This window comes from Candidatus Termitispirillum reticulitermitis, from assembly GCF_054655775.1.
In genome coordinates this window covers 1-44,722 of the sequence record NZ_BAAIHG010000004.1, presented here as the reverse complement: position 1 = coordinate 44,722, position 44,722 = coordinate 1, and the positions used below count along the sequence as shown (strand labels likewise).

Below are 44,722 nucleotides of genomic sequence, written 5' to 3'. Positions count from 1 at the left end.
TAAAAAGTCTTTCAATATACCCCGCTCTATACATAGCCTTATAGCCCGCTCCATTGCACCAGCTAAAGCTACCTTATCCTCGCTATCTATCCCCTTTGTCTCTTGCCTAACAACCTCTACAAACTCCTCATACTGATAAGCTTCATCCTCGCTAACAGCCGCAATAGCTCTGCGAACATCAATAGGGCGAGTATCCCCGTCAGCCAGTTTAATAACAGCTGACAGAACATCTTTTGACCTCTCATCTGATAAAATCTTATTTAGGTGAGCATATTTCTGCTTATTTTTAGGGTAATCATTGCATATAGAGTGCACAAGCCATTCAGAGTAGATTGTCCTTATCATATCCTCTTGTTCTGGGGCAGCACAGTCGTACAATAGCATCGTATCAACTATATTGCTATCCTTAAAACCACACTCTACTGCTTTATCATATATTTCCATGTATTGGTTAATGCCTGATATTATTAAGGTTTTGCTATGCTTGTCAGCTATTTCATCAGGGGCAGACACCTTTATCTCCTTGCCACATAGTTGAACAGACTTGCCATGCTTATAGCTGTCAATAAATCCAAGAAAGGTTAAACCGCTATCCAGCAACCCCTGCGCTAAATTATAGCCAAGTCTATTCGTCCCCCAAATGTAGATACCGCTGGCTGATTTGAGCCTGTCAATTGCGCCACTATTAAACACTATATTACTCATTATGCCTCCAAACTACACAGACTATTATAGCAAAAAAAATTGCCCTTTTACATATTTTAATGTATTACTATACACTATGTTAGAAAGGTTATTCTCTATTACTGATGGACGATAAGCTTGACATTTTCTTATTTTTATTATATTACTGAGTTATGCAAAACGCAAAGACAAACAGGGAGCATAAAGATACCGTCTTTACCAAGCTGTTTTCAGATAAGGACAGGCTTGTTGAGCTTTATAATGCGATTGACGATGTGCACTATGCGGTATCAGACGGAATTACAATCAATACCTTAGAGAATGTTCTGTTTATGGGCAGACGAAACGATATATCATTTACCATAGCAGACAAGTTAGTTGTTTTAATGGAACATCAATCAACTATAAACGATAATATGCCATTAAGGTTTTTAGAATATATAGCTCGTTTATATGAGGGTATGGTGGATAACGATGCGGTATATAGGAGAAACAGGTTGACAATACCCCGTCCAGAGTTTATAGTGTTATATAATGGCGTTACTTCGTTAAAAGCAGATGACTATTATATAAAGCTATCTGAGATGTTTGCAAAAGACGAAACAAGAAAGGATACACATAGCTTTTTAGAGTTAGAAGCGAGAGTGTTGAATGTTAATAAGGGACATAACAGAAAAGTATTAAAAGCAAGCGGAACGCTTGGGGACTATGCGGAGTTTGTAGAGGTTGTTAGGCAAGAGACAAAGGGGATAGATAGCGAGGATAAGGTAGCTTTAGCTGGTGCAATGGAGCGGGCTATAAGGCTATGTATAGAGCGGGGTATATTGAAAGACTTTTTATATAGACATTCGCGGGAGGTAATGAATATGGGTATGTTGACATCAGAGTTTGACATTAACGTAGCTAAAAGGGTATGGCGTGAAGAGGCGTTTGAAGAAGGAATGGAAATAGGGGAGCAACAACTGTCCCAAGAGGCTTTGTCGCTCCTTGATAGTGGCGACTTAGGTTCTCTAAGGAGACGTCTTTTGGCAAGTGTTACGTCATATAAAAGCCAAGATACGATAAGCTAGTGTATTACTCTCAATGAGGTAACGTATTTAATGTGTCACCATACACCACGTTAGGAAAGCTGTTCTCTCTATAAGGATATGTATAGAGCGTGGTATATTGAAAGACTTTTTATATAGACACTCGCGGGAGGTAATGAATATGGGTATGTTGACATCAGAGTTTGACATCAATGTAGCTAAAAGGGTATGGCGTGAAGAGGCGTTTGATGAGGGTATGCTAATAGGTATGCAGGAGGGCGAACAAAAAGGCAAGCTAGAGGGCAAGCTAGAAGGCAAGTTTGAAACTGCTAAAAATTTTTTAGCACTCGGTATGCCCCTTGATTTTGTATCAAAGGGCACAGGGCTTTCACTTGCCAAGTTAAAAGAGCTACAGAACGACATAATTGTATAATACGGAGCTACCAGCTACTAATAAACCAGTGGACTATTATAGCAAAAAAATATTGCACTTTTACGTATTTTAATGTATTACTATGCAATATGTTAGAAAAGTTATTCTCTATCACTGATGTCGGCATAATTCGCACTGTGCGAATACTTGGAATGAAGTTTGAGTTCCTCAACTCAATAGAGTTCGCTAAGAATGTTTTTCGCACTATCAGGGCTACCACTGTGCTGGACTACCTGCCAGCCGTTACCATTCCCGTAGCAGAACAATGCAACAGTGATTGTTATGGTTGCTATGTTTTCTCTACTTTAGCTAAAGAAGAATTTTACGACATCAAAACCTTTGAGCAGGATATAAATAGGCTGTCAGAGCTTACCTCGCTTACCTCTGGGGGGGGGGTAGTAGCTCCATACACTGGTGAGATTTTCTTGGCAGGCGGGGAGCCGTTGCTGAATCCGAACATCATCTCATTTTTTGAGCTGTCTCGTAGAGCGTTCCCAGACCCAAGTGTTAGAATTGTGCTAATAACAAACGGTCTGTTGTTGTTAAAACAGAAAGCACCATTCTTTAAGGCAGTTTTAGACAACAATATAACTGTATCTCCGACAAAATATCCTGATATGGACTGGAACAAGATAGAGCAATACGTTGAGAGCTTTGGAGTAACGCTTAAGTATTTCACCGATACGGATTTCCGGTCAGGGTCAGTTTCAAATAAAAACGAGCGGGTTTCTGGCAAATATCCCTTGCATTTAGACGGAAAATGCTCCCTTACACCGTTTGATTCTTATTCACGTTGCGGAGTATCAAACGGAGCATGCGGTGTGATGAGGAATGGCAGGCTATATCCCTGCGGTATCATAGCGGGCATTCACCACTTTAACAACTATTTTAATCAAAATCTCCCTGTTACGTCTCACGACTATATGGACATCTACAAGGTGGCTAACTGCAAAGAAATATTAGAATACATAGCGAAACCGCACCCATTCTGCAAATACTGCGACGTGGCAGGCAGAGTTGCATCTCTTGGCGAATATCGGAAAACAACGCGCGATATTAGCGAGTGGACGTGACGAATAATTGCACTATGTTAGAAAAGTTATTCTCTATCACTGATGTCGGCATAATTCGCACTGTGCGAATACTCGGAATGAAGTTTGAGTTCCTCACCTCAATAGAGTTCGCTAAGAATGTTTTTCGCACTATTAGGGCTACCACGCCGCTGGACTACCTGCCAAAGCTATACATCCTCGTAGCAGAACACTGCAACGACAATTGTTATGGTTGCGTTGCTTTCTCTACTTTAGCTAAAGAAGAATTTTACGACATCAAAACCTTTGAGCAGGATATAAATAGAATGTCAGAGCTTACCTCTGTTGGTGAGGTTACGTTGGCGGGCGGGGAGCCGTTGCTGAATCCGAACATCATCTCATTTTTTGAGCTGTCTCGTAGGGCGTTTCCAGACCCAAATATTAAAATTGTGCTATTTACGAACGGGCTGTTGTTGTTAAAACAGAAAGCACCATTCTTTAAGGCAGTTTTAGACAACAATATAACTGTATTCCCGACAAAATACCCTGATATGGACTGGAACAAGATAGAGCAATACGTTGGCAGTTTTGGAGTAACGCTTCAGTATTTCACCGATATGGGTTTCCAGTCAGGGGCAGTTTCAAATAAAAACGAGCGGGTTTCTGGCAAATACCCCTTGCATTTAGACGGAAAATGCTCCCTTACACCGTTTGATTCTTATTCACGTTGCGGACTATCAAATGGAGCATGCGGTGTGATGAGGAATGGCAAGCTCTACCCCTGCACTGTCATAGCGGGTATTCGCCACTTTAACAGCCATTTTAATCAAAATCTCCCTGTCACATCGCACGACTATATTGACATCTACAAGGTGGCAAACTGCAAAGAAATATTAGAATACATGGCAAAACCGCACCCATTCTGCAAATACTGCGACGTGGCAGGCAGAATTGCATCGTTTGGCGAATATCGGAAAACAACGCGCTCTATCAGCGAATGGACGACTTAATAATATTTTCTTTATCGCTCGTAGACCTCTTTTCTGTGAGCGATTCTTACTATTTTGACAATGTCCTTCTCTATTCGATATATGATACGCCAATCACCAACCCGCAACCGCCTGTATCCTGCCAACGTGTGCGTTAGAGGCTTGCCAAAGGATACTGGATAGTCATTAACCTTTCTTCTATTGCCCCTTTAATTCGTGATTTCATAGTCGCTGGTAGTGCTGGTATTTGCTTGGCTACTACTACATCAGCATATTCTATGTTATAAGACATCGGATGTTAGTCCCAAGCATCCTCATGAGAAATCCATCTTTTATTGGTGGCTTCAGTCTCCTCAGCAATACGTGAAAAATATACATCTTCGTCGTATTCCATCGCCTTGACTATAAGGTCGGATGCTACCCTAGATACAGGTATATGTTGTTTCCGCGCCCTGCTATTCAGCATAGCAACAACATCCACAGGGACAGTCACATTGATACGAGGGTTTGCATTAGCCATAGCTTAATCGTAACAACAAAAAATCAACTTGTCAATAGCAAACAGGCAAAATTATGTTAGGAAAGGTTATTCTCTATTACTGATGGACGATAAGCTTGACATTTTCTTATTTTTATTATATTACTGAGTTATGCAAAACGCAAATACAAACAGGGAGTATAAAGATACCGTCTTTACCAAGCTGTTTTCAGATAAGGGCAGGCTTGTTGAGCTTTATAATGCGATTGACGATGTGCACTATGCGGTATCAGACGGAATTACAATCAATACCCTAGAGAATGTTCTGTTTATGGGCAGACGAAACGATATATCATTTACTATAGGGGATAAGCTAGTTGTTTTAATGGAGCACCAGTCAACTATAAACGATAATATGCCGTTGCGTTTTTTAGAATATATAGCTCGTTTATATGAGGGTATGGTGGATAACGATGCGGTATATAGGAGAAACAGGTTGACAATACCCCGTCCAGAGTTTATAGTGTTATATAATGGCGTTACTTCGTTAAAAGCAGATGATTACTATATAAAGCTATCTGAAATGTTTGCAAAAGACGAAACAAGAAAGGATACACATAACTTTTTAGAGTTAGAAGCGAGAGTGTTGAATGTTAATAAGGGACATAACAGAAAAGTATTAAAAGCAAGTGGGACACTTGGAGACTATGCGGAGTTTGTGGAGGTAGTTAGGCAGGAGACAAAGGGGATAGATAGCGAGGATAAGGTAGCTTTAGCTGGTGCAATGGAGCGGGCTATAAGGCTCTGTATAGAGCGGGGTATATTGAAAGACTTTTTATATAGACACTCACGGGAGGTAATGAATATGGGTATGTTGACATCAGAGTTTGATATTAACGTAGCTAAAAGGGTATGGCGTGAAGAGGCGTTTGACGAGGGCATGCTAATAGGTATGCAGGAGGGCGAACAAAAAGGCAAGCTAGAGGGCAAGCTGGAAGGCGAGCAAAAAGGCAAGCTGGAAGGCAAGCTAGAAACTGCTAAAAATTTTTTAGCACTAGGTATGCCCCTTGATTTTGTATCAAAGGGCACAGGGCTTTCACTTGCCAAGTTAAAAGAGCTACAGAACGACATAATTGTATAATACGGAGCTGCCAGCTACTAATAAACCAGTGGACTATATATAGCAAAAAAATGTTGCACTTTTACGTATTTTAATGTATTACTATGCAATATGTTAGAAAAGTTATTCTCTATCACTGATGTCGGCATAATTCGCACTGTGCGAATACTCGGAATGAAGTTTGAGTTCCTCAACTCAATAGAGTTCGCTAAGAATGTTTTTCGCACTATTAGGTCTACCACTGTGCTGGACTACCTGCCAAAGCTATACATCCCCGTAGCAGAACACTGCAACGACAATTGTTATGGTTGCTGGACTTTCTCTACCTTAGCTAAAGAAGAATTTTACGACATCAAAACCTTTGAGCAGGATATAAATAGGCTGTCAGAGCTTACCTCGCTTACCTCTGAGGGGGGGGGGGGGGCTACTCCATACACTGGTGAGGTTACGTTGGCGGGCGGGGAGCCGTTGCTGAATCCGAACATCATCTCATTTTTTGAGCTGTCTCGTAGGGCATTTCCAGACCCAAGTGTTAAAATTGTGCTAATAACGAACGGTCTGTTGTTGTTAAAACAGAAAGCACCATTCTTTAAGGCAGTTTTAGACAACAATATAACTATCTCCCCAACAAAATATCCTGATATGGACTGGAACAAGATAGAGCAATACGTTGAGAGCTTTGGAGTAACGCTTCAGTATAGCACCGATATGGGTTTCCAGTCAGGACCAGTTTCAAATAAAAACGAGCGGGTTTCTGGCAAAATGCCCTTGCATTTAGACGGAAAATGCTCCCTTACACCGTTTGATTCTTATTCACGTTGCGGACTATCAAACGGAGCATGCAGTGTGATGAGGAATGGCAAGCTCTACCCCTGCAGTATCATAGCGGGTATTCGCCACTTTAACAGCCATTTTAATCAAAATCTCCCTGTTTCGTCTCACGACTATATGGACATCTACAAGGTAGCAAACTGCAAAGAAATATTAGAATACATGGCAAAACCGCACCCATTCTGCAAATACTGCAACGTGGCAGGCAGAGTTGCATCGTTTGGCGAATATCGGAAAACAACGCACTCTATCAGCGAATGGACGACTTAATAATTATGCCCGTCCTAGACGTGGTGTTCCCGCCTGACAATACATCAGCTTCCTCATAGTTTATAAAATATGAAACACGCACTCTATAACACCTTCATACAATTACACTAAAAACATGTCAATGGGAATTTTAGAGATTTTTCTATAACTTAAAAATTTTTGTGTATAATATACAAATATTTAGGGGGTTAGTTATGGTTGCTATGAGGCGTGCAGAAAAGCGTTGTGAAGATAAGGCTGAGTTAGAGGCGTTTCTGAAACGTATCCAGCACATGCAAATAGCCATTAACACTGGCGATGCACCTTATGTATTGCCAATCAACTTTACCTATAGTAATAATTCGTTGTTAGTTCACTCCGCCCCAGTCGGCAGAAAGATTGAGCTATTAAAGAAATCGCCTGTCGTTGGTTGGACGGTGAACGAGCAAATTGCTATCCGCCAGCACGAGACCGACCCTAACCGCACAGGCACATACTACAACAGCGTAATCGGCACAGCAAAGGCAACTTTCATAGACGACGAGACTGAAAAGACGCGCCATCTGAATACATTGCTGGAAAAATACACTAAACACAAAGATGCAACATTTCCTAGCGAGATGTTGAGCAAACTTGTGGTGATAAGGTTTGATATAATAGAGATGGATTTTAAGATTGCTAGGCAAAACTAACTATGAACGACAGTAAGATATACGATGTGGCAGTAGTGGGCGGCGGTTTGAGCGGTATCACATTTGCGCACACTGTTGCCAAGCATGGACTTGAGGTGCTGTTGTTAGAGAAACGAGATGTTTTAGGCGGTTGCGTTCACACTATAAACCCCTATAAAGACAATTATTTTGCAGAGCTTGGCGCACACACGATATATTCCAGCTATGCGGCAATTATCCGCCTGATAAATGCTTGTAAGTTGCAAGGTGAGATTATCCCATACAAGTCTGCCCCATACAAGATGTATGCAAATGGGCACATTAGTTCAATGTTTCGGCATATCTACCCGATAGAGGGCTTTTTTAGCCTGTTTAATATATTCACCACTAAAAAGCGCGGGTTAACAGTGGCGGAGTATTATAGCAAGCTGCTAGGCAAGCGCAACTTTGCTGACTTGATACACCCCGCAACTAGTGCCGTAATCTGCCAAAATTCTGCTACATTTGCCGCTGACCTGCTACTAAAAATCCGCAAGAAAGATAAAACTTACCCACGCTCATTTACTATCAATGGTGGCTTGGGCGCACTGCTTAACACTGCAGCAAATGGAAAAAATATAGAGCTTCATACTAACGCTGACGTAGTTGGCATTGAAAAGACAACTAACGGCTGGGACATAAAGACGGCTAGCGGGGCATATAGCACAAAGCAACTTGCATTAGCTACTGAGGGGAGAGTCGCTGCCGAGCTAGTAGCACCCGTTTATCAGGATATGGCAAAGTTGCTTAAAGCATTGCCAAGCCGTGCGTCTAGGGCATTTAATGTGTCATTTGCGGCAAATAAATCTAATGTAAAGCATTTTGCGTATATTATAGCAAAGAACGCCTCCTTTACTGCCATTGTGTCGCGCGATATGCTCCCAGATGTGCAATATCGCTCTGCGACCTTTCACTTTAAGCCCGACAGCAACCCCGCCTATGACAGGCAGACAGCTGATGAGGTGTTAGAGCTAAAAGATAGAGACTACGTAACCAACACTGCTCACTTTGAGCTACCGCATTTAGGGGTATCACACCACGAGTGGCGCAGACAACTTGATACAGAGCTGGTGAAAGCGCACGGCTTCTACCTATTAGGCAACTACTTTGATGGTCTATCTATGGAGGACTGCGCCCTGCGCGCAGAAAACGAGGCATTGAGGGCTGCACGTGCCGCAAACATTCATATCTAACGACATAGCAGACTACGAACTGATAGATGCTGGCAACGGGTTGCGCCTAGAGCGTTGGGGGACGGTGACGCTGGTGCGCCCAGACCCGACAGCCCTATGGCAGGCAAGCGATAATCCGCTCTGGAAGTCTGCAGATGCCCGCTATCACCGCTCATCCAGCGGCGGCGGCAGATGGGAGTTTATGCGCAAAGTGCCTGACGAGTGGCGTGTCCACTGGGGCAACCTGACTTTTAAGGTGCGTCTGACGGGATTCAAGCATACAGGACTTTTCCCAGAGCAGGCACACAACTGGCGACTAATAGAGAATGCCATAAAGAATGCTGGCAGACCGCTCAAGCTATTAAATCTATTTGGCTATACGGGTGCGGCAAGCGTAGTGGCGACAAAGGCTGGCGCAAGTGTGTGCCATGTAGATTCATCTAAAGGTATGCTAGATTGGTGCCGTGAGAATGCCGACCTATCAGGGGTAAATAATGAAATACGGCTAATAGCCGATGACTGCCTGAAGTTTGTGCTGCGGGAGGGCAGACGCGGGACAAGATATGATGCCATTGTAATGGACCCGCCCTCGTTCGGCAGAGGCGCAAAGGGGGAGGTGTGGAAGTTTGAATACAATATTGCCGAACTGCTCACCGCCTGCAAAGCTATACTATCAGACAAACCATTATTTCTGCTAATCAGTGCATACACGGCGGGCATTTCGTCTATAACGCTTGATAATGTAGCATCTTCGCTGAACCTGCCCTTTACTAACACTAGTTGTGGCGAATTAGCATTGCCATTTAGAGGCGGAAAGATGTTGTTGCCATGCGGACTAACACTATTTATGAGTTAACGGATAAGCATATCATAATGCTGGCAAAGTAACTATGAGAGTCTTGTTTAATGGTATCTCTGCAAGTTCTGAAGTTTCATTGCCTTGCAATTCCCGCATATTTAGGCTATAATCAGCCTATTATTAGGGGGGTGTGGCGTATGCAGTATAGGCAATTTGACAAGACTGGGGAGCGGGTGTAGGTGTTTGGCGGGCTGTAGAGTATTCAAGTGAAGCGCATAGGCTTATTTGGCGGAACGTTTGACCCGATACACTTGGGGCATATAGCCCTTGTGGAGCGCGTGTTGGCAGATTTTCAGCTGAACGAGCTTATTTTAGTGCCCGCAAAAATCCCCCCGCACAAGAGCGAAACTGCTGCAACACCCGTCCAACGTTATGAAATGGCACAGCTAGTTGTTAACGGACTAGGCGACAAGGTGTCAGTTTCAGACTACGAGCTGAGCGAGACGGGCATATCATTTAGCTATAAGACGGTTTCCTATAAACGAAGCATATACCCCGATGATGCGCTATATTTTATCGCTGGTAGCGATATATTTATGACTATATCAAGCTGGGAACATTGGCAACAATTATTTGAACTATCTAACTTTATTGTCGTTAATAGACATGGCACTAGCTTTGATGATGTTAAAGAGCAGCTATCTGAGGAACTGGTTAAAAGATTGGTAAATTTTACTGACTACACGGACACTAAGCGGGCAGGAGATATTATTCTATATAGTATGCCCCTTGTGAATATATCCAGCGTTGAGATACGCTCTCGCCTTATGGCGCAACTATTGCCAAAAGACGTATATGACTATATACTAAAACACAAATTATATATGAGGTGAACTGGTTGAATGCTTCGTTAGACTTAGCAAAGCGTCTGAAGTTATATATAGACGATAAATTGGGCGAGAACATCGTGTGCCTTGATGTTCGCGAGCAGTCAAGCATTACGGATTTTTTGATAATAGCCACTGGCAAGGCTGATACGCACGTAAGAGCCGTATCTGAAAGTATGCTTGAAGATATGAAAAAGCAGGGCATTGCACCGCTAGCTAGCGAGGGGGTAGCCTCTGGCACGTGGTCTTGCGTGGACTACGGAGACGTAATCGTCCATATAATGCGCAAAAATGAGCGTGACTTCTACGCTCTTGAAGCTATTTGGGGTGCGGCTAAACGCATCTAATATTTCAAGTGCCTGAACGCTCTTGCCGCTTAAACATTAGTATGCCCGCTGTTATGAATAATATATGTGGGATAAAGTTTGCCAGTATTGGTGGCAGAGCCGCAGATGTGCCGAACGACTTAAATGTTGCTAGTATTGCCCAGTAAGACATTCCGCCGAATAGAGACGTGAGCGCACCTTTTGTGACTGAATATCGCCTAGAAAAGTTAATGCCTAGCGGCACTGCAACAAACAGCAGGACTATTGTTGATGAAGCAGTGGCGTATTTGGCTAGCAGAGCCATCTCATATTTAGTAGCTTTTAATCCGTGACTATTCATAGCCCGTATCATACGGTATAATTCCAGTTGCGAAAGCTCTTTTGGACGCTTATCTGTAATATTGGTCGCATCATCAAATAGTAATGAACGCTCATGTATTTCGTCTGTAATGGTTGTTTTAGGCACATCTCCACTCATATCAACCTCTCTGACAGCTTCTAGCACCCATATATTGCCGTCTTGTCTGATAGCGGCGGTGTCGCGGATGCTTTGGACGCGGAAAGTGTCATCTATCTGGTATTCGGTCACCTCCCGCATAGTCTTATTGAGCAGGTCTAGTATGCCTATACGGTATAGCCTGTTCCCGTCCACCAACCATAGCCCGAACAATTTGCTGCCATCTAAATATGTGCGGTGTTGTATATCCTCCCGCAGGTAACGGTAGTATGCTGATTTTAGTATCGGGTAGATTTTGTAATCATAGGCTATCATCACGAAAAACGCTACCGCACTGACAAGCGCAAATGGGTAGAAAAACTGACGTATCCGCCCGCCGAGACTCACATAGCCCAATAGCTCGCCACTGTGCATTAGCAGGGTCACTGTTATAACAGCCGCTACAAGTGTGGCTACGGGGAACATTGAAACGATTTTATTGGGAATGACAATGCCCTCTAGCGTGAAAAGCTGCAACATAGTAGTGTCGGCATCGTAATCATCCACCAGCTCAAACAACATTGTGACGGCTAGCAGTATAAGCTCCGAAATGACTATGTATTTTACAAATGTGCGAATCACGTATATGTTAAATCGGTTCATTGCCACAGGATATAGCGTAGGCGATTACTTGTCAAGGTGTGGATGCCATATTATCATATATTAAGTCTTTATGTAGTGATATGCCCGCAATGCCCGCATAGCCAAGTTTAGCTAACTGGTTGATATTTTCTAGTTTCACCCCGCCCAGTGCATAAACATTGGGGGCGGGGGCAGGAATTGCACCTAGCGGGAATGTTTTATGCTGTTTGTTAGTTTCAAAGATAGGGCTTAGCGTGTAGTAGTCTGCCCCTGTGGAGCATTCAGCCGTGCTGTGCGCTGAGTAGCCGACTAACAAAGTAGGATAAAGGGCTTTTATGCAGGCAATCGGTAGTGTTTGCTTGTTCAGATGGACGCCATTAAAGCCTGCAGATACTGCCACATAAGCCAATTCTGATAATATTAACGTAGCATTAGGAAGGATATTGCGCAGTCGGACGGCTCTGTCGTAAATCTCGCATATAGTAAGTTGCGGTTGTTTCGCTCTATACCAAATAGCATCACAATGAGCAGCTACGCTGGTTGCCACGTCTATATAGTTCACACCAAACGTGTTGTTGTCTAACACAAACAAGATTTTCATTTAAGCCTTTTATTGTCCGTGTCTTATCAGCTGCAATAGCAATAACAGGGCGGTTTTTACTGAGCGGGCGCGCACATCTGCCCTGCCACCGCTCGCGTGAATGCATTTAGTTTTGAGTTTGTCTGCAAACTTGGCACAGAGCCACACCGTTCCTACAGGTTTGTCAGGCGTTCCGCCCCCCGGTCCCGCTACCCCCGTTATACTAATAGCGCAGGTCGCATTCATCAGCTTGCTAACACCATCAGCCATAGCCATAGCACACTCCTCGCTGACCGCGCCACGCGTATCTAATATGTCTTGCGACACGTTCAGTTGCGAACGCTTTACATCGTTAGCATAGCTTATCACTCCGCCATAAAACACGTCCGATGAACCTGATATATCTGTTATAGCACCACCCAATAGCCCACCCGTGCAACTCTCTGCTACGGCTAATGACAGATTTTTTGAGCGTAATTCTTCCACTAATGCTCCTGCGGGACTATCATCGTCCTTGCCATAGTAGTGTTCGGGGTATGCGCTACGGATTGCATCGGCAAACTTTTTAGCAACGGCAGCATTTTCAGAGCGCACCTTTACCAGCACTTCGCCAGAACTAGCGTTTATTATACACCTGACGTTCTCTGGAATGCCTACTTTTGATATTACGTCATCTAGCTTTGATTCTGGCAGAGCAGCAAAGCGCAATGTAGAGCGATATGTCGGGCATAGGTTGAATCGTTCTTTAATAAAGGGCAACACCTGTTCACTAAACATTATTTTCATCTCAGCGGGCACGCCCGGCATAGCTATTATGAGCGATTTTTTATATTCAGAGCCGAATCCATAAGCTGTGCCATGCTCATTCTTAAATAATATTGCATCCTCAGGCAACATCGCTTGCCGCAATTGACTATCACCCATAGTTAAGTTAAGCCTGTTGAGTCGCTTTTGCACGTGCTCCTTAACCTCTTCATATAAGATTGTTCTTTTATCACAAGCCTTTGCCATAGCCTCTGACGTTAGGTCGTCAAATGTTGGTCCCAGCCCGCCAGTTGTGAGTACCAGCTGGCACTTGTCCATCGCCTCACGCATAGCGGCGGATATTTCAGCAATAGAATCGCCTACGGTGCGCACTATACGCGGAGTTGCACCATTTTCAACCAATAAACGCCCTAAAAACGAACTGTTTGTATCAACAACACTGCCCTCAAGTAACTCTTCCCCTATGGCGAGTATAGCGCATTCTAGCATTTTGCACCTCCATAAGATAAAATAGCCTCTGCAACGCCCTCTGCGCTCTGTTCCTGCGCTATGATAGCGGTTACCCCATAGTTTAACAACGTCTCGTTCGTAGTCTTGCCCACACAAACGACCGCAATATTAGCAGATAGTCTCGCCTGTGTGAAAAAAGCTCGGACAGCGGATGGGGAGAAGAACGTCACTATATTTATTTTGTTGTCGCTTATGAGCCGCTGCACCTCTCCAGCTGGGTATATAATAGGCACATTTTCATAAATATCAACAACATCAGTAGTCGCTCCAAGTGCCTGCAAATCCTCTGTGATGTCTTGTATGCGCTCTTTCGCCCCCGCCAGCAACACCCGTTTGCCGTTAAAATCTCGCGCTTTCAATAACAATAACAGTTCTTTTGTATATGCTCTCTCAGGTTTTATAATAGCATTTTTCGGCTTTATAGCTACCAACAGTTCTTTAGCGGTCTTTTCCCCAACTACCGCGTAATTATTTATATCTAATGGGCGGTCTTTAATAATTTCTGTGAAAAACCTTGCTGCTGACGGGCTAGATAGGATGCAATAGTCATAATTATCATATTTGAAACTAACATCGCGGAGCTTTTCAAGGCAGAGCATAGGTTTTATGAACGGCGTAATACCGCGAGACTCAAAAATGTGTGCCGTTTGAGTGCACTGTTCGCTAACTCGTGTGATTAGCGCATTCACCCGTTCAGCCCCATTAGGAGCTTGTCTCCGCCGTCTGCTAACACCATATTAGCTAGTTCGTCTCCTAGCTGCCCTGCATCGCTTGCCCTGCCGCTAACCTCTCTTTTTATCACCAGTTTTGCATCTAGCGATGCCAAATAACCCGCAACACACATTTTGCCGTTAGTGATATTTGCATAGCAAGCGATAGGAACTTGGCAACCGCCGTTTAGTTTAATTAAGAATGCTCGCTCCGCTATGGTAGTAAGCTCTGCCTCTGGTGATTTCAGTGGTGCTAATAGTTCCAACATCTGTTTGTCATCTGAACGCGCTTCAACGCCTAGTGCACCCTGACAGGCGGCAGGTAGGATTGTGTCTGTAGATATAGTTTCTTTGATATGTTCAGTCAATCCAAGCCTGTTAAGCCCTGCCTGTGCTAAAATTATCGCATCGTATTCGCCAGACTCCAGCTTGCGTATGCGGGTGTCAACATTGCCACGCAGGTCTTTTATGCTCAGGTTGGGTTTAATTGCCAATAGTTGCAATTTGCGCCTTAGGCTTGATGTGCCTACAACTGCCCCGTTTTGCAGTTCGTCAATAGAATTATACTTTAATGACAAAAAAGCGTCATTTGGCAACTGGCGGACAAGCACGGTGCAGATTTCTAAACCGTCTGCAAGCAGTATCGGCACGTCTTTCATACTATGGACGGCTATATCTGCCTCGTGGGATATTATTGCCTGTTCAATCTCTTTAACAAATAAACCTTTGCCTCCGATGTCAGCAAGCGGTCTGTCAAGAATTCTGTCGCCTGTGGTTTTCATAACCTTAATGGTGACTTTATAGTCAGGATAGTGGCTTTCTATCAGACTCTTGACGTGGTTTGCCTGCCACAATGCAAGCTGTGAACCACGTGTAGCTATAACTATACTATTATTTATCATAACGTGATTTTACGGCGGATAAGGTGGTATTGTCAAGGTGTGGATGTTGTGCTATCATAAAACTATGGATAAGCATATAGCAGAGCAAGTCAATCTCGTAAGAGATATAATTGTTGGTGTATTGCCAGTTGAAAAGATATTTCTTTTTGGCTCACACGCTTACGGCACCCCTGCTAACGACTCAGACGTAGACCTGTATGTCGTTATGAAAGACGATGCCCCTTATCGTGACCTTGATGCTATGGACAAGATAACGGAAGCCGTGTGGGGGAAGAAGTTAATCTCTACCGATATTCTTGTAGCCAAGAAATCACGTTTTAACTATCGTTCAACGGGTCCCACGTTAGAACGGGAAATTTCTCAACGGGGAATTGTTATCTATGACTGCGCTTGAAAGTGCGCTGGAGTGGTTGCATATAGCAGAATTAGATTTGAGCAGTGCAGTTTTCTTGACTGGTCATTGTCCGCTACCCGTTGAAATTATCTGCTTTCACTGCCAGCAGTCAGCAGAAAAATGCCTGAAAAGCTTTATCGTGTTGAATAACATAAACCCACAGAAAACGCACGACTTAGAGGGCTTATGCAGTCAATGCATTGAAATGTCTGCTACTTTTAACTCTATAGTATCACATTGCCAAAAACTCAATAAATATAGTGTTAATACACGCTACCCGAATGAAAGCTCAAACACAGAGCAAGATATGCAAAGGGCTATCGCTGATGCCCAAGCTGTGCTTAACTTCGTAAAGCCGCTTATAGTAATGTAGCACGTTAAAGCGACTTTCGGGCAGGCTATTGACGTGGTTTGCCTGCCACGTGATTTTACGGCGGATAAGGTGGTATTGTCAAGGTGCGGATGTTGTGCTATAAAATATCAAATAAATGTTGGAGAAAATGTTATGAAAAGATTTCTTGGCTTTTTATTCGTATTTGTTCTTTTAGCCTCTGTTGCTGTGGCACAAGAGAAAACATACGTAATGGATAAAGATGCATTTAATAAAGATGATATTATTGTTGATAGTAGCGGCAAGCCAATCACGGGTATTGTAAAGGGCTATTATGAGAGTGGCGCATTACAAGGCGAGGCAGCTTTTAAGGGTGGTAAAATGAACGGCGTCTTAAAAGAATACTATGAAAGTGGTGCATTAGGACGTGAAGAAACTTATAAAGACGACAAACTAATTGGCGTAACAAAAGAGTATTCCGAAAGCGGGGCATTGCTACGCGAGGGAACTTTTAAGGAGGGCAAGTATATTAGAAAGGATTATGATGAATATGGTTCTTTGCAAGTAATAATAACATTTAAGGACGATATGGAAACGCCTATAAGTGGCAAGTGTTATTGGGGGCTTGGAGAGGGTAAAGGTTTGACAATGAATAGTGCACAGCTTGCGAATTGGTTAAAAGGATTAGAGGTAATCTGTAAATAGGTTTGCTTGATAGGGAGGGTAGCAAAGAATACCCCCTTGACAAAATCATTATTATCGCAATACAGTGCGGGCTATCTCCTGTTTATCCAGCCTAAACAGGCTAAACACTAGCTCATCAATCTGCTCTATATAGCCTGTTGTTGTCTTTTCTGAGAGTATCCTATCAACAAGATAGGTCAATCGTTCATTCTCATTACCATGTAGAATTGGAAATGGCAGTTGTAATAAATTGCTCTTTAATATCTTTATCTCTCCAAACTTTTTATTATAAATATACTGAAAGAGAGCAGAGTTCAATAGAGCCATTACAGCCTTGATGGAATAGCCAGCAATATTCGGAATAAGTATATTCGCGCTATTGAGCGAAAGACTTTGTGTATTATCATAAGCAAATGTCAAATTCTTTGATATAAACTTATAAAATAATTTCTCTTTCGCCCTGTATATGTTATCAGCTGCCACTTGTTGAAAGTTATCCCGCTTATAGTCAATATATTTGTTGCTCTCCTTTAACAGAAACTTATTGATTTCCTTTCCCGTGTATATTCTTTCCCCTACGCTTTTATCTTTGGATATATATATTTCGTTGTTGCCTGTGACAATGCCTAACCCCCAAACGCTTTGAGCAAGGGTTTTATGTGGAACATCAAATATTTTGCGCAGAATGACATCGTCTTTTCTGCTGATAATGGAAAAGTTATAGTTAGTGTCAGCTTCAAATGCTGATTGCTCTACAAACATCACATCCTTGCCGTTGTGTATTTCTAATATATTTTTGTCTAACCGCAGGTTTGATAAGGAGATGGACACAATATCTGTTAATACCCCATTAAATACTTTTCCCAGCAAAGTAATGTTCTCTACGCTGAAGTTGTCTAAAATATACCGCCTAATTGCTCTGTGGGCTTGCACGTTCAATACAGATATGGGCAAGACAAAGAAACATCTCCCTGAACTTTTTAGAAATTCAGTAGCCTTTACAATAAAGTAAGAAAAAGACTCGTTTGAAAATTCTCTGCCAAAGTATAGTTTATATTCGTCTGACGGCAACGCTCCCCAAGGCGGATTAGTAGCTATAATATCAAACTTGGATGTGCTATTAAGCATGAGAAAGTCGGCATTAAAGATATTTGGAGAAAACATTATATGCTTAAACCTTATGATAAGGTTGATTTTAGCTATAAAACAGGCGATAGGGTCAATATCCACACCATACAAAAGCGTAGGAGCACTTACCTTGTCGGCAAAGGACAACAGAAAGCTGCCTGTTCCACAGCACGGGTCAAGTATCTTGTCCCCATTACCTACCTTGACATCAAGACTTTTTATAACACTATCAGGTGTATAGTAAGAACCTTTCTTGTTCTTGTCCCCTTCTTTTAATATAGACTGGTATATTACCCCTAATATATCTGTTTCATCTTGAGGCAGAGGACAAGTTAAAAGTTCTTCACAAATATTAGCTGAAAACTCGTCTAATATGCTCTCTAAAAATGGGTTTCCCGACAGCAAGCTATATTTCTGCAATAAGTTAAGTGCTATTGAATATATAGCGTCTGAACTGGCTATATTGTTTATGTTTATGAAGTTTAATATAGCATTGACTTGTATTATGCTGGCGGTATTCTTTATATACTCCGCAGGGAGGATATTTTTGGTGGAATATCGTTTGTTTGCTCTCCTTGAAAGCCTACTAGACACGTCAACGCTGGCGACACCCAGCCTGTGCCAATTGTTCATAGTGGCATACGACACGGCGAGTTTTACTTCTCCTCTATTCATAGTGCAGTTATTCTTGCTAGTATATCAGCAGGCTTAACTTCATATAGCTTAAAATCAGCTATATTCTTATCGTTAATGTGTAGTTGCCCCTCGCTGGTGTTGCCACGATGTTGTCCTATGGAATAATACTTGTTATTCAAGATGTCGCTTGATGGGATTACCCAGTATCTTATTGTGTCTCTCCATACTCCAATCCAGACAAAAACATCACAACAATGTGCTTTTATCTGTTGAAAGTTCATATCATAAGGCAACTTTGAGGCTGACGACAATGCTTTGATATATAAAGGCTCATGGCTATCAGCGTCCACCGCTCTTGAGGCTTTTACCTCTATCTTTATTCCCTTATACCAGAAGTCATATTCGCCAGAGTAATTCTTGTCTAACTTTTTTGAGGGTCTTTCCAGCTCTTGAACTAGCTCATTTAGGTGTATTTGCGCCCAAGTTTCTCCAAAGCCACGAGGAGCGGAGATTTCAAATAAATGCAAGAATTTATTGCGTGATAGATAGCTTTCCCTGATTTCATAATATTGCTCCAAACTAACAACATCACACGCCAGCAGGTGGGATATAACATATTCAAACTTATTGAACGGATATACGCTATATAGATTATCTAAGTACTCGCTAGATAACTCAAACTTGCCACTGAATTTCTTTGCAAATTCCTTTAATTGTTCTTGTAATATCTCCACAGAAAACTCCCTTCACTATAGTTTTTAATCCATTTTTCTGACGTTGTCAATAGTTGCCTAATACCCCCTTGACAAAATCATTATTATCGCAATACAATACGAGCTATGAAAGCGACTACAGAGCGTGTGCGCATTGCGCTACAAAAGAAAGGTAGGCTAGCGGATGGCAGTATTGACCTGCTCGCCCGTTGCGGACTGTCCGTTAAGGGTGCTAAAAGCCAACTGATGGTGCAAGACGAAACTTTCGGATTAGAATTCATCTTCGCAAGGGACGATGATATCCCTGAGTTCGTGCAGTCAGGCGTCTGCGATTTAGGGATAGTCGGTGACAACCTGCTGGAAGAATACGCTCAATATGAGAAAAACGGCGTAGCGGTGATTATGCCGCTGGCATTTTCTCGTTGCAGACTTAGCATCGCCACCCCTAAACGTTCTAACATATCGGATATTAAGGACGTTGCGGGCAAGACGATTGCCACATCATACCCTAACACTATAAAGGCATATCTTGATAAAAATGACGTCAGCGCAAAGATAGTTGTGATGCACGGCTCTGTGGAGCTTGCCCCGCAAATCGGCGTAGCGGATATTATCTGCGACCTTGTTGCCAGCGGAGCTACGTTAAATGAAAACGGGCTGAAAGAGGTGTTGCAGATTAAGCAGTGCCAAGCTGTGCTAATCAGAAATGGCGCGAAACTGAGCAATGAAAAGCAGCTAATCGTTGATAGGCTTATAATGCGCATAAACGGCGTGTTAAGTGCCAAGCAGAATAGATACATAATGTTACATATAGATAAAGACAAGTTGCCACTCTTGGCAAAGATAATGCCCGGTGCGGAGAGACCGACCGTGCTCGCTCTGAACGATACCAGCGATAAGGTGGCAGTTCATGTGGTCAGCCAAGAGGACGTGTTCTGGGCTACTATGGAAAAACTAAAGGCAATTGGCGCAAGCTCTATATTAGTGCTACCTATAGAGAAGATGGTTGACTGATGAGGCAGTGCATTTGGGCTGAGCTGTCAGAGGCTGAACGCTCCAATGTGCTTGTTCGTAGCAATGCCAGCACAAGCGGAGTCGTAGCTGTAAGCGTGGGGAATATCATAGCGCGTGTCCGTTCAGAGGGCGATGCCGCGCTGGCTGATTACACTAAACGATTTGACGGGGTGGAATTAAAGAATATCAGCGTTAGCACAGATGAGCTTACATTGGCAGATAGGCTAGACGATATAACAGAAAGCGCAATAAAGACAGCGTATAATAATATCTATAACTTTCACAAGCTACAGCAGCCTAGTCCTGAAAAACTAGAGTCAAATGGTATAACCTTATGGCGCGAATATCGGGCAATAGAAAATGTGGGCTTATATATACCCGGCGGCAGTGCACCGCTAGTCTCTACGCTACTAATGCTGGCGGTGCCAGCTAAAATAGCGGGTTGCAAGCGGATTGTAGTAGCAACCCCCCCTGCAAAAGATGGCACTATCCCTAACCCTATACTCTATGCGGCTAATCTGTGTGGCGTGACTGAGATATACAAGATGGGTGGCGCACAAGCCATTGCAGCACTTGCTTATGGCACAGCTACAATCAAAAAAGTTGATAAAATATTTGGTCCTGGCAATGTTTATGTGACAGAGGCTAAACAACAGGTTGCGCGTGATGTGAACGGTGCGGCGTTGGATATGCCTGCAGGTCCGTCAGAGGTGATGGTGATAGCTGATAGTTCGGCTAACCCTGCCTTTGTAGCCGCTGATTTGCTGGCACAAGCTGAGCATGACCCCAATGCGGGCATAGTGTTAGTGGCATTAGACAGCCAATTCGCTGACAATGTGCAAAAGGAATTAGACGAACAAATAAAGCACCTTTCGCGTGTCAGTATAGCTAGTAAAGCACTTGAACATGGGCTAGTCGTGCTCGTTAATAGCCTAAATGAGGCTGTTGAGGTGGCTAATAGGTATGCGCCAGAACATTTAATGCTTGAAGTTGCTGCTGCTAACGAAATATTAAAGGATATTCAGAACGCTGGTTCTGTGTTTATAGGGCACTGGGCATCAGAGGCGTTAGGCGACTACGCCAGCGGGACGAATCACGTGATACCTACCTACGGACATGCGCGGACGTATAGTGCAGCAGGGGTGAGTAGCTTTATGAAGTCTATCTCATTTCAAGAGGTTTCCCATGAAGGGTTTCTACATATTGCCCCGACTGTGGAGCGATTGGCTGAGTTAGAGGGGCTTGATGCGCATAAAGCATCTGTCGTGATTAGGAGAGGGACAAAGTGAGTAACGTGAATGTAACAAACGATTGGTTAAAATCTATGGCACGTCCAGAGGTGCTAGTAGCAAGTATTTACCGCTCACCTCGTAGTGAATCTGCACCGCTAGTCTGGCTTGATGCAAATGAAAACCCCGAAAAGCCCTACGGGGAAAACACTAATATGCTGAACCGTTACCCTGAACACCAGCCATACGCTCTGCGTCGCAGGCTTGCGGAGATTTACGGAGTGGCAAATAACCAAATATTGCTTACGCGTGGGGCTGATGAGGGGATAGACCTGCTTATAAAGACGTTTTGTAATGCAGGCAGAGATTCTATAGCACTACCTACACCCACGTTTGTGTATTATGCTATGGTAGCAGCACTATACGGCGTTAATGTTAATAAAATCCCACTAAAGGCTGATTTTAATCTTGATACGGAACAGCTGTTAGCAGCTGACGATACGAAACTGACATTTATATGCACTCCAAATAATCCAACGGGCAATGTTATCCCTATCTCTGAAATTGAGCAGCTTTGCGCGGCGCGCAGAGGCAAAGGGCTAGTAGTGGTGGACGAGGCGTATATTGAATTTGCTAATACCACATCTGCTACTACATTATTAAACAGATATGAAAATTTAATAATATTGAGGACACTCTCTAAAGTATATGCGCTGGCGGGTGCTAGAATTGGGGCTATTATCGCATCTGCCGATATAATTCAGCTACTCGCTGGTGTTATCGCCCCGTATCCTATACCTAGACCTGCATCTGATATGGCATTGAAAGCATTGTCTCCGCTGGGGCTATTGCGCGCACGTAGGCAGGTGGAGCAACTGCGCAGTGAGCGAGATTTTATATATGAAAAGCTGAGCAACTGCCCGCATTTTGAGGTTGTCTATAGGAGTGAGACCAATTTCATATTTGCCATAGCTAAAGATGCAGAGGGACTACATCAGCAGCTAAAGAGTCGCGGTATTATGGTTCGCAATATGACAACTGCATACCCGTCAGCGTTGCGCATTAGCATAGGACTACCGCTGGAAAATAAACTATTGCTAGCGGCACTTGATGTTGATGTAGGAGAGATTAAACTGCCACGTAGATATTCAGACTCGCGCAAGACGCTTGAAACGGAGATATTCTGTGAGCTTACCCTTGATGACAGGGGCATCTACGACATATCAACAGGGGTAGGTTTCTTTGACCATATGCTGGAACAATTTTCTAAGCATAGCGGTATATCGTTAATCATTCAGGCATTAGGCGACACGCATGTTGATGCTCACCACACCATAGAGGACGTTGCAATTGCGCTTGGTGCTGTGCTGAAAGGCGCACTGGGCGACAAATGCGGCATAAATCGCTACGGCTTTGCTACGCCTATGGATGAGAGCGATGCAAACGTCACAATTGATTTTAGCGGCAGGGCAGATTTTGCGTTAAATGCCACGTTTAATATGGCTATGGTGGGTGATTTTCCGACTGATATGGTGGAGCATTTTTTCAAAACATTGAGCGATGCGCTGGGTGTGGCGATTCACATTACCGCTACAGGCAAGAATGCGCACCATACCATAGAGGCTATATTCAAGTGTGTCGCACGGGCTTTAAGGCAGGCAGTAGCGATAACTAACGATACTTTGCCAACCACAAAGGGCATTTTATGAACATTTCAAAGAATGTAGTGCTCATAGATGACGGCGGGGCAAATTTTACGTCTGTAACTGCTGGGTTAGAGCAACTAGGGGTGAATGCGCCTATTACCAGAGACGCAAGACAGATACAAGCGGCTGATTTAGTAATACTGCCCGGTGTAGGTGCTGCAGGCTACTCAATGAAACATCTGCGAGACAACGGGCTTGTGGATGTAATTTGCGGACTGAAACAGCCTGTTTTAGGTATATGTCTAGGGCAACAGCTACTATGTGAGTCGTCTAGCGAGGATAACGCAAAGTGTCTTGGCATAATACCTGTAAAGGTTAAAAAGCTTGAAAATATACGGATAATCCCGCATATGGGCTGGAACAACCTTACGGAGATTGCAGACGACCCATTATTAGAGGGGTTTAGCACTGAAGACAATTTTTATTTCGTTCACAGCTTTGCCCCAGAGGTGGATAGCCGTTGGACTATCGGCGTATGCGACTACGGCGTCAAGTTTTCTGCAATTATTAGGAAAGATAATTTTTATGGGGTTCAGTTTCACCCAGAAAAGTCGGGCAAGGTTGGCGCAAGGCTACTAGCAAACTTTTTGAGGCTGAAATGCTAATAATACCGAGCATAGATATACTGGACGGACAGTGTGTGCGCCTAATTAAGGGCGACTTTCAGCAAAAGACTATCTATTCTGACGAGCCTAGCAAAGTGGCAAGTCGGTTCAGCGCGGCTGGGGCGACTGTTCTGCACGTGGTTGATTTAGATGGTGCAAAGAATGGCAAACTTGTCAACACTGGTGTACTCAAACTTATTGCTAATGCGTTTGACGGTGTGGTTCAGGTAGGCGGTGGCATTCGCTCTGCTGGCGATATAGACAAGATATTTTCAGCGGGTGTTTCGCGGGCAGTTGTAGGCTCTCTTGCCGTGAAAGAACCACAGGTTACGCATAAAATACTAGCACAGTATGGGGCGGATAAAATTGTGTTGGCACTGGACTTTAAGATAGACGATAACGTGCCTTATATAGCCGTTAGCGGCTGGAAAGAAAACACCAAGACCACATTGTGGCAGTTGCTGGACGAATACCCTGAATTAAAGTATGGCTTAATAACCGATATTAGCAGAGATGGGCTTCAAACTGGGGCTAATATTGCTCTATATGGCGAGCTGAAACGGCGTTATCCCGACCTCTATGTTGAGGCATCGGGTGGCGTGTCTGGATTAGAAGATTTGAGTAAGCTAAGGGATATAGGACTATACGGCGCAATCAGCGGTAGGGCTATATATGAGGGCAATTTAAGTTTAAGCGAGGCGATAGAATGCTTAAAGTAAGGATAATCCCCTGCTTAGATGTTAAGGATGGCAAGGTGGTCAAGGGTGTTCAGTTCAAGGCGCACGAGGTGGTAGGCGATATATTGGGACTTGCCGAACGCTACTCTGACGAGGGGGCAGACGAGCTTGTGTTCTATGATATTACGGCAAGTGCTGACAGGCGCAAAGTTGACTACAACTGGATAAAGCAGATAGCAAGTCAAATAAATATTCCATTCTGCGTGGCAGGCGGTATTCGTAGCATAGCGGACGCAGCTAAAATCCTTGAAAACGGGGCGGATAAAATATCTATAAACTCCCCCGCACTGGAAAATCCTGATATTATTAGCGAAATGTCAGTCAGGTTCGGCAAACAATGTGTTGTTGTGGGGATAGATAGTTTTGAGCGGAACGGGAGATATATGGTTCACCAATATACAGGCGATACAGAAAAGACCATCAATACGGGCAGAGATACATTTGAATGGGCAAAAGAGGCGGTAGAACGCGGTGCAGGGGAAATAGTGCTGAATTGTATGAATATGGACGGGGTTCGCAATGGTTATGACTTGCCGCAGCTGGCAAAACTCACCGCTGTAGTAGATGTCCCCGTTGTGGCAAGCGGCGGTGCGGGGACGATGACGCACTTTCAAGATGTCTTTGAAAAGACAGGCGTTACAGGTGCACTGGCAGCAACGGTCTTCCATAAAAAACAAATAAACATTGGTGAGTTAAAAGCGTTCTTAAAAGATAAAGGGCTACAGGTGAGGAGATAAAGACTAGTATGACTAAAATGGTTGACATTGATACGAATAAACTTGATTTTAGCAAGCTTGATTTTGACAAGCTCGGCGGGCTTATCCCCGCTTGTGTGCAAGATTATAAATCTATGCGCCTTTTAATGGTAGGCTTTATGAACAGAGATGCGCTTGAAAAGACGCTTGCTACTGGTCTTGTCTGCTTTTGGAGCAGGGATAGGAAATGCCTGTGGACTAAAGGAGAAACTTCTGGTAATACGCTATCAGTTAAAGATATGGTTGTTGATTGCGATAATGATACACTCTTGATATTTGCTAAAGCGGCGGGTCCCACCTGCCATACTGGGGCGGAGAGCTGTTTTGACTCAGACGAGTTGCCAGCGGTCTATTGGCTCTCTAAACTGGAAAAAATCATAGAAGGACGACATAAGGACGCTCCCGAGGGGAGCTATACTGTCAAGCTGTTTGAGGACGGAGTAAAACGCATAGCTCAAAAGGTGGGGGAGGAAGGAGTTGAAACCGCCCTTGCAGCCACCTGCGGGGACAATGAGGAACTTGCAAACGAAGCGGCGGACTTGCTCTTTCATCTGCTAGTGTTGCTCAGGAGCAAGAATATGGAGCTATCAGCCGTGACAGACGTGCTAAAGGACAGAATGAAATAGCCTTATTTCTGCTGAATACCAGCTAACGGCAGATATAGGCGCGTATTATCCTGCAGGAATACGTAGAGCCATATAGCTAATGCTTGTTTGTTGCTTGACTTACCCTCTTCCACGTTTCACGAATGGCACTAGCGGGCAGTATCTCGTTATGAAAAGCTACCTCTTGAATACGACCTTGCCAAATATAGCCTATCTCTCTACCTCCTGCCTCAAGGCTTGATAGTCGTATAGCATACGTTTTGTCCATTATTGGAACATCTTTGCTAGTCTGCAGAGAACCGTTTATATATACATTACCAACTGAGGTGAACACTACATAGTTCAAAATATCAGGCTTTAAGCAAATATTGCTTACTGACACAGGATTATTATTATACAGCAAATCGTAGCAACTACCGTTATACGTTAAACTGATAGAATGCTTGCTATCATCATACAGGTTGAATATAGTGGAGTATGCTTGTTGCTCTAGTTTAGGAAGTAGCAATAACTCTATAGAAAACGCTTCTGCTGGTGGCAATACCATCCTGTCTTTTTCAGATGATTGTGCCCACGCTACTTCTTTGGGAGCGGATATTAACTCTTCTCCATTATAAAAACGTAAATTGCCTGCACCATCATAGAAACGAAAGCCGTAGTCATCAGAGCGATAGATACTTGAGGCATCAGTCCTTGTCAGTAGTGTCTTATGGTCAATTGCGCTAGTCATATTTTCAATAGGTGGCTTGGTGCGAGCAATACTTTTCCAAAAGAGGAAATCCTGTGGTTCTAAATTAAAATGATTATATCTGTCTGCAAAGATATTATTGATATTTAACGTTAGCTCACCTTTTCCGCCGGTTGACTGACCATAAGGCATGTAATATGTGTTCATAGCTCCACAAAACTGATATACGCATACAACGAAGAGCATAATAGCAATGAAGTGCCTATATGTTGCGGGCTTACTTATAATGGACAGCAGGTATTCAGCATATAACATCATGAGCAAACTAAGTGGCATGAACGATAGGTATATTTGTAGATTGACATCGTTAATTTCAACAAGTGGGCAGATAATAAGTAGTGTGCCAATCAACCAATATATTAAATTGTTCTTATTTTCTTTGTATATAACAGCCATAAATATGCCAAATTCCACCGCATAGAATAAAAGCAACATCAAAACCCTGCCAAACGACCAATCTTTAAGTGGCACAAACAAGTAAAGACGCGTTGATAATGTTCCAGTAAAATAGAGCATAAAAATTATGATTAGAGCTACAGCCAACACATTAGTGGCTGATAATATCGTTTTAATATGAGAGTGAAAACTCCTATTTTTAAGCCAATTTAACACAAATTTAATCGCCAAGCCTACAGAGACAACCCCTAATGATAAAAATGCCCACGGAGAATATGGTAGTATAATAAGCCCAAAAAAAGCATAGTAGTCAGTCCGTTTGTATAACTGCAAAAATAGCCCGCACATTATCCATATAGGGATAGCATTATGAAAAAATAAGATAATGCCATGAAATATTGTTCTAAAACCATAAATTCGTCCAGCTATGCCCAAATATCCTTGATAGTGCGTGCTAAATGGCATTATAGTTCCAGATTTCAACGCGACTATTAGTGCTCCTATCGTATGTAAGCCTGCCCACGTTATAAATATTATAGCAACCAATAGCAATCTTTTTCCAGCTGAAACCTTTAGATAGCTGGAAACCAGCAGGTAAGCCAGCACCATACCAATAAGTGTCCAGACAAACAGCACAAGGTTTGCGCTAGTCCAAGACAAACTAAATAGTTTGCTGATAACAGCAGGAACCAGCCAAAAACCTATGTAATAGACTAAGCTACCGCCATTCTCAGAAAAATACACGGGCCAACTATTAGCGAGCAAATCCCCGAACGCAGCATTTCTGCGATGCATATCCCCAGAGACTATTGGACCATACCCACCCACCCCTGACAGATAGACAAACAAAAGTAACACTACCATAGTAATTATGAAATACTTGTCAATCACTACATCAAGTTTTAGCTTTATATCACGACAATAGCAGTAGCACAGGTATAATAGTATGAACGTAGCAGGTAGTCCTACTGGTAGCCTCAGCCACGTGAGGAAAAATATAGCGAGCGGCAGTGCTAGATACACAAGTGGCGCATAAGTGAGGTCAACACTAACCTCTCGCCTAAAGTAAAAAGCTAGATAAGTTAATGCTATTGCTAGTATAGCCAATAAGAAGAAGGGCACGAGCATAGTATTCGGCAGTGCAGGGTATTTCGTAAGATACGCTCGCTCTATCTCTAACGACATCCCTATATTGCGTGCAACAAAGTGGATGGTGAACTGAGACTTCATATCTTTTAGCGATTTAGACACATTAAACCCATTATGCAGTGGGTTAAACGTCCGCTCTACCCTATTGCCTTGCTTGTTTATATACGATATATACGGAGCACGATGACCAGTATTGGGAGCAAAGTTAGATACCACTAGCGTTAGTCGCTTATAATCTTTAGAAAGCCTATCTCCCAAATCAATAGTGAGTGCCCCTTCATTGTCGTGCGTATCCATTGGCACAGCTCTATGTTGACGCAAAATATTTTTATTGGCACCGACTATGCTAAAATGAGCTAAATTTTTATACAATTCCTCTTGACTTATCTCTAAATATTTTTGCCACCTAAGCGGGACGCCGACGTACCCCCCCCCGCTGGCGTAAGAGACAAGCGCATAAACGCACACCACCGACAACAATGCAGAGAGCACGAATGCAAAAAACTTCCTATTTATTTTATTCACTGCTAGTGCCTGATTGTCATTATCGGCAATATGCCGAACAGATAATATTTTGTTTTGCGAGAATAGGTGCGTTTTCTCAGAACGGGGATTAGTGAAAATAGTTTATATGTATAAACTGACACTAGGTCGCCTTTTACTTTAAGCGTTGTATTATGCTAAGAGGATTGTTCTGGTGCCTGACGTATTTTATCACCATGTTGACGCAAAATATTTTTATTGGCACCGACTATGCTAAAATGAGCTAAATTTTTATACAATTCCTCTTGACTTATCTCTAAATATTTTTGCCACCTAAGCGGGACGCCGACGTACCCCCCCCCGCTGGCGTAAGAGACAAGCGCATAAACGCACACCACCGACAACAATGCAGAGAGCACGAATGCAAAAAACTTCCTATTTATTTTATTCACTGCTAGTGCCTGATTGTCATTATCGGCAATATGCCGAACAGATAATATTTTGTTTTGCGAGAATAGGTGCGTTTTCTCAGAACGGGGATTAGTGAAAATAGTTTATATGTATAAACTGACACTAGGTCGCCTTTTACTTTAAGCGTATGGATTATGTGTCCGAAACCTCTCTCCCTAGCGAAATCTTTAAGCAACTTCCAGCCACGTGAGCGGTCGCTCTTAATGGTGCCCCTTTTAGCACGACAGGACGAAATAGAGCCTCTGCGTTCAACATGGTGATAAAATACGTCAGGCACCAGAACAATCCTCTTAGCATAATACAACGCCAACACAGAGAATAACAGGTCCTCGTTAGCAACGAGCGATTCGTCAAATAACAGTTTATTATCAGTTATAAGTGTTCGCTTGAACACGTAACGCCACACGTTATGCAGTGCATATTTAGCAGGCTCAATGATTCTATCATTGAGGGACGTAAGTATCATAGTCTGTTTGATGAACGGCATCGCCGTGCCTAGCTCACAGCGATTACTACATGATATATCAGCACCAGTTTCCAGCATAGTAGTTAGCATACTTTCATAGTAATTCAGGTCTATAAAATCATCGCTATCCATAAAGTGTATGAAGTCGCCTGTAGCGCACCTCAACCCTTCGTTCCTAGCGGTAGCTGGTCCGCTATTGTTCTGTATTTTTACTAATTTTATGCGACTGTCAGCATTGATATAGCTATCGCAGATACTAACGCTGTCATCTGTGGAGCCGTCATCCACTAGAATTACCTCTAAATTTTTATAACTCTGGTGGATTATGCTTTCCAAGCAACGAGGGATGAACTCCCTGACATTGTAGAAAGGGATAACTACAGAAACCAGCGGTTGAACTACACTACCCATATACGAGAATTATAACACACTATTAAGGCTAGCACAACATAAAAAGTGGAGGAAATTCTGTTTATCCTCTCCTTTCCATAGCCCTCGTGAAGTCTTGCAGTCGCATAGATGCACTTTGAACCAGCTCACTCAAGTCTTCCAACGCACTCTCCCGCTCGCGAATACTGCTATCCAGCCTATCGGCTACCATTTCGCTCTGTTTTACAAGTTCTCGCATTTGCTCAACATACACAGCCACATCGCTTGCTGTTACGTCTGTCATCTTGTCCTCAAGTTTCCGCAACCTTGACTGCAAACTTATAACCAGTATCAGCAAGATTGACACTGCCATAATAAATATTATAATCAGCCAATTCACAGCTAGCGCATCCCTTTCATAATATCGCGTTCCCGAACAAACAGATATTTCATGATAGCATCCTTTACATCATCATCCAGTTGGACAAAATCAGCCTGATAGAACGTCCCAGTCGCTGCTTTTTTTAGCTTGGCAAGGGCAACAACAGCTGAAAATGTCAGCTTCTCCTCCATAGTGCCTAGCGAGTTAGTTGTATAGGCAAGCGTTCCGTCTGCCAGAACTAAGTCAGAGTGGAGTATAAAGCCTCGCACCGATATGCCTATCCCCCGCACATTGACCAGCTCTGTCTCGGTAGCCCCATGCTTGTCGCGCAGTAGTTCATTTATCACGTCCAGCTTGTCGTTTAGCTCCAGCATAAATCTATATATATTGCGCATCTCAACAGGCTCGTTCATTATAGTCTGTCTAATCTTTGTGCTGATTTTGCGCTGCTCGGTAGAGTTCTCCGATAGTGCCCGCTGCAAGTAATACGCTTTTTCGCCGTCCGCTACAATACGCAGATGTATAGCCTCTGGATAGTCCATCACAAATGCCCGTTCTAGGCTCATACTCTCGGCAACAGAAGTTTTAGAGAACAAGAATAGTCCGCCCACACCAGTTGCTACAAACTTCAAATGTCGCGCGTAGAATGTGCCAGCAATGCTATACTCTATGGTTATTTCACTAGCTTTATTCAGGTCGTCTGGCGTGAACCAGCGCACATCTATCGGAATAACGTCAAGCGTTTCAATCTCGGCGGGTTCACATTTAGGCACAACATACCGCCATAGGATATTGTCTCCGTAAATCACTATCATCCGCACTAGACGTTCACGTGCCATATACGCTAACCCTCCTTATGCTCCTTGTGCTCCTTATGTTTGTCTCCGCGCTGGTCTTTCTTCTCCGCATCTCGTTCGTCATCGCGCTTTGAGCGCGCGGACGACAACTCTAACTTGTCAATGGACATAGCCTTATGTGTCATCTGGTAAGCGAGCTGCTGAATTATCGCTGTGGCATCTCTTTGGGCGTGCATCTGCAGGTTATTCTGGTGGCTAGCGACATTTTCTGCCGTTGGTATAGTCAATATTGAACCGGTTAATCCTTCTAGCGACATATTATGACACCTCCCATTATTATTCCTTAATATGAACCGTTCCTGAAGAAAAGTTGAGCGAGTGATACTTGTGTTTAAGAGCCGACAAGCTTTCCGCATAACCCAGAAACAGGCAACCCGATGTTTTAAGATGCGAATAGAACATATTGATAACTTGCTCCTTAGCTTTATTATCAAAATATATAAGCACATTGCGACAGAAAATTACATCAAAATTACCCCCTGTTCGCTCGCAAGATAAGGGGTCTATCAGGTTGCCCGTCTTAAATACCACCCTATCTTTAATACGCTGACTCAAAGTAATGACATTGTTCGAGTTTTTAGTAAAATATTTCTCTAACATTTCATCGGGTACATTTTTTAACGAATATTCGCCGTATTCGCCCTTTTTAGCCATGTCCACCACGTTACTGTTAATGTCAGTTGCCACTATGTGGAAACGAGCCTTATAATACATCCCCATACTATCAAGCAACATAACCAACGAGTAAGGCTCTTCTCCAGTGGAACACGCTGCAGACCAAATACGAAACTCAGTCTTACCCTGACGCATAGACTCAGGGAGCATAACGTTAAGCCAATAGTCAATCTGCGAGCGGTCTCTGAAAAAATATGTTTCGTTGACAGTTGTAGCATTGACTAGATAGTTAAGCTCCGACTCGCCCGCAGGGTCGTATTTTATATAGTAAATGTAGTCCTTAAATGTGTTAAAATCAAGTTCTGCAAGCCTCCTTGTGAGTCGGTTCTCCATAAAGTATTTTTTCTCACGCAAGAGAGTGATTGCAGATTTCTTGTATATAATATCGCCTAACTGCAGAAACTCATCGTCAGACATCTTGGTAGTTTCAAACATGCCAGTTTAGATGCCTAATACTAGTGCTATCTTCTCTTTTATGAAACGATTTTGTTCCGTTTCGTTTATCCGCCTAAGTACATCAATATACCCATCTGGATGCTCGTTCTCTATTATCTCTACTGCACGGTAGCGCACCATCCAGCTTTGGTCGGTTTCTGCTATATTCAGTGCCAACTTTGCAGTCTGCTTTTTGCCCGACACATACAATGCAGACAACGCCTCACGGCGGACATCTTCGTTATCGCCTTGCAACTGCGTTTCTAGCAATGTAATCGCTTCAGGCAGATGCGTATGCCCCAATACTTCTATGATAGCAAGCTTTATATTGCTGTGAACACTCGGGTATGCTTCTATCAATATTTTTGCAGTTTCAGGCGATACGCTGTGCCCTAGTGCACGCACAGCAAAGTAGCCCACCCAGATATTGGGAGACTTGATTTTGCTGATGACAACAGATTCGTTGCCATTCAGTCCTGTGCACCCAAGCCCAGAGGCAGCAGCCTCTTGAACCGCCATAGATTTATCGTCTAGTAGTTTTACTAGCAAATCAACCGTTTGTGGCGTATTGAAACGCGACAAACAACGTGCAATAGTCTTGCGGATAAACACGTCAGTTTCTAAAGCAAGCATATTGGCAGTTTTGGCGAACGCATTTTCTCCACCTATAAGGGCGAGCACCCTGACAACAATGCCACGAACTTCAGGTTTGTTAGACGATGCTAGCTCAACAAGACGGACTAGGTCGCCGTCATCACTTAGCAGAGCAACTGCCGAACCCGCAGCCTCAGCAAGTGCCTTCGTAGGCGATAGAATAAAATCATATAGCCTGTCTTTTGATTCCATATCGCCGAACCAGCCTAGCACGTGTATTGCCGCACACGTCACCTGTGTGTGAGGGCTGTCAAGGCAGGAGCGGACAAGGTCTATAGAATCAGTATCGCAAGCTTTGCCTATGGTTAGAAGGCAACATGCCTGTATGTTTGGTTTATCGGCGGCAATACGTTTAATCAGCTCAGCCCGCACCTCGCTGTTGTAGTGTTTAGCTAGGTGGTCTGATGCGCCGTCAGCCAATTCTACGTTGGCGAACATCTTTATTAGGTCATCGGTGCTACTGTGTTCGTAATTCTTGCCGATGGTAAATAGTTTTATGGTATCGGATGTTTGGAGTATCCTATAAACGTTATCGCTGACGTTGAAGAGCACAATGGGAATTTGGTTGCTATTAGCCACCTTACGTATCATAATAAACCCAGCAAGCTGGTCGCTCTTGATATGCTCAAGCCGTGCCAAATCTATATCAACGCCTATTATGCCCATAGCTACTTCCAGCTCTTGACGGGCTGCAACAAACTCTTGCCTAGTCGGACTATTGTCAACAACTATCAACGCCTTATTGTTCTTAAATGTAATATTAACCATAAATAGCTCCCATCAACTCACAATACAGACATCCTACCACTTTGTAGCTAATAATGCAAGAGCTTTTTAGAGGGCTACCATTTTATAAACTGCATTACCTGTAGAAATTATCCTTTGTGCGGTTGAAGTATCCGAATTTGATGTTTTTATGCTCCAGTTTTATAGCCTTTAGCATATTTTTGATGCCCAACACCTCATCAACAGGTAGTTTTAGTGCATCTTCAAGCAACGCTATATCAATATTTAAGTTTCTGGTCTGTATAAGCCCCACATTATATTTTGATAGAAATTTAACTAGAGCTTCTACTTCGCTACGCCTATCGTTCACGCCCGGCATAGTCAGCAGATTTAGTGCAACATAGCAACGAGCCTCATTTGCGATTGATATACTTTTACACACATCGGCGAATTTATATGTGGTTGGTCTGTAGTATGCGTTGTAGGTGCTTTCTACTACGCTGTTTAAGCTCACGCGAATGCTGTCTACCCCAGCATCTATTACCTTTGCCACCTTGTCAGGCAGGCTACAGTTGGAATTAAAGTTTATAGTAAGTTCTGGAAACTCTTTTCTTATCAGTTTAACTGCTATTGCGATATTGTCAGCCACCATTACAGGGTCGCCCTCGCAGCCCTGACCAAAACTAATAATCGGTTTTTCGGCATCCCTTGCGTGGTTGCAGGCAACTTCAGCTATTTCTTCAGGGGTGGGCGCAAAGCTCATCCTAGTTTGTGGTGAAGGGCAACATTCAGACTCTTGCAGAGATATGCAGCCTACACAGCGGGCATTGCATGCAGGGCTAGCAGGTAGCGGACATTCCCAGCGCGGATAGAACACATTTTTAGCAGCGGTGCAGTGATAGTTCAGTGCGCAGTGCGCTAACTGTTTGTATAGACGATTTTTTGGATAACGTTTCAGATAAACATCAACTTGTTGCTTGAATTTATCTGTATAGTCGTATAGAGCAGGGTTCCAGTGTGAATCATCGTCAACTTTAATAGCGGGCACGACAAAGTGTCCGTTGTTCCAACCTACTGCGGTGTATGCGTATAGTGGCATAATCTCTGGTTTAGTGCGTTTATATGACGGCAGGTATGTCCGCAGGTATGCTGGTGGCAGAAACACGCTGACAGCGTAGCTATCAGGCAGGGCGACATATTGCGACTTGTTGGCATCAAAACCCATAGCTTGAGTGTGCGGCATATAGTATAGGCGGGACATCTTCGGCAGTTCTATCAGCTCATTTTCATAAGGGAGCATATCGTAGCCTGCGCTATGCACGCTCATATTTAGCTCTGGGTGGTCAAAGATTTCCCCTTTGCTGTTAGCATATACCAGTGATGGATTATTCATATCATAGATAATATACCAGCTTGACTTGTTTGTGCAAGTGTCATACAATCTACAAAACGGATTGGGAGGGGAGCAATGAGCGAAATTATTGATGTTCAAGCATCTGAAGTATTAGATTCTAGGGGTAATCCGACAGTTGAGGTCACCGTCACTACGGAAAGCGGTTCTTATGGCACGGCTATGGTGCCTAGCGGGGCATCCACTGGGCAGTTTGAAGCTGTGGAGTTGCGAGATGGCGACAAGAAACGTTATCTTGGCAAAGGCGTCCTTACGGCAGTTAAAAATGTTAATACTTTGATTTCTGAAGAGTTAGAGGGTATCAGCGTTTTAGACCAGATGGCTATTGATGATATAATGATTGATATGGACGGCACGCCCAACAAGGCAAAGCTCGGGGCTAACGCTATTTTAGGGGTATCAATAGCATGTGCAAGAGCTGCGGCTAGTTATTTAGGTATCCCATTATATCGCTATCTCGGCGGACCTTATGCACACGTACTGCCTGCACCTATGATGAACATATTGAATGGCGGTAAGCATGCTGACAATAACGTTGATATACAAGAGTTTATGATAATGCCGGTTGTCGCTGAAACTTTCCGTGAGGCTCTTAGAATGGGTGCAGAAGTGTTCCACAGCTTAAAGAAAGTGTTGCAGGATAAGGGGCTGAATACAGCCTACGGCGATGAAGGTGGTTTTGCTCCGAACCTGAAATCCAATGAAGAAGCATTAGACGTGCTAATGCTCGCCATTGAAAAAGCGGGCTATAAGCCGGGAGAACAAATATGGATAGCTATGGACCCTGCATCCAGCGAGTTCTACGACAACGGCAAATATATAATGAAAGCTGAAAAGAAGTCTGAAAAGACTGCCGAAGAGATGGTTGAGTTTTGGAGCGGGCTTGTAAATAAGTATCCGATAATATCTATAGAGGACGGGCTTTTTGAAGATGATTGGACGGGCTGGAAAAAGCTGACTGATAAGCTGGGCAGTAAGATACAGCTAGTTGGCGATGACCTGTTTGTGACCAACTCTGAAAGGCTTGCTAGGGGTATTGAGAGTGGCACTGCTAACTCCATACTTATCAAGCTAAACCAGATAGGCACGCTCACTGAAACCCTTAAAACTATAGAAATGGCTAAACGCGCTGGCTATACCTGTGTAATATCGCACCGTAGCGGTGAGACTGAGGACGCCACCATAGCTGATTTAGCAGTGGCAACTAACGCGGGGCAGATTAAGACAGGCGCACCGAACCGCACCGACCGCGTAGCTAAGTATAACCAACTGCTGAGAATTGAAGATGAACTTATGGGGCAGGGCAAATACGAAGGACTAGCAGCGTTTTATAACTTAAAGTAACAATACAAGCAAGCCCCCTCTCTGAAAGAGAGGGGCTTGCTTAAGCTCTTTACCTATAGTTTGCCATATAGGTTACATTTTTATATGCATTCATCACAGCTGATGCTATGTATGCGGGCATTTGTTGTGGCTGCGGGACATTGTTGCTACGCACAGATGCAACTGGTGCGATAGCATCCTCACCTAGCTCTTCAACAAGCTCCACTTCGGAGCGTTCAGCCACTGCATTATCAAGTGAGCGTTGAACGTCTCTCAATGCGCCGGTAGCAATACCTAGATTTGCCATACTCTTTGACATATCAGCTAGTCTGCCCGGTTCTTGCAACTTCTCAACAGCTTTGCCAACGATTTCCTTTGCATTAGATAGCAACTCAAGTGCACTGTCAATCTTCTTTACTGATTCTTCAGCTGCTTCAGGTGAGCGAACGTCAATATCATCAACACCAAGCGTCTTGGCATCAAGAGATATTTTAACTCCACTTTGAGCTTCAATCTGCTTAGATAACTTCTCAGCCGCTTTGTTAATATCGCCCTTTATAGAGTCAATCTCAACTTGCAGTTGCTCTCTGTCCTCAGTAGTCAACTCCTTGTCAGCAACAGTAGCAAGGCGTTCACCTATGTCTTCTACCTTAGCAGCGATATCATCTAACCCACTGTCAAGCGCACCTACGCTCTCGCTAGTGTTCGTAATATCATCTACTAAGCTTTGCGACGTAGAAGTCAGAGCTGTCTCATTTCTTTCCATCGCTGCAAGGGCAGACATAACGGTTTCAGAGAGACTTACACTATCAGTAGGTTCTACTGGTTTTAACGACTGCAATGCATGCGCTAAATTGCTTACGTTATACGCCTGCAACTCCTCAGAAGCTTTGAGAGACTTATTGGCAGAATAACTAGAATACAGTGACGATAGAGGAGACGCACCTCCACCAAACCCAGAAACGGAAAAGTTCATACAACACCTCCAAACACAATAATAATTGAAGTATTATATTTGCTATATCCGTCTTGTTGACATAATAAGACAAATTTTTATCACACCTACAATAGCATAAATTTGGAAATAGTCAACATAAATTTTAAGAAATTTATCATATTGTTTAGTTCTACCGTAGCCATTCACTTATCCGTGTCTATACTCAACACCGAACGAGCCTTTCGGAAAACTCCACTTTTTAACCACCCTGTCCGCCGATAACACCTTGCACGTGCCACACTCAAAACAGCCCGCATAATCAAACGTTAAGACCCCCTCGCTATACTTGTATAGCCCAGCGGGACACGCCCTAGTAAGGAGCTTTATATCACTTTCGCTGGCTCCCTTGTTCACCTCTATATGAGCGTAGCCCTCATCCACATGAAATTTATCTATCCCTAATTTTTCATCAATAGTCATACTCATAATGACCGAACCCCCTTTATAGCGTCGCCGACAATATTTAATACCCCTACCTTATTTGCAGCAGAAAGGAGCTTTGAAACCAGCGAACGCGGCTTGCTGCCATTCATCACAAATAAATCAGCCAACAGCCCGTCTATCATTTCAGGATATTCGCCAAATATACGATGATTTTCCATAAAACTTGGGAAGTTTGAATAGTGTTTCATATCAGCGAGCACCCCTTCAGCCTCTAAATTACCCTTATAGCCGTCAAGCGCATTGATATCAGATAGATTATCTCTTGCCGCTACTATTGTTTTAGCGGCAGCGATAGCAGATGAAACAGCAAGGTCCATCCCACGTATAGTATAACCCAAATTCATAACAAACCCTGCGGCATCCCCAACAGCAAGCACGCCACTACCAGACGGCTTCGCCAGCGCACTAAAGCCCGCCTCAGCTACTAGATGTCCAGAATACTCCAACAACTTTCCTCCGTTTATGAGCGGAGCAATAACGGAGTGCCTCTTAAAGTTTTCAAGCATATCGTTTATAGATAGTTCAGTCTCATTAAATTCAGATAATGTGACAACTACACCTATTGATATACTATCCTTGTTAGTGTAGATTAGCCCGCCACCAATTTTACCACCAGAGGGATAGCCGGCACATAGCCAAGACAGCCCCTCACCGCTTGCCACATTAAACCTGTCCTCTATAGTCTTTGCCCCAAGCTCTATAAGCTCTTTTACCCCAACAGCTATTTCGCTAGGTTTAATCGGTTTTGTCCGCAACCCCGCACGTTCCATTAACTGTGAATTCGCTCCATCTGCCAGCACAACAACATCTGCAAGTATTTCATCCCCGCCAGCTATTATGCCACAAACTTTGCCGTCGTTTATAATTAAATCTTCCACAAGCATACCTGCAATATGCATCGCTCCAGCGGCTTCAGCCTGCTGGCAGAGCCAACGGTCAAACGATGCACGCAATACAGTATATGAATCACTGCCATTCTGTTTCAAAGCATCGCTTAAATATTCAATGGTTGTAGCAGACTTTTCAGTCATCATAGATATACGCTCACGCACAACGCGCCTTTCAACGGGAGCAACACTAGCAAAATCAGGGATTACCCGCTCAAGGCTATAGCTATATAGCCTGCCGCCAGTCATATTTTTAGCCCCTGAATAGTTGCCACGCTCAACTAGAACCACCTCCAGCCCCTCACGAGCTAACATTAGTGCCGTAACACAGCCTGCTACGCCACCACCTACAACGATTACATTAAATTTATCAGCCATTATCTACCCCTAAATTTAATTTGCTAACTTCTTCCCGAACTTCAACTGCCTTGCCGCAAGTCATACCCCCCTCACTGCATGCACCGCCTACACAAGCGGGACCCGCTAATGCAAATATAGTAGGCGACTTACCCTTTACTAGCCTTAACATCTGCATCGCAAGCTCGCGTATCTCCCACTGGGCACGATTGCAACAACGCAACTTAAAGAAATGCAGCAACTCACGCGCATTCATGGTGATAACAATCTTCGTCTCGCATGCATTAGGCAACACATAGCGCGCATCTTCTGCGGGGATACCAGAGCTTGCCAGCTCACTATAAAAACTGTTCAAACTGTTCATAAGAGCATCATACTTTGGAGCCAATGAACTGCCCGATATGGACGGAGGAGTAACGTAACTAAAATTATCAAACCTCACATATCGTTGCGACTGCTGAGAATAGCTAGCGAGCCTATGGCGCACAAGCTGGTGCGTAAGCACCCTTGAAACACCCTCTACGCCAAAGCTAAACGATACATGCTCAAAAACAGACTCATGCCCCAGCGAACGAAGCTTACCTAAAAAACCCTTCTGGTCAGATGCCGAAACTTTATCAGACAACTCTGCAATAGAGGCACCAGAGTAGCACAATTTAGCGGCTAGAGCAGCTACAAGCTCACCGCCACTCCACGACAAGATAGCTACATTAAGCATCTGTGGAGACTATTAAACCTTCTTTGTCGCACTCTTGGTAGCAGGCTTCGCCGCTGATTTTGCTGTCTTTGCAACAGGCTTGTCCGCTACAATCTGCTTACCAGCAACCTTAGTGGCAGGCTTTGAAACCTTTGCCTCCTTTGCGTTTTTAGCTGTTTCAGCAGCTGCATACTTGCGCATAAACTTTTCTACGCGACCAGCAGTGTCAACAAACTTTTGTTTGCCCGTAAAGAACGGGTGACAGCTAGAACAGATAGCAATACCAGTTCTATCAGTGGTGGAACGAGTTTTTACCTCTGCCCCGCATGCACACTTAAAAGTAATCTCTTTATAGTCAGGATGAACGCCAGCCCTCATACTCACACTCTCCTTATAAATAACGCGAATTTTGATAATATCGCTATTTTATCGCTTTGTCAAGTCTTGTAATGCAATTACTCCCATACTTGCATTTTTCATACTAGATATTGCCCCCAATATTGCCTTTGCAGTATCCATTGAGGTAAGACAGGCGATGGCATGCTCAACCGCGGCACGGCGTATCTTAAAGCCATCATGCGCAGGGGTTGCCTTCTGGGTAAGCGTATTTACTACCATATTTATATCGCCGTGCTTTATCTCGTCTATAATATTCGGCTCCCCCTCACTCACCTTGCGAACTGTCCGCACTTGCAAGCCGTTGCCAGATAAAAATGTAGCTGTGCCTCCGGTCGCCACAATGTCATATCCTAAATCAGCAAAACCTTTAGCTACGGGCAGTGCCTCATCCTTATCTATATCAGCTATAGTAAATAATATAGCACCACGTGCAGGGATATTGATACCGCTAGCCTGACACGCCTTATAGAACGCATGGGCAAACACCTTGTCCGTTCCCATCACTTCGCCTGTGGACTTCATCTCTGGACCTAGTGCCACATCTACGTTGTGCATCTTGGCAAATGAAAATACAGGTGCTTTCACCGCATAATGGCTGGAAAATGGCAATAATCCGCCAACATAGCCAACATCCTTTAATGATTTCCCGACAGCCACTTGCGTGGCTATACACACCATAGGCACATCTGTTACTTTGCTCAAAAATGGCACCGTTCTGCTAGAACGCGGATTCACCTCTATAACATAAACTTCGCCACTTGCTACAACATACTGAATATTCAACATACCCTTTATTTCAAGTTTCAGTGCAAGACGGGTGGTGTAGTCAACAATAATATCTATCGCTTTCTTATCTAACGTGATAGGCGGATAGACCGCTATGCTATCGCCAGAATGAACGCCCGCCCGTTCTATATGCTCCATTATACCGGGGATTAAAACCTGCTCCCCATCACAGATAGCATCAACTTCAACCTCAGTGCCACGCATATAGTGGTCAACAAACACTGGATGTTCCTTAGAAGCACTAATCGCACTGGTCATATAATGCCGTAAATCGCCCTCTTCATAAACTATCTCCATAGCTCTGCCGCCTAACACATAAGACGGACGCACCATCACAGGATAGCCTACTCTGTTTGCAGCCTTTACAGCCCCATCAATATCGTGAACGGTGAAACCTTTCGGACGAGGGATGTTTAGCTGCGTGAGCATTGCATCAAAACGCTCCCTATCTTCAGCCATATCAATGCTATCTACGCTTGAGCCTAATATATTCACTCCTAGCAAATCAAGGGGGGCGGCAAGGTTAATAGCGGTCTGCCCACCAAACTGCACTAGTATGCCATCAGGCGATTCCTTTTCTACTACATTCAATACGTCTTCAACGGTAAGCGGCTCAAAGTATAGCTTGTCCGAAATATCAAAGTCCGTGCTGACTGTCTCAGGGTTATTATTTATGATAATAGTTTCATAGCCAAGCTCTTTTAGCGCCCATACCGAATGAACTGAACAATAGTCAAACTCTATCCCCTGCCCTATTCGTATCGGACCTGAACCTATAACAACAGCTTTCCTGTTAGTGCTCACAGCCACTTCATCCTCACTCTCATAAGTAGAGTAGTAGTATGGCGTGCTTGCCTCAAACTCGGCAGCACACGTATCAACCATTTTATATACAGGCATTATCCCCCGCTCTTTCCGTTCAGCACGAATTTCAGGCATAGTTCTGCCTGAAAGTTTTGCTATAACCGCATCGGCAAAGCCCATCCTCTTGGCGTTGAGCAAAACCTCGCTACTAAAGTGGTCACAGAGCTGTTTTTCCATAGCGATAATATTAGATATTTTATTCAAGAAAAATTCATCTATATGGGTAGTTGCATGCACCTCATGCACATCAATACCCGCACGCATAGCAGCTGCAACTATAAATATACGTTCGTCTGTAGTCTCTTTCAACTTAACGCGCAAATCTTTATATGATAGCAAATCAATATCGGGTTTCCATATATGATTAGTCCCTATCTCTAACGAGCGGACAGACTTCAACAACGCCGCCTCTATAGAGCGGTCTATCGCCATTACCTCGCCCGTTGCTTTCATCTGCGTGCCGAGCGTTCTATCGGCTTTGTCAAATTTATCAAATGGCCAGCGCGGAAACTTCACGACTACATAATCAAGCGCAGGCTCAAACGCTGCCTTTGTTTTGCCAGTTATAGCATTTTCTATCTCGTCTAAATGGTAGCCGATAGCTATTTTAGCGGCAACCTTAGCTATGGGATAGCCCGTAGCTTTTGATGCTAACGCTGATGAACGGCTTACGCGTGGGTTGACCTCTATAACGTAATATTGGTCTGAAAGGGTATCTAGCGCATACTGAACATTACAACCACCCTCTACCCCCAGCGCACGGATAATACGAATAGATGCACTCCTCAACATCATAAGCTCTTTGTCTGACAACGTCTGCGCAGGTGCCACCACTATGCTGTCGCCAGTGTGGACACCCACAGGGTCTATATTTTCCATACTGCATATAGTTACGCAGTTGTCTGTGGCATCCCGTATAACCTCGTATTCTATCTCTTTCCAGCCTGCAACGCTACGCTCTATAAGTGCTTGTCCTATGATACTATACTTTAAGCCCATATTGGCAATAGTTTCAAGTTCTTGCTCGTTTGTCGCTATCCCACCGCCAGTGCCACCGAGCGTATATGCTGGGCGCACAATCAGCGGAAAACCCACATTAGCTGCAAACTTGAGTGCTTCCTCAATGCTACTGACTATCGTGCTGACGGGGATAGGCTCCCCTATCTCTTGCATTGTTTTCTTAAATAATTCTCTGTCTTCAGCCTTCTGAATACTCTCTATAGGGGTGCCTAGCAACTTAACGCCATATTTATCAAGCGTGCCACGCTTTGACAGCTCAACAGCCATATTTAAGCCTGTCTGTCCGCCGAGCGTAGCGAGCAATCCATCAGGTCTTTCCATTTCAATAATAGTTTCCAAGAAATTTGGCGTTAAAGGTTCAATATATACGCGGTCTGCGATGTCTTTATCGGTCATAATGGTAGCAGGGTTGCTGTTGACAAGCACCACCTGCACCCCCTCTTCCCTGAGAGCACGACAGGCTTGCGTCCCTGCATAGTCAAATTCGGCTGCTTGCCCTATCACGATAGGACCAGAGCCTATTACCATCACTTTCTTAACATCTTGTCTTTTAGGCATACCAATCTTTTTATACTAAACAATAAAAGAATGTTTGTCAACGTGCCTCCGGAAAAATGAATGTTTAACTTGAACAAGTCTAATATTATGAGCTATCATTCAAGGACATCAAAAATGAAGAGCATACAAATATGAAACGCATAGCTATTTTTATGTGTAATGCCACAGTTAAAATGCCCCTATTTAGGTGTTAAAGGTATGCTGTTTTTCCGTATAAAAAATATATGAGGGGCATTTTAACTTGTGGAATTACATTCTAAAAATTACCCTTGACACGTTATCACGATACGGGTATAAAGGTGTCTATCGTAGGATATGAGCAGTATATATATCTTATCCAAACTGGTTGGAGGGGTTTAGTTTATGCGTGGGTCTAGGCTATGTATTTATGGGCGTTTTAGCATGCGTTCATTTGCGTATAGGCTTTTAACTTGTTATTTAATTGCCAACTTCATATTTTATCCTATTTATCCTGTATTTGCTGCTGATTTACTACCTGATGAGGCATTTGGTATGGACTAACCTAATGAGGACAAATAGTATGCTAAAACATGTTTGCGGACGCTTTGTTGCAGTAGTTTTGGTAACTACTGCGCTTTCTGGCTGTGGTGCGTCTAGTGAATCCGTGAGTATAGAAAATGAAATTGACGGAGTATCTGTTACAGCCGGAATTCAAACGAGAAGTGGATTTTCAATTAACGGGGTGACGTTTAGACAGGGACCGGATAAACTTTCTGATATAAATATTTCTACCAAGAATTTTTTTTTTAATTTTCGTTTACCTTTAGGAGTTGCTTTTCTTGATGTAGGTACTGGGGGAAAATGCCAATTTAGCGACAATAGGTTAATAAAGGTAAAGTTGTTCAGTGAGTATGATGGCAGTAAGGCTACGTCATATATTACGCTAGAGGGTGGCACAAAGATTGAAGGCAAGCTTGTAGCGGATAAGGATATAGGGCTAATTAATAAGATTTTTATGGTAAAATCCTATGTCACTGAGCTGGAATATTATTTCCCAATGTCTTGTGCGGATAGACATCAAGCCGTTTTTACGATAGAGGGTATAACTAAGAACAATCAGCCAATACCGCCAATAAGCATGAGGATGATAGATTTTATAAATTCGGATAGTGGTAGAATTTTTGTTAGGAGCTACAGGCAGTATTAACACGTTAAGCAAGTATGAGGTTAAGAATGACTACTGGGCAATTTTGATATGGACTAACCTAAAGGAGTATTTGTGTTCAAACGATATTTATTGATTTTTGTGGTGTTATTGCAATTTGGCTGTGCTTTTCGCACGGTCAGTCTACCTGCTGATGTAATATACATAAATGAAGACCTAAAGG

At 43.5% G+C, this 44,722-nt stretch carries 51 protein-coding genes; 25 read left to right on the top strand and 26 right to left on the bottom strand.

The window, feature by feature from the left end; genetic code table 11:
• On the bottom strand, nucleotides 1-705 hold a 705-nt coding region (locus tag AC1MDJ_RS01230), incomplete at its 3' end, for a hypothetical protein (RefSeq protein WP_479689133.1).
• A 152-nt stretch (nucleotides 706-857) separates the two neighbouring features.
• Between AC1MDJ_RS01230 and AC1MDJ_RS01225 the strand changes: the two genes are divergently transcribed.
• The 4 genes from AC1MDJ_RS01225 (at nucleotide 858) to AC1MDJ_RS01210 (ending at nucleotide 4,186) form a co-directional block, all read left to right on the top strand.
• Nucleotides 858-1,754 carry an RpnC/YadD family protein gene (locus AC1MDJ_RS01225; protein ID WP_479689132.1) on the top strand — a complete coding sequence of 299 codons (897 nt, stop codon included), beginning with the start codon at nucleotides 858-860 and terminating at the stop codon, nucleotides 1,752-1,754.
• A 139-nt stretch (nucleotides 1,755-1,893) separates the two neighbouring features.
• Entirely contained in the window at nucleotides 1,894-2,145 is a 252-nt protein-coding gene (locus AC1MDJ_RS01220; RefSeq protein WP_479689131.1) for a hypothetical protein, read from the top strand.
• Between the two features lie 89 nt (nucleotides 2,146-2,234).
• Nucleotides 2,235-3,218: a radical SAM protein gene (locus AC1MDJ_RS01215; RefSeq protein WP_479689130.1), complete on the top strand. Its 984-nt coding sequence runs from the start codon at nucleotides 2,235-2,237 to the stop codon at nucleotides 3,216-3,218.
• A gap of 14 nt (nucleotides 3,219-3,232) precedes the next feature.
• Entirely contained in the window at nucleotides 3,233-4,186 is a 954-nt protein-coding gene (locus AC1MDJ_RS01210) for a radical SAM protein (RefSeq protein ID WP_479689129.1), read from the top strand.
• A gap of 11 nt (nucleotides 4,187-4,197) precedes the next feature.
• On the opposite strand, the gene AC1MDJ_RS01205 is transcribed toward AC1MDJ_RS01210, so the two are convergent.
• Genes AC1MDJ_RS01205 through AC1MDJ_RS01195 form a run of 3 tightly spaced genes read right to left on the bottom strand, consistent with a single transcriptional unit; the run spans nucleotide 4,198 to nucleotide 4,685 of the window.
• Nucleotides 4,198-4,293, bottom strand: a complete 96-nt coding sequence (locus AC1MDJ_RS01205) for a type II toxin-antitoxin system RelE family toxin (RefSeq protein WP_479689135.1) — start codon at nucleotides 4,291-4,293, stop codon at nucleotides 4,198-4,200.
• A 26-nt stretch (nucleotides 4,294-4,319) separates the two neighbouring features.
• Nucleotides 4,320-4,457: a hypothetical protein gene (locus tag AC1MDJ_RS01200; protein WP_479689128.1), complete on the bottom strand. Its 138-nt coding sequence runs from the start codon at nucleotides 4,455-4,457 to the stop codon at nucleotides 4,320-4,322.
• 6 nt (nucleotides 4,458-4,463) lie between these two features.
• On the bottom strand, nucleotides 4,464-4,685 hold the full coding sequence (locus tag AC1MDJ_RS01195) for a ribbon-helix-helix domain-containing protein (protein WP_479689127.1): 222 nt from the start codon (nucleotides 4,683-4,685) through the stop codon (nucleotides 4,464-4,466).
• A 130-nt stretch (nucleotides 4,686-4,815) separates the two neighbouring features.
• On the opposite strand from AC1MDJ_RS01195, the gene AC1MDJ_RS01190 reads away from it, so the two are divergent.
• From AC1MDJ_RS01190 to rsfS, 8 genes are all read left to right on the top strand, one after another.
• The gene (locus AC1MDJ_RS01190) at nucleotides 4,816-5,784 is read left to right on the top strand and encodes an RpnC/YadD family protein (RefSeq protein ID WP_479689126.1); all 969 of its coding nucleotides are present in this window, start codon (nucleotides 4,816-4,818) and stop codon (nucleotides 5,782-5,784) included.
• 90 nt (nucleotides 5,785-5,874) lie between these two features.
• Entirely contained in the window at nucleotides 5,875-6,864 is a 990-nt protein-coding gene (locus AC1MDJ_RS01185) for a radical SAM protein (RefSeq protein ID WP_479689125.1), read from the top strand.
• Nucleotides 6,865-7,058: 194 nt separating this feature from the next.
• Nucleotides 7,059-7,535: a pyridoxamine 5'-phosphate oxidase family protein gene (locus AC1MDJ_RS01180; RefSeq protein ID WP_479689124.1), complete on the top strand. Its 477-nt coding sequence runs from the start codon at nucleotides 7,059-7,061 to the stop codon at nucleotides 7,533-7,535.
• 2 nt (nucleotides 7,536-7,537) lie between these two features.
• Nucleotides 7,538-8,746 (top strand): protoporphyrinogen/coproporphyrinogen oxidase, encoded by a 1,209-nt coding sequence (locus tag AC1MDJ_RS01175; protein ID WP_479689123.1) that lies wholly within the window; start codon nucleotides 7,538-7,540, stop codon nucleotides 8,744-8,746.
• Nucleotides 8,724-9,581: a class I SAM-dependent methyltransferase gene (locus AC1MDJ_RS01170; RefSeq protein ID WP_479689122.1), complete on the top strand. Its 858-nt coding sequence runs from the start codon at nucleotides 8,724-8,726 to the stop codon at nucleotides 9,579-9,581. Before AC1MDJ_RS01175 ends, AC1MDJ_RS01170 begins: the two co-directional genes overlap by 23 nt.
• A gap of 50 nt (nucleotides 9,582-9,631) precedes the next feature.
• Nucleotides 9,632-9,763: a hypothetical protein gene (locus tag AC1MDJ_RS01165; protein ID WP_479689121.1), complete on the top strand. Its 132-nt coding sequence runs from the start codon at nucleotides 9,632-9,634 to the stop codon at nucleotides 9,761-9,763.
• 27 nt (nucleotides 9,764-9,790) lie between these two features.
• Entirely contained in the window at nucleotides 9,791-10,417 is a 627-nt protein-coding gene (gene nadD, locus AC1MDJ_RS01160; RefSeq protein ID WP_479689120.1) for a nicotinate (nicotinamide) nucleotide adenylyltransferase, read from the top strand.
• Nucleotides 10,418-10,422: 5 nt separating this feature from the next.
• Nucleotides 10,423-10,758, top strand: a complete 336-nt coding sequence (gene rsfS / locus AC1MDJ_RS01155; protein ID WP_479689119.1) for a ribosome silencing factor — start codon at nucleotides 10,423-10,425, stop codon at nucleotides 10,756-10,758.
• Between the two features lie 4 nt (nucleotides 10,759-10,762).
• On the opposite strand, the gene AC1MDJ_RS01150 is transcribed toward rsfS, so the two are convergent.
• From AC1MDJ_RS01150 to hemC, 5 genes are read right to left on the bottom strand one after another with little or no spacing between them, the layout of a single operon-like run.
• Nucleotides 10,763-11,836: an LptF/LptG family permease gene (locus AC1MDJ_RS01150; protein ID WP_479689118.1), complete on the bottom strand. Its 1,074-nt coding sequence runs from the start codon at nucleotides 11,834-11,836 to the stop codon at nucleotides 10,763-10,765.
• A 31-nt stretch (nucleotides 11,837-11,867) separates the two neighbouring features.
• Nucleotides 11,868-12,416 (bottom strand): thiamine phosphate synthase, encoded by a 549-nt coding sequence (locus tag AC1MDJ_RS01145; protein WP_479689117.1) that lies wholly within the window; start codon nucleotides 12,414-12,416, stop codon nucleotides 11,868-11,870.
• 9 nt (nucleotides 12,417-12,425) lie between these two features.
• Nucleotides 12,426-13,649, bottom strand: a complete 1,224-nt coding sequence (locus AC1MDJ_RS01140; protein ID WP_479689116.1) for a CinA family nicotinamide mononucleotide deamidase-related protein — start codon at nucleotides 13,647-13,649, stop codon at nucleotides 12,426-12,428.
• Nucleotides 13,643-14,359: a uroporphyrinogen-III synthase gene (locus tag AC1MDJ_RS01135; protein ID WP_479689115.1), complete on the bottom strand. Its 717-nt coding sequence runs from the start codon at nucleotides 14,357-14,359 to the stop codon at nucleotides 13,643-13,645. The genes AC1MDJ_RS01140 and AC1MDJ_RS01135 overlap by 7 nt, the downstream gene beginning before the upstream one ends.
• Entirely contained in the window at nucleotides 14,356-15,282 is a 927-nt protein-coding gene (gene hemC, locus AC1MDJ_RS01130) for a hydroxymethylbilane synthase (RefSeq protein ID WP_479689114.1), read from the bottom strand. Before hemC ends, AC1MDJ_RS01135 begins: the two co-directional genes overlap by 4 nt.
• Before the next feature lie 64 nt (nucleotides 15,283-15,346).
• Between hemC and AC1MDJ_RS01125 the strand changes: the two genes are divergently transcribed.
• The 3 genes from AC1MDJ_RS01125 to AC1MDJ_RS01115 all read left to right on the top strand — a co-directional run bounded on the left by AC1MDJ_RS01125 (nucleotide 15,347) and on the right by AC1MDJ_RS01115 (nucleotide 16,712).
• A complete protein-coding gene (locus AC1MDJ_RS01125) occupies nucleotides 15,347-15,676 on the top strand; it encodes a nucleotidyltransferase family protein (protein ID WP_479689113.1) in 330 nt (109 codons plus the stop codon).
• A complete protein-coding gene (locus tag AC1MDJ_RS01120) occupies nucleotides 15,663-16,049 on the top strand; it encodes a HEPN domain-containing protein (protein WP_479689112.1) in 387 nt (128 codons plus the stop codon). The genes AC1MDJ_RS01125 and AC1MDJ_RS01120 overlap by 14 nt, the downstream gene beginning before the upstream one ends.
• A 132-nt stretch (nucleotides 16,050-16,181) precedes the next feature.
• Nucleotides 16,182-16,712, top strand: a complete 531-nt coding sequence (locus tag AC1MDJ_RS01115; protein WP_479689111.1) for a toxin-antitoxin system YwqK family antitoxin — start codon at nucleotides 16,182-16,184, stop codon at nucleotides 16,710-16,712.
• A gap of 51 nt (nucleotides 16,713-16,763) precedes the next feature.
• Here AC1MDJ_RS01115 and AC1MDJ_RS01110 read toward each other — a convergent pair whose 3' ends face one another.
• Together AC1MDJ_RS01110 and AC1MDJ_RS01105 are read right to left on the bottom strand one after the other, a co-directional pair.
• Nucleotides 16,764-18,494: an N-6 DNA methylase family protein gene (locus tag AC1MDJ_RS01110; protein WP_479689110.1), complete on the bottom strand. Its 1,731-nt coding sequence runs from the start codon at nucleotides 18,492-18,494 to the stop codon at nucleotides 16,764-16,766.
• A complete protein-coding gene (locus AC1MDJ_RS01105; RefSeq protein WP_479689109.1) occupies nucleotides 18,491-19,189 on the bottom strand; it encodes a hypothetical protein in 699 nt (232 codons plus the stop codon). The genes AC1MDJ_RS01110 and AC1MDJ_RS01105 overlap by 4 nt, the downstream gene beginning before the upstream one ends.
• A gap of 105 nt (nucleotides 19,190-19,294) precedes the next feature.
• On the opposite strand from AC1MDJ_RS01105, the gene hisG reads away from it, so the two are divergent.
• Genes hisG through hisIE form a run of 7 tightly spaced genes read left to right on the top strand, consistent with a single transcriptional unit; the run spans nucleotide 19,295 to nucleotide 25,840 of the window.
• On the top strand, nucleotides 19,295-20,182 hold the full coding sequence (gene hisG / locus AC1MDJ_RS01100; protein ID WP_479689108.1) for an ATP phosphoribosyltransferase: 888 nt from the start codon (nucleotides 19,295-19,297) through the stop codon (nucleotides 20,180-20,182).
• Nucleotides 20,182-21,471 (top strand): histidinol dehydrogenase, encoded by a 1,290-nt coding sequence (gene hisD / locus AC1MDJ_RS01095; RefSeq protein WP_479689107.1) that lies wholly within the window; start codon nucleotides 20,182-20,184, stop codon nucleotides 21,469-21,471. The genes hisG and hisD overlap by 1 nt, the downstream gene beginning before the upstream one ends.
• The gene (gene hisC, locus AC1MDJ_RS01090; RefSeq protein ID WP_479689106.1) at nucleotides 21,468-23,120 is read left to right on the top strand and encodes a histidinol-phosphate transaminase; all 1,653 of its coding nucleotides are present in this window, start codon (nucleotides 21,468-21,470) and stop codon (nucleotides 23,118-23,120) included. Before hisD ends, hisC begins: the two co-directional genes overlap by 4 nt.
• Complete coding sequence (gene hisH, locus AC1MDJ_RS01085) at nucleotides 23,117-23,722, top strand: imidazole glycerol phosphate synthase subunit HisH (RefSeq protein ID WP_479689105.1); 606 nt, start codon at nucleotides 23,117-23,119, stop codon at nucleotides 23,720-23,722. The genes hisC and hisH overlap by 4 nt, the downstream gene beginning before the upstream one ends.
• A complete protein-coding gene (gene hisA, locus AC1MDJ_RS01080; RefSeq protein ID WP_479689104.1) occupies nucleotides 23,716-24,441 on the top strand; it encodes a 1-(5-phosphoribosyl)-5-[(5-phosphoribosylamino)methylideneamino]imidazole-4-carboxamide isomerase in 726 nt (241 codons plus the stop codon). Before hisH ends, hisA begins: the two co-directional genes overlap by 7 nt.
• Complete coding sequence (gene hisF, locus AC1MDJ_RS01075) at nucleotides 24,429-25,196, top strand: imidazole glycerol phosphate synthase subunit HisF (protein ID WP_479689103.1); 768 nt, start codon at nucleotides 24,429-24,431, stop codon at nucleotides 25,194-25,196. The genes hisA and hisF overlap by 13 nt, the downstream gene beginning before the upstream one ends.
• An 8-nt stretch (nucleotides 25,197-25,204) precedes the next feature.
• The gene (gene hisIE / locus AC1MDJ_RS01070) at nucleotides 25,205-25,840 is read left to right on the top strand and encodes a bifunctional phosphoribosyl-AMP cyclohydrolase/phosphoribosyl-ATP diphosphatase HisIE (protein WP_479689102.1); all 636 of its coding nucleotides are present in this window, start codon (nucleotides 25,205-25,207) and stop codon (nucleotides 25,838-25,840) included.
• Nucleotides 25,841-25,916: 76 nt separating this feature from the next.
• Here the strand turns inward: hisIE and AC1MDJ_RS01065 are convergent, their stop codons facing one another.
• The 9 genes from AC1MDJ_RS01065 to AC1MDJ_RS01025 form a co-directional block, all read right to left on the bottom strand.
• Nucleotides 25,917-28,637 carry a hypothetical protein gene (locus AC1MDJ_RS01065; RefSeq protein WP_479689101.1) on the bottom strand — a complete coding sequence of 907 codons (2,721 nt, stop codon included), beginning with the start codon at nucleotides 28,635-28,637 and terminating at the stop codon, nucleotides 25,917-25,919.
• Nucleotides 28,638-28,792: 155 nt separating this feature from the next.
• A complete protein-coding gene (locus tag AC1MDJ_RS01060) occupies nucleotides 28,793-29,047 on the bottom strand; it encodes a hypothetical protein (RefSeq protein ID WP_479689100.1) in 255 nt (84 codons plus the stop codon).
• A 2-nt stretch (nucleotides 29,048-29,049) separates the two neighbouring features.
• Nucleotides 29,050-29,943 carry a glycosyltransferase family 2 protein gene (locus tag AC1MDJ_RS01055; protein WP_479689099.1) on the bottom strand — a complete coding sequence of 298 codons (894 nt, stop codon included), beginning with the start codon at nucleotides 29,941-29,943 and terminating at the stop codon, nucleotides 29,050-29,052.
• Nucleotides 29,944-30,004: 61 nt separating this feature from the next.
• Complete coding sequence (locus tag AC1MDJ_RS01050; RefSeq protein ID WP_479689098.1) at nucleotides 30,005-30,301, bottom strand: hypothetical protein; 297 nt, start codon at nucleotides 30,299-30,301, stop codon at nucleotides 30,005-30,007.
• A 2-nt stretch (nucleotides 30,302-30,303) separates the two neighbouring features.
• Entirely contained in the window at nucleotides 30,304-31,122 is an 819-nt protein-coding gene (locus AC1MDJ_RS01045) for a hypothetical protein (RefSeq protein WP_479689097.1), read from the bottom strand.
• 5 nt (nucleotides 31,123-31,127) lie between these two features.
• The gene (locus tag AC1MDJ_RS01040) at nucleotides 31,128-31,397 is read right to left on the bottom strand and encodes a hypothetical protein (protein WP_479689096.1); all 270 of its coding nucleotides are present in this window, start codon (nucleotides 31,395-31,397) and stop codon (nucleotides 31,128-31,130) included.
• 19 nt (nucleotides 31,398-31,416) lie between these two features.
• Nucleotides 31,417-32,250: a CheR family methyltransferase gene (locus AC1MDJ_RS01035; protein ID WP_479689095.1), complete on the bottom strand. Its 834-nt coding sequence runs from the start codon at nucleotides 32,248-32,250 to the stop codon at nucleotides 31,417-31,419.
• Nucleotides 32,251-32,256: 6 nt separating this feature from the next.
• Nucleotides 32,257-33,672, bottom strand: coding sequence for a HEAT repeat domain-containing protein (locus AC1MDJ_RS01030; RefSeq protein WP_479689094.1), 1,416 nt, complete (start codon nucleotides 33,670-33,672; stop codon nucleotides 32,257-32,259).
• A gap of 94 nt (nucleotides 33,673-33,766) precedes the next feature.
• On the bottom strand, nucleotides 33,767-35,023 hold the full coding sequence (locus AC1MDJ_RS01025; RefSeq protein WP_479689093.1) for a radical SAM family protein: 1,257 nt from the start codon (nucleotides 35,021-35,023) through the stop codon (nucleotides 33,767-33,769).
• Between the two features lie 75 nt (nucleotides 35,024-35,098).
• Here AC1MDJ_RS01025 and eno point away from each other — a divergent pair, with 75 nt between their 5' ends.
• Nucleotides 35,099-36,385 carry a phosphopyruvate hydratase gene (gene eno / locus AC1MDJ_RS01020; protein WP_479689092.1) on the top strand — a complete coding sequence of 429 codons (1,287 nt, stop codon included), beginning with the start codon at nucleotides 35,099-35,101 and terminating at the stop codon, nucleotides 36,383-36,385.
• A 49-nt stretch (nucleotides 36,386-36,434) separates the two neighbouring features.
• Here eno and AC1MDJ_RS01015 read toward each other — a convergent pair whose 3' ends face one another.
• The 6 genes from AC1MDJ_RS01015 to carB form a co-directional block, all read right to left on the bottom strand.
• A complete protein-coding gene (locus AC1MDJ_RS01015) occupies nucleotides 36,435-37,340 on the bottom strand; it encodes a hypothetical protein (RefSeq protein WP_479689091.1) in 906 nt (301 codons plus the stop codon).
• Nucleotides 37,341-37,508: 168 nt separating this feature from the next.
• Nucleotides 37,509-37,787 (bottom strand): ferredoxin family protein, encoded by a 279-nt coding sequence (locus AC1MDJ_RS01010; protein ID WP_479689090.1) that lies wholly within the window; start codon nucleotides 37,785-37,787, stop codon nucleotides 37,509-37,511.
• Nucleotides 37,784-39,073, bottom strand: coding sequence for an FAD-dependent oxidoreductase (locus AC1MDJ_RS01005; RefSeq protein WP_479689134.1), 1,290 nt, complete (start codon nucleotides 39,071-39,073; stop codon nucleotides 37,784-37,786). Before AC1MDJ_RS01005 ends, AC1MDJ_RS01010 begins: the two co-directional genes overlap by 4 nt.
• The gene (gene thyX / locus AC1MDJ_RS01000; RefSeq protein WP_479689089.1) at nucleotides 39,063-39,767 is read right to left on the bottom strand and encodes an FAD-dependent thymidylate synthase; all 705 of its coding nucleotides are present in this window, start codon (nucleotides 39,765-39,767) and stop codon (nucleotides 39,063-39,065) included. The genes AC1MDJ_RS01005 and thyX overlap by 11 nt, the downstream gene beginning before the upstream one ends.
• Nucleotides 39,768-39,779: 12 nt before the next feature.
• Complete coding sequence (rpmE, locus tag AC1MDJ_RS00995) at nucleotides 39,780-40,124, bottom strand: 50S ribosomal protein L31 (RefSeq protein WP_479689088.1); 345 nt, start codon at nucleotides 40,122-40,124, stop codon at nucleotides 39,780-39,782.
• 48 nt (nucleotides 40,125-40,172) lie between these two features.
• On the bottom strand, nucleotides 40,173-43,373 hold the full coding sequence (carB, locus tag AC1MDJ_RS00990) for a carbamoyl-phosphate synthase large subunit (RefSeq protein WP_479689087.1): 3,201 nt from the start codon (nucleotides 43,371-43,373) through the stop codon (nucleotides 40,173-40,175).
• A 363-nt stretch (nucleotides 43,374-43,736) separates the two neighbouring features.
• On the opposite strand from carB, the gene AC1MDJ_RS00985 reads away from it, so the two are divergent.
• Together AC1MDJ_RS00985 and AC1MDJ_RS00980 are read left to right on the top strand one after the other, a co-directional pair.
• Entirely contained in the window at nucleotides 43,737-43,895 is a 159-nt protein-coding gene (locus AC1MDJ_RS00985) for a hypothetical protein (RefSeq protein ID WP_479689086.1), read from the top strand.
• Between the two features lie 19 nt (nucleotides 43,896-43,914).
• A complete protein-coding gene (locus tag AC1MDJ_RS00980; protein ID WP_479689085.1) occupies nucleotides 43,915-44,541 on the top strand; it encodes a hypothetical protein in 627 nt (208 codons plus the stop codon).
• Nucleotides 44,542-44,722: the final 181 nt, after the last annotated feature.

What these genes read in the sequence shown, in the direction of transcription:
- AC1MDJ_RS01225 (WP_479689132.1), top strand. Translation starts at nt 858, where the DNA reads ATGCAAAACGCAAAGACAAACAGGGAGCATAAAGATACCGTCTTTACC.
- AC1MDJ_RS01220 (WP_479689131.1), top strand. Translation starts at nt 1,894, where the DNA reads ATGGGTATGTTGACATCAGAGTTTGACATCAATGTAGCTAAAAGGGTA.
- AC1MDJ_RS01215 (WP_479689130.1), top strand. Translation starts at nt 2,235, where the DNA reads ATGTTAGAAAAGTTATTCTCTATCACTGATGTCGGCATAATTCGCACT.
- AC1MDJ_RS01210 (WP_479689129.1), top strand. Translation starts at nt 3,233, where the DNA reads ATGTTAGAAAAGTTATTCTCTATCACTGATGTCGGCATAATTCGCACT.
- AC1MDJ_RS01200 (WP_479689128.1), bottom strand. Translation starts at nt 4,457, where the DNA reads ATGTCTTATAACATAGAATATGCTGATGTAGTAGTAGCCAAGCAAATA.
- AC1MDJ_RS01195 (WP_479689127.1), bottom strand. Translation starts at nt 4,685, where the DNA reads ATGGCTAATGCAAACCCTCGTATCAATGTGACTGTCCCTGTGGATGTT.
- AC1MDJ_RS01190 (WP_479689126.1), top strand. Translation starts at nt 4,816, where the DNA reads ATGCAAAACGCAAATACAAACAGGGAGTATAAAGATACCGTCTTTACC.
- AC1MDJ_RS01185 (WP_479689125.1), top strand. Translation starts at nt 5,875, where the DNA reads ATGTTAGAAAAGTTATTCTCTATCACTGATGTCGGCATAATTCGCACT.
- AC1MDJ_RS01180 (WP_479689124.1), top strand. Translation starts at nt 7,059, where the DNA reads ATGGTTGCTATGAGGCGTGCAGAAAAGCGTTGTGAAGATAAGGCTGAG.
- AC1MDJ_RS01175 (WP_479689123.1), top strand. Translation starts at nt 7,538, where the DNA reads ATGAACGACAGTAAGATATACGATGTGGCAGTAGTGGGCGGCGGTTTG.
- AC1MDJ_RS01165 (WP_479689121.1), top strand. Translation starts at nt 9,632, where the DNA reads ATGGTATCTCTGCAAGTTCTGAAGTTTCATTGCCTTGCAATTCCCGCA.
- AC1MDJ_RS01150 (WP_479689118.1), bottom strand. Translation starts at nt 11,836, where the DNA reads ATGAACCGATTTAACATATACGTGATTCGCACATTTGTAAAATACATA.
- AC1MDJ_RS01145 (WP_479689117.1), bottom strand. Translation starts at nt 12,416, where the DNA reads ATGAAAATCTTGTTTGTGTTAGACAACAACACGTTTGGTGTGAACTAT.
- AC1MDJ_RS01140 (WP_479689116.1), bottom strand. Translation starts at nt 13,649, where the DNA reads ATGCTAGAATGCGCTATACTCGCCATAGGGGAAGAGTTACTTGAGGGC.
- hemC (WP_479689114.1), bottom strand. Translation starts at nt 15,282, where the DNA reads ATGATAAATAATAGTATAGTTATAGCTACACGTGGTTCACAGCTTGCA.
- AC1MDJ_RS01125 (WP_479689113.1), top strand. Translation starts at nt 15,347, where the DNA reads ATGGATAAGCATATAGCAGAGCAAGTCAATCTCGTAAGAGATATAATT.
- AC1MDJ_RS01120 (WP_479689112.1), top strand. Translation starts at nt 15,663, where the DNA reads ATGACTGCGCTTGAAAGTGCGCTGGAGTGGTTGCATATAGCAGAATTA.
- AC1MDJ_RS01115 (WP_479689111.1), top strand. Translation starts at nt 16,182, where the DNA reads ATGAAAAGATTTCTTGGCTTTTTATTCGTATTTGTTCTTTTAGCCTCT.
- AC1MDJ_RS01110 (WP_479689110.1), bottom strand. Translation starts at nt 18,494, where the DNA reads ATGAATAGAGGAGAAGTAAAACTCGCCGTGTCGTATGCCACTATGAAC.
- hisG (WP_479689108.1), top strand. Translation starts at nt 19,295, where the DNA reads ATGAAAGCGACTACAGAGCGTGTGCGCATTGCGCTACAAAAGAAAGGT.
- hisD (WP_479689107.1), top strand. Translation starts at nt 20,182, where the DNA reads ATGAGGCAGTGCATTTGGGCTGAGCTGTCAGAGGCTGAACGCTCCAAT.
- hisH (WP_479689105.1), top strand. Translation starts at nt 23,117, where the DNA reads ATGAACATTTCAAAGAATGTAGTGCTCATAGATGACGGCGGGGCAAAT.
- hisA (WP_479689104.1), top strand. Translation starts at nt 23,716, where the DNA reads ATGCTAATAATACCGAGCATAGATATACTGGACGGACAGTGTGTGCGC.
- hisF (WP_479689103.1), top strand. Translation starts at nt 24,429, where the DNA reads ATGCTTAAAGTAAGGATAATCCCCTGCTTAGATGTTAAGGATGGCAAG.
- hisIE (WP_479689102.1), top strand. Translation starts at nt 25,205, where the DNA reads ATGACTAAAATGGTTGACATTGATACGAATAAACTTGATTTTAGCAAG.
- AC1MDJ_RS01055 (WP_479689099.1), bottom strand. Translation starts at nt 29,943, where the DNA reads ATGGGTAGTGTAGTTCAACCGCTGGTTTCTGTAGTTATCCCTTTCTAC.
- AC1MDJ_RS01045 (WP_479689097.1), bottom strand. Translation starts at nt 31,122, where the DNA reads ATGGCACGTGAACGTCTAGTGCGGATGATAGTGATTTACGGAGACAAT.
- AC1MDJ_RS01040 (WP_479689096.1), bottom strand. Translation starts at nt 31,397, where the DNA reads ATGTCGCTAGAAGGATTAACCGGTTCAATATTGACTATACCAACGGCA.
- AC1MDJ_RS01035 (WP_479689095.1), bottom strand. Translation starts at nt 32,250, where the DNA reads ATGTTTGAAACTACCAAGATGTCTGACGATGAGTTTCTGCAGTTAGGC.
- AC1MDJ_RS01030 (WP_479689094.1), bottom strand. Translation starts at nt 33,672, where the DNA reads ATGGTTAATATTACATTTAAGAACAATAAGGCGTTGATAGTTGTTGAC.
- AC1MDJ_RS01025 (WP_479689093.1), bottom strand. Translation starts at nt 35,023, where the DNA reads ATGAATAATCCATCACTGGTATATGCTAACAGCAAAGGGGAAATCTTT.
- eno (WP_479689092.1), top strand. Translation starts at nt 35,099, where the DNA reads ATGAGCGAAATTATTGATGTTCAAGCATCTGAAGTATTAGATTCTAGG.
- AC1MDJ_RS01015 (WP_479689091.1), bottom strand. Translation starts at nt 37,340, where the DNA reads ATGAACTTTTCCGTTTCTGGGTTTGGTGGAGGTGCGTCTCCTCTATCG.
- AC1MDJ_RS01010 (WP_479689090.1), bottom strand. Translation starts at nt 37,787, where the DNA reads ATGAGTATGACTATTGATGAAAAATTAGGGATAGATAAATTTCATGTG.
- thyX (WP_479689089.1), bottom strand. Translation starts at nt 39,767, where the DNA reads ATGCTTAATGTAGCTATCTTGTCGTGGAGTGGCGGTGAGCTTGTAGCT.
- rpmE (WP_479689088.1), bottom strand. Translation starts at nt 40,124, where the DNA reads ATGAGGGCTGGCGTTCATCCTGACTATAAAGAGATTACTTTTAAGTGT.
- carB (WP_479689087.1), bottom strand. Translation starts at nt 43,373, where the DNA reads ATGCCTAAAAGACAAGATGTTAAGAAAGTGATGGTAATAGGCTCTGGT.
- AC1MDJ_RS00985 (WP_479689086.1), top strand. Translation starts at nt 43,737, where the DNA reads ATGCGTGGGTCTAGGCTATGTATTTATGGGCGTTTTAGCATGCGTTCA.
- AC1MDJ_RS00980 (WP_479689085.1), top strand. Translation starts at nt 43,915, where the DNA reads ATGCTAAAACATGTTTGCGGACGCTTTGTTGCAGTAGTTTTGGTAACT.